Origin of the sequence: Mesorhizobium abyssinicae, assembly GCF_049887195.1 — a bacterium.
In the GTDB taxonomy this organism is placed as follows: Bacteria; Pseudomonadota; Alphaproteobacteria; order Rhizobiales; family Rhizobiaceae; genus Mesorhizobium; species Mesorhizobium abyssinicae.
Genome location: NZ_JARAKC010000011.1, coordinates 114246 through 171188, shown reverse-complemented (window position 1 = coordinate 171188; position 56943 = coordinate 114246). Strand labels below are relative to the sequence as shown.

The 56943-nt window shown below is 62.5% G+C and carries 53 protein-coding genes and 1 pseudogene (2 of these 54 running past the window's edge); 18 read left to right on the top strand and 36 right to left on the bottom strand.

Translation table 11 applies throughout. From position 1 onward, the window contains the following. The 4 genes in view from PU724_RS22950 to PU724_RS22935 are tightly spaced (at most 1 nt apart) and all read right to left on the bottom strand, a layout consistent with a single transcriptional unit that may run on beyond the window. Window positions 1-171, bottom strand: partial view of an ABC transporter permease gene (locus PU724_RS22950; RefSeq protein ID WP_126058920.1) — the 5' portion only. Its footprint begins 636 nt before the window's first position; the window shows 171 of its 807 coding nt (coding positions 1-171); it begins with the start codon at window positions 169-171; its stop codon lies off the left edge, out of view. After that, window positions 161-1087, bottom strand: a complete 927-nt coding sequence (locus tag PU724_RS22945) for an ABC transporter permease (RefSeq protein WP_354422780.1) — start codon at window positions 1085-1087, stop codon at window positions 161-163. Before PU724_RS22945 ends, PU724_RS22950 begins: the two co-directional genes overlap by 11 nt. Further along, window positions 1071-2216, bottom strand: a complete 1146-nt coding sequence (locus tag PU724_RS22940; protein ID WP_354422782.1) for an ABC transporter ATP-binding protein — start codon at window positions 2214-2216, stop codon at window positions 1071-1073. The genes PU724_RS22945 and PU724_RS22940 overlap by 17 nt, the downstream gene beginning before the upstream one ends. Before the next feature lies 1 nt (window position 2217). After that, window positions 2218-3876, bottom strand: coding sequence for an amidohydrolase (locus PU724_RS22935; RefSeq protein ID WP_354422784.1), 1659 nt, complete (start codon window positions 3874-3876; stop codon window positions 2218-2220). A 158-nt stretch (window positions 3877-4034) separates the two neighbouring features. On the opposite strand from PU724_RS22935, the gene PU724_RS22930 reads away from it, so the two are divergent. After that, window positions 4035-4766 (top strand): GntR family transcriptional regulator, encoded by a 732-nt coding sequence (locus tag PU724_RS22930; protein ID WP_128271715.1) that lies wholly within the window; start codon window positions 4035-4037, stop codon window positions 4764-4766. A 134-nt stretch (window positions 4767-4900) separates the two neighbouring features. Next, complete coding sequence (locus PU724_RS22925) at window positions 4901-5797, top strand: aminoglycoside phosphotransferase family protein (RefSeq protein WP_320320543.1); 897 nt, start codon at window positions 4901-4903, stop codon at window positions 5795-5797. A 66-nt stretch (window positions 5798-5863) separates the two neighbouring features. Here the strand turns inward: PU724_RS22925 and PU724_RS22920 are convergent, their stop codons facing one another. Then, window positions 5864-6778 carry a LysR family transcriptional regulator gene (locus PU724_RS22920; protein ID WP_354422787.1) on the bottom strand — a complete coding sequence of 305 codons (915 nt, stop codon included), beginning with the start codon at window positions 6776-6778 and terminating at the stop codon, window positions 5864-5866. A 94-nt stretch (window positions 6779-6872) separates the two neighbouring features. Here PU724_RS22920 and PU724_RS22915 point away from each other — a divergent pair, with 94 nt between their 5' ends. After that, complete coding sequence (locus PU724_RS22915) at window positions 6873-7901, top strand: zinc-dependent alcohol dehydrogenase family protein (RefSeq protein ID WP_354422789.1); 1029 nt, start codon at window positions 6873-6875, stop codon at window positions 7899-7901. Here PU724_RS22915 and PU724_RS22910 read toward each other — a convergent pair. Beyond that, on the bottom strand, window positions 7898-8146 hold the full coding sequence (locus tag PU724_RS22910; protein ID WP_292246062.1) for an Rdx family protein: 249 nt from the start codon (window positions 8144-8146) through the stop codon (window positions 7898-7900). The two genes, PU724_RS22915 and PU724_RS22910, sit on opposite strands and share 4 nt — an antisense overlap. Before the next feature lie 51 nt (window positions 8147-8197). Next, window positions 8198-9070 (bottom strand): annotated as a pseudogene (locus tag PU724_RS22905) (haloalkane dehalogenase); the annotation flags it as partial. Window positions 9071-9170: 100 nt separating this feature from the next. Between PU724_RS22905 and PU724_RS22900 the strand changes: the two are divergent. After that, window positions 9171-9758 carry a TetR/AcrR family transcriptional regulator gene (locus PU724_RS22900; protein ID WP_354422791.1) on the top strand — a complete coding sequence of 196 codons (588 nt, stop codon included), beginning with the start codon at window positions 9171-9173 and terminating at the stop codon, window positions 9756-9758. A gap of 37 nt (window positions 9759-9795) precedes the next feature. Here the strand turns inward: PU724_RS22900 and PU724_RS22895 are convergent, their stop codons facing one another. From PU724_RS22895 to PU724_RS22870, 6 genes are all read right to left on the bottom strand, one after another. Beyond that, complete coding sequence (locus tag PU724_RS22895) at window positions 9796-10530, bottom strand: ribonuclease activity regulator RraA (protein WP_354422793.1); 735 nt, start codon at window positions 10528-10530, stop codon at window positions 9796-9798. A 23-nt stretch (window positions 10531-10553) separates the two neighbouring features. Next, window positions 10554-11717 carry a mandelate racemase/muconate lactonizing enzyme family protein gene (locus PU724_RS22890; RefSeq protein ID WP_354422795.1) on the bottom strand — a complete coding sequence of 388 codons (1164 nt, stop codon included), beginning with the start codon at window positions 11715-11717 and terminating at the stop codon, window positions 10554-10556. Window positions 11718-11748: 31 nt separating this feature from the next. Beyond that, complete coding sequence (locus PU724_RS22885; RefSeq protein WP_127282686.1) at window positions 11749-12846, bottom strand: ABC transporter ATP-binding protein; 1098 nt, start codon at window positions 12844-12846, stop codon at window positions 11749-11751. 10 nt (window positions 12847-12856) lie between these two features. Continuing rightward, window positions 12857-13747, bottom strand: coding sequence for a carbohydrate ABC transporter permease (locus PU724_RS22880; RefSeq protein WP_354422797.1), 891 nt, complete (start codon window positions 13745-13747; stop codon window positions 12857-12859). Beyond that, window positions 13744-14691 carry a carbohydrate ABC transporter permease gene (locus PU724_RS22875; protein ID WP_127282688.1) on the bottom strand — a complete coding sequence of 316 codons (948 nt, stop codon included), beginning with the start codon at window positions 14689-14691 and terminating at the stop codon, window positions 13744-13746. The genes PU724_RS22880 and PU724_RS22875 overlap by 4 nt, the downstream gene beginning before the upstream one ends. A gap of 74 nt (window positions 14692-14765) precedes the next feature. Beyond that, a complete protein-coding gene (locus PU724_RS22870) occupies window positions 14766-16247 on the bottom strand; it encodes an ABC transporter substrate-binding protein (protein ID WP_354422799.1) in 1482 nt (493 codons plus the stop codon). A 211-nt stretch (window positions 16248-16458) separates the two neighbouring features. Here PU724_RS22870 and PU724_RS22865 point away from each other — a divergent pair, with 211 nt between their 5' ends. The 5 genes from PU724_RS22865 to PU724_RS22845 all read left to right on the top strand — a co-directional run bounded on the left by PU724_RS22865 (window position 16459) and on the right by PU724_RS22845 (window position 21440). After that, window positions 16459-17169 carry a GntR family transcriptional regulator gene (locus tag PU724_RS22865; RefSeq protein ID WP_127308723.1) on the top strand — a complete coding sequence of 237 codons (711 nt, stop codon included), beginning with the start codon at window positions 16459-16461 and terminating at the stop codon, window positions 17167-17169. Between the two features lie 54 nt (window positions 17170-17223). Beyond that, complete coding sequence (locus PU724_RS22860) at window positions 17224-18390, top strand: mandelate racemase/muconate lactonizing enzyme family protein (RefSeq protein WP_127308724.1); 1167 nt, start codon at window positions 17224-17226, stop codon at window positions 18388-18390. A 59-nt stretch (window positions 18391-18449) separates the two neighbouring features. Further along, on the top strand, window positions 18450-19808 hold the full coding sequence (locus PU724_RS22855) for a mandelate racemase/muconate lactonizing enzyme family protein (protein ID WP_354422802.1): 1359 nt from the start codon (window positions 18450-18452) through the stop codon (window positions 19806-19808). A gap of 96 nt (window positions 19809-19904) precedes the next feature. Next, window positions 19905-20231 (top strand): NIPSNAP family protein, encoded by a 327-nt coding sequence (locus PU724_RS22850; RefSeq protein WP_354422804.1) that lies wholly within the window; start codon window positions 19905-19907, stop codon window positions 20229-20231. A 9-nt stretch (window positions 20232-20240) separates the two neighbouring features. Next, on the top strand, window positions 20241-21440 hold the full coding sequence (locus PU724_RS22845; RefSeq protein WP_354422806.1) for a mandelate racemase/muconate lactonizing enzyme family protein: 1200 nt from the start codon (window positions 20241-20243) through the stop codon (window positions 21438-21440). Window positions 21441-21591: 151 nt separating this feature from the next. Here the strand turns inward: PU724_RS22845 and PU724_RS22840 are convergent, their stop codons facing one another. From PU724_RS22840 to PU724_RS22820, 5 genes are all read right to left on the bottom strand, one after another. Continuing rightward, the gene (locus PU724_RS22840) at window positions 21592-22647 is read right to left on the bottom strand and encodes an ABC transporter ATP-binding protein (RefSeq protein WP_354422808.1); all 1056 of its coding nucleotides are present in this window, start codon (window positions 22645-22647) and stop codon (window positions 21592-21594) included. A 3-nt stretch (window positions 22648-22650) separates the two neighbouring features. Then, window positions 22651-23484: a carbohydrate ABC transporter permease gene (locus PU724_RS22835; protein ID WP_354422810.1), complete on the bottom strand. Its 834-nt coding sequence runs from the start codon at window positions 23482-23484 to the stop codon at window positions 22651-22653. Between the two features lie 10 nt (window positions 23485-23494). Continuing rightward, window positions 23495-24469: a carbohydrate ABC transporter permease gene (locus PU724_RS22830; RefSeq protein WP_354422812.1), complete on the bottom strand. Its 975-nt coding sequence runs from the start codon at window positions 24467-24469 to the stop codon at window positions 23495-23497. Between the two features lie 20 nt (window positions 24470-24489). Beyond that, complete coding sequence (locus tag PU724_RS22825) at window positions 24490-25752, bottom strand: ABC transporter substrate-binding protein (protein ID WP_354422814.1); 1263 nt, start codon at window positions 25750-25752, stop codon at window positions 24490-24492. A gap of 68 nt (window positions 25753-25820) precedes the next feature. Next, window positions 25821-26951, bottom strand: a complete 1131-nt coding sequence (locus PU724_RS22820; RefSeq protein ID WP_354422816.1) for a mandelate racemase/muconate lactonizing enzyme family protein — start codon at window positions 26949-26951, stop codon at window positions 25821-25823. Window positions 26952-27267: 316 nt separating this feature from the next. Between PU724_RS22820 and PU724_RS22815 the strand changes: the two genes are divergently transcribed. Next, a complete protein-coding gene (locus PU724_RS22815; RefSeq protein WP_127282711.1) occupies window positions 27268-27969 on the top strand; it encodes a GntR family transcriptional regulator in 702 nt (233 codons plus the stop codon). Here the strand turns inward: PU724_RS22815 and PU724_RS22810 are convergent. The 3 genes from PU724_RS22810 to PU724_RS22800 are packed head-to-tail and all read right to left on the bottom strand — an operon-like array spanning window position 27966 to window position 31532. Beyond that, window positions 27966-28757, bottom strand: coding sequence for an alpha/beta hydrolase (locus PU724_RS22810; protein WP_354422818.1), 792 nt, complete (start codon window positions 28755-28757; stop codon window positions 27966-27968). The genes PU724_RS22815 and PU724_RS22810 overlap by 4 nt on opposite strands. A 38-nt stretch (window positions 28758-28795) precedes the next feature. Further along, window positions 28796-30244, bottom strand: coding sequence for an NAD-dependent succinate-semialdehyde dehydrogenase (locus PU724_RS22805; RefSeq protein ID WP_292349503.1), 1449 nt, complete (start codon window positions 30242-30244; stop codon window positions 28796-28798). Between the two features lie 58 nt (window positions 30245-30302). Next, entirely contained in the window at window positions 30303-31532 is a 1230-nt protein-coding gene (locus PU724_RS22800) for an iron-containing alcohol dehydrogenase (RefSeq protein ID WP_292166832.1), read from the bottom strand. 140 nt (window positions 31533-31672) lie between these two features. Between PU724_RS22800 and PU724_RS22795 the strand changes: the two genes are divergently transcribed. Both PU724_RS22795 and PU724_RS22790 read left to right on the top strand, forming a co-directional pair. After that, window positions 31673-32362 (top strand): GntR family transcriptional regulator, encoded by a 690-nt coding sequence (locus PU724_RS22795; RefSeq protein WP_127308732.1) that lies wholly within the window; start codon window positions 31673-31675, stop codon window positions 32360-32362. Between the two features lie 144 nt (window positions 32363-32506). Continuing rightward, window positions 32507-33100, top strand: a complete 594-nt coding sequence (locus tag PU724_RS22790) for a DJ-1/PfpI family protein (RefSeq protein ID WP_127308733.1) — start codon at window positions 32507-32509, stop codon at window positions 33098-33100. A 61-nt stretch (window positions 33101-33161) separates the two neighbouring features. Here PU724_RS22790 and PU724_RS22785 read toward each other — a convergent pair whose 3' ends face one another. Continuing rightward, window positions 33162-34058 carry a GntR family transcriptional regulator gene (locus tag PU724_RS22785; RefSeq protein ID WP_292166827.1) on the bottom strand — a complete coding sequence of 299 codons (897 nt, stop codon included), beginning with the start codon at window positions 34056-34058 and terminating at the stop codon, window positions 33162-33164. A gap of 166 nt (window positions 34059-34224) precedes the next feature. Between PU724_RS22785 and PU724_RS22780 the strand changes: the two genes are divergently transcribed. From PU724_RS22780 to PU724_RS22765, 4 genes are all read left to right on the top strand, one after another. Further along, window positions 34225-35277 carry an ABC transporter permease gene (locus PU724_RS22780; RefSeq protein WP_354422821.1) on the top strand — a complete coding sequence of 351 codons (1053 nt, stop codon included), beginning with the start codon at window positions 34225-34227 and terminating at the stop codon, window positions 35275-35277. Then, complete coding sequence (locus PU724_RS22775) at window positions 35274-36062, top strand: ATP-binding cassette domain-containing protein (RefSeq protein ID WP_127308734.1); 789 nt, start codon at window positions 35274-35276, stop codon at window positions 36060-36062. The genes PU724_RS22780 and PU724_RS22775 overlap by 4 nt, the downstream gene beginning before the upstream one ends. A gap of 141 nt (window positions 36063-36203) precedes the next feature. After that, window positions 36204-37070, top strand: a complete 867-nt coding sequence (locus tag PU724_RS22770; RefSeq protein ID WP_407046005.1) for a sugar ABC transporter substrate-binding protein — start codon at window positions 36204-36206, stop codon at window positions 37068-37070. 72 nt (window positions 37071-37142) lie between these two features. After that, window positions 37143-38156 carry a zinc-binding alcohol dehydrogenase family protein gene (locus tag PU724_RS22765; protein ID WP_292166821.1) on the top strand — a complete coding sequence of 338 codons (1014 nt, stop codon included), beginning with the start codon at window positions 37143-37145 and terminating at the stop codon, window positions 38154-38156. A 71-nt stretch (window positions 38157-38227) separates the two neighbouring features. On the opposite strand, the gene PU724_RS22760 is transcribed toward PU724_RS22765, so the two are convergent. The 10 genes from PU724_RS22760 to PU724_RS22715 all read right to left on the bottom strand — a co-directional run bounded on the left by PU724_RS22760 (window position 38228) and on the right by PU724_RS22715 (window position 48684). Then, the gene (locus tag PU724_RS22760) at window positions 38228-39211 is read right to left on the bottom strand and encodes a beta-ketoacyl-ACP synthase III (RefSeq protein WP_292166818.1); all 984 of its coding nucleotides are present in this window, start codon (window positions 39209-39211) and stop codon (window positions 38228-38230) included. Beyond that, on the bottom strand, window positions 39208-40473 hold the full coding sequence (locus PU724_RS22755) for an adenosylmethionine--8-amino-7-oxononanoate transaminase (protein ID WP_292166815.1): 1266 nt from the start codon (window positions 40471-40473) through the stop codon (window positions 39208-39210). The genes PU724_RS22760 and PU724_RS22755 overlap by 4 nt, the downstream gene beginning before the upstream one ends. Next, window positions 40473-41108: a dethiobiotin synthase gene (bioD, locus tag PU724_RS22750; protein WP_354422823.1), complete on the bottom strand. Its 636-nt coding sequence runs from the start codon at window positions 41106-41108 to the stop codon at window positions 40473-40475. Before bioD ends, PU724_RS22755 begins: the two co-directional genes overlap by 1 nt. Then, entirely contained in the window at window positions 41105-42244 is a 1140-nt protein-coding gene (locus tag PU724_RS22745) for an 8-amino-7-oxononanoate synthase (RefSeq protein ID WP_354422826.1), read from the bottom strand. The genes bioD and PU724_RS22745 overlap by 4 nt, the downstream gene beginning before the upstream one ends. Then, window positions 42241-43242: a biotin synthase BioB gene (bioB, locus tag PU724_RS22740; protein ID WP_126056210.1), complete on the bottom strand. Its 1002-nt coding sequence runs from the start codon at window positions 43240-43242 to the stop codon at window positions 42241-42243. The genes PU724_RS22745 and bioB overlap by 4 nt, the downstream gene beginning before the upstream one ends. A 61-nt stretch (window positions 43243-43303) precedes the next feature. Then, window positions 43304-44158: a carboxylating nicotinate-nucleotide diphosphorylase gene (nadC, locus tag PU724_RS22735; protein WP_320320560.1), complete on the bottom strand. Its 855-nt coding sequence runs from the start codon at window positions 44156-44158 to the stop codon at window positions 43304-43306. Continuing rightward, window positions 44158-45687: an L-aspartate oxidase gene (locus PU724_RS22730; RefSeq protein WP_354422828.1), complete on the bottom strand. Its 1530-nt coding sequence runs from the start codon at window positions 45685-45687 to the stop codon at window positions 44158-44160. The genes nadC and PU724_RS22730 overlap by 1 nt, the downstream gene beginning before the upstream one ends. Then, window positions 45684-46658 (bottom strand): quinolinate synthase NadA, encoded by a 975-nt coding sequence (gene nadA / locus PU724_RS22725; RefSeq protein ID WP_354422830.1) that lies wholly within the window; start codon window positions 46656-46658, stop codon window positions 45684-45686. The genes PU724_RS22730 and nadA overlap by 4 nt, the downstream gene beginning before the upstream one ends. Window positions 46659-46725: 67 nt before the next feature. Next, window positions 46726-47691, bottom strand: coding sequence for an NUDIX hydrolase (locus PU724_RS22720; protein ID WP_354422984.1), 966 nt, complete (start codon window positions 47689-47691; stop codon window positions 46726-46728). A gap of 123 nt (window positions 47692-47814) precedes the next feature. Next, window positions 47815-48684: a LysR family transcriptional regulator gene (locus PU724_RS22715; RefSeq protein ID WP_127310792.1), complete on the bottom strand. Its 870-nt coding sequence runs from the start codon at window positions 48682-48684 to the stop codon at window positions 47815-47817. A gap of 233 nt (window positions 48685-48917) precedes the next feature. On the opposite strand from PU724_RS22715, the gene PU724_RS22710 reads away from it, so the two are divergent. Then, a complete protein-coding gene (locus PU724_RS22710) occupies window positions 48918-49073 on the top strand; it encodes a YjiS-like domain-containing protein (RefSeq protein ID WP_127283540.1) in 156 nt (51 codons plus the stop codon). A gap of 147 nt (window positions 49074-49220) precedes the next feature. Here PU724_RS22710 and PU724_RS22705 read toward each other — a convergent pair whose 3' ends face one another. The 4 genes from PU724_RS22705 to PU724_RS22690 all read right to left on the bottom strand — a co-directional run bounded on the left by PU724_RS22705 (window position 49221) and on the right by PU724_RS22690 (window position 56492). Then, a complete protein-coding gene (locus PU724_RS22705; protein ID WP_354422832.1) occupies window positions 49221-50666 on the bottom strand; it encodes an adenylate/guanylate cyclase domain-containing protein in 1446 nt (481 codons plus the stop codon). 113 nt (window positions 50667-50779) lie between these two features. Continuing rightward, window positions 50780-53860, bottom strand: a complete 3081-nt coding sequence (locus PU724_RS22700) for an ATP-binding protein (RefSeq protein WP_354422834.1) — start codon at window positions 53858-53860, stop codon at window positions 50780-50782. 97 nt (window positions 53861-53957) lie between these two features. Continuing rightward, complete coding sequence (locus PU724_RS22695; protein WP_354422836.1) at window positions 53958-55820, bottom strand: hypothetical protein; 1863 nt, start codon at window positions 55818-55820, stop codon at window positions 53958-53960. A 48-nt stretch (window positions 55821-55868) separates the two neighbouring features. Then, window positions 55869-56492: a nuclear transport factor 2 family protein gene (locus PU724_RS22690; protein ID WP_354422838.1), complete on the bottom strand. Its 624-nt coding sequence runs from the start codon at window positions 56490-56492 to the stop codon at window positions 55869-55871. A gap of 274 nt (window positions 56493-56766) precedes the next feature. On the opposite strand from PU724_RS22690, the gene PU724_RS22685 reads away from it, so the two are divergent. Then, window positions 56767-56943, top strand: partial view of a M35 family metallo-endopeptidase gene (locus PU724_RS22685; RefSeq protein ID WP_354422840.1) — the start only. It continues 891 nt past the right edge of the window; only the first 177 of its 1068 coding nucleotides appear in the window; the start codon lies at window positions 56767-56769; its stop codon lies off the right edge, out of view.

Genomic DNA, 56943 nt, shown 5'->3' with positions numbered 1-56943 from the left:
GACGAACCAATCGAACGAGAAGCCGCCCCAGACGCCGAGCGAGGAGGTCGCGTTGAAGGCGAACACGACGAGGATGAGGATCGGCAAATAGAGAGCGACGATCGCCGATCGCGCAATGATGCTGAAGCCTGGCTGCGCCTTCAAATCGAATGCGTGCTGACTAGCGGCCATGCGCATTCTCCTTACCCGAACTTCCGCGGATGTAGATGATGAGCGCCACTGTCACGATCACCAGCAGGCAGATGGACAGTGCTGCGCCGAGGGGCCAGTTTCGACCCTGACCGAACTGCAGTTCGATCAGGTTGCCCATCATCATGTTCTTTCCCCCGCCCAGGACGCGCGGCGTCACATAGGCGCCGATTGCGGGGATGAAGACGAGGATCGATCCGGCGATCAGGCCCGGCTTGCAGGAGGGGATGACGATATGCCAAAGCACCTTTGAGCGCGTCGCATAAAGATCGTACCCTGCCTCAACAAGGTTGAAATCCATCCGCTCGAGGCTCGCATAGATCGGCAGCACCATGAGGGGCAGGTAGACGTAGACGAGCCCCAGGAGAACCGCCCCGTCCGTGAACAGCATCTGCATGGGCTTGTCGATCAACCCGGCCCAGATGAGGATGTTGTTGACCGGCCCCTGATTGGACAGGAGGCCCATGATCGCGAAGGTGCGGATCAGAAGATTGGTCCAAAAGGGGATCGTGATCAGCAGCATCCATTGCGACCGGACCTGCTCGGGCCGGGTCGCGATGTAATAGGCGGTCGGGAAGCCGATGAGCAGCGTGGCCAGCGTCGCTACCAGTGCCAGTTTGATGGAACGCCAGAAGATGATGAGATTGGCATCGGCCAGTACGAGCGTGTCGTCAAAGGGATCCCGCTCCACAAAGACATTCGTCCAGCCGTCGAGGCTGAAGTGACCGAGTGCGACCCCGCCGAAGGCGCCCTTTGCCATCACCGAATAGACAAGCATCACTGCAAGCGGCCCGACAGAGGCGATCACGATGGTCGCTAGCGCCGGCGCCTTGAGCAACCAGCGGCGCCGGCTTTCGGCGGTCCGGCGTGTGGCCGCCATCTCAGCGATGCTGGACATGTTCGCCTCCGAGCAGTCGGGCGCTATGGCTATGGATTCGCAGCCATACCTGTGTGCCGGACGTCCTGATTTTCTCTTGTTCCGGGCTGTTGGTCAGGCGGGCCGTGAAAGTCGAACCGTCGTTCAGGCGCAATTGAAGGCGGGTGTCCGTCCCAACGAAAACCTCGTCCTCGACGACTGCAGGAATGCAGTCCGATGACGGGGAGTCGAGGACGTCGACATGTTCCGGGCGGATCAGGACCTGAACCGTCCCGTCGCCGGAAGTTCCGGCTTTGCCGTAGGCGGTAGCGACAGCGCCAGCAATTCTGACCTGGTGAGCATCCGCAGCCGCCTGCCCGACAAGCCGGCCGCTCAGAATGTTCGATTCGCCGATGAAGTCGGCGACGAACCTGTCCACCGGAGCGTTGTAGATCTCCCGAGGACGGCCAACCTGGAGCACCCGTCCACGGTTCATGACGGCAATGCGATCGGACATTGCCAAGGCCTCCTCCTGGTCGTGCGTCACGAAGATAAAAGTGATGCCGGTTTCGGTTTGGAGCCGCTTCAGTTCGACCTGCATTTCCTTTCTCAGCTTGTAGTCGAGGGCCGACAACGGTTCATCGAGCAAAAGCACTTCCGGTTGCGGAGCCAGAGCGCGGGCCAGGGCGACACGCTGCTGTTGCCCGCCGGAAATCTCACTGGTCCGACGGTCGGCAAGCGTTTCCATCCGCACGAGTTTCAGCATCGCGGCCACGCGATCCACGCTCCTGGACTTCGTCCAGCCCAGCATTTTCAGTCCGAAACCGATGTTCTCGGCGACAGACATGTGGGGAAAGAGTGCGTAGTTCTGGAAAACCGTGTTGATGGGCCGCCGAAACGGCGGAAGCGCCGCAATGTCCTTGCCGCGGAGCAGGATTTGTCCATTGGTCGGAAAGTTGAACCCGGCGATCAGCCTCAGAAGGGTCGTTTTTCCGCAGCCGGACGGCCCCAGCAACGTAAAGAACTCGTTTTCGGCAATGTCGATCGACACGTCGTCAAGCGCCAGAAAGGCCGAAGCGCCGGTCCCATAACTCTTATGCAGGCCGATCGCCTGGACCGCCAGGCGACGATCCGCGGTTTGCGGCTGGATGGGTTGGGACAATGCCAGCATATCAGGCCTCGAAGGTCACGCGACCGCCGCAGACGGTGAGTGCGGGTGAGAGGGTGTTGATCTCCTCGGGTGAAACGGCCTCGATATCGCCGGATAGGAGGACAAAATCGGCGAAATGACCGGGTTTGAGTTGTCCCTTCCGGTCCTCAGCGTGTTCGGCATAGGCGCCTTCGATCGTATAGGCCGCAATCGCCTCGTGGACGGTGTAGCTCTGGTCTGGCAGATGCGGCGCCCAGGGCTTGCGGTTGACGGCCGCGTGGATGCCAGCCAGGACATCAATCCGCGCCACTGGCCAATCCGACGCGAAGACAACATGGGCTCCCGCCTGCTTTAAGGTCCGCCAGGCATACGCAAGCGGCCAGCGATCGGGCCCGATGCGGGTCTTGGCCGGTTCAAGCGGGAAATCCATCACGCCTGGGGGATGCGGCGGCTGCATGGATGCGATCGCGCCAAGGGCAGCAAAGCGCGGAATGTCGCTGGGCTGGATGACCTCGATATGCTCGACCCGGTGGCGCGCGTCCCGCGGGCCATTGGCCTTCATGGCGGCTTCATAGCCGTTCAGGACCGAGCGCACCGCGCCGTCGCCGATCGCGTGCACGGCGATCTGCAAACCGCGCCGGTCCGCCTCGATCGCCATTTCCGTGAATTGGGCCTGGGTGAAGAGCGGTTCCCCGGTGAAGTCGGGCCTGTCAGCATAGCCGTCGACGAGATAAGCGGTGTAGCCTTCGATCACGCCGTCATAAAACGCCTTCACGAGACCGGAATTCAGCCAGTCTCCGCGATAGTCGTCATTCATGCGGGACGCCTTTTCCAGCATGGCCACCGTCATGAAGTTCTTGAAATGGAAGGGAACCTTGACGCGGCAGAGCAGGGCGCCCTGTTCCTGGATCTCGGTGAGCAGTTCCAGCGTGTAAAGATTTCCGTCCATGTTGTGGATCGACGTGATCCCGTGCCTGGCGCACCAGGCCAGGGCGGCTTTTATGGATGCCCGGTCCAGCGCCCTTTCCTCTGGCGTTGGCGGTTCGGGCGGCTCGCCTCCCGTGGAAAGCCCCAGCGACGAACGAAAGGTGCCGGCATAGACATTGACCGGTCCGAAGGCCTCGACTTCGCGCAGTTCGCCGGTGGCGAGGGCGTCCCCGCCCATGACCACCTCGTTGCCGGGCCCCAGTGCCTTTCCATGGAGAAGCCCGACTTCCTTGAGCAGTATGGTATTCGCCCACATCGTGTGATGGTCGAAGGCCACGAAGGCCAGCGGCCGGTCATCGAGAATGCTGTCGAGGAAATGCCGGTCGATCGGCCTGCCGTCGAGCATGTCGTAATCGGCACCTTGGCAGAAAAGGACCTTCGCCTCCGGATTTGCCGCCGCGTGAGCCCGCACTTTGTCGCGGATCGCGGCTTCACCCTTCGTGCCCGTGAGCAACAGGTCATTGAGGATGGCGCCGCCGCCAAACACATGCATGTGCGCTTCGATGAAGCCCGGCAGCACGCTTCGGCCGGCAGCGTCGATTATCCGCGTCGAATTGCCGGCAAGCGGCAGCACATCGGTTGCGTCGCCAACAGCGAGAACTCGTCCGTTGGCGATTGCCATCGCAGAAGCCGCCGGCCGGGCCGGGTCCATGGTCAGAATTCTTGCGTTCGTGACCACCATGTCAGCTTGCATCAATGACGTTCCCCCAGCCTGCCCAATTCCCCTTCCGGGTAGGGCAGCAATTGACTACACTTTTTGCATACTTTGTTGTATACACTATGCGCTTGCGAATGCGCGAGTCAACCGGTACCTATTTGCCGCGTTGACGCCAGCCGGTGTTAGGAGCCCCGATGAACGACGTTGCCCGCGGCCATTTGCGTCAGTCGACCTATGAATCGATTAAGGCGATGATCGTGACCGGGCAGCTGTCACCGGGCAGGCGAATTACGGAACTCGAGCTCGTCGAACAGCTTCAGGTCAGCCGGACGCCGGTGCGCGAGGCGCTCAATCGATTGGAGCGTGACGGGCTTGTGGTCGAACGTCCCCGCACCGGATTTGCGGTGGTTCAATTTGACGAGACGATGCTTCGGAATGTGTTCGACATCCGGGCTGAGCTGGACGCCTATGCGACGACCTTGGCGATCGCCCGCATCACCCGCGATGAAGTGGAACTGCTGCGCGGCTTGGTCGCGGACTGCGAGCGCCTGGCGCAAACCGATTCGGCTCCTCGCGCCCGGCTGGAAGAGATGCAGACGGGCATGGAAATCCATCGCGCAATCGCGCGATTTAGCGCCAACGCCATGCTCGCGGAAATGCTGAACGGACTTTTGGACAAGTGCCAGGTCTATGTCTGGATGGAGTTGACCCAGTTGAACGACTGGAAGGCGGCGCGTGACGACCATCACATGATCGTTGAAGCGATCGCTGCCGGGGACGCCGACACGGCCTGCCGCGAATCCCGCCGTCATATCCGGCAATCGAGGGATGGCATCCTGGACCTCATGCTCAGGCAGCGCGATCTGCGCGACCTGTATCTATCCCGGACCGAGGAGTTGCAGACGCGACCGGGTCTGGCTGTCTAGGCTTCGCAAAATTGACGTTTCTGCTGGTGTCATCTGCCGGGACATCTGGCGCTGTGTGACGTGGCGGATGCGGACATGCCATCGACGCTTGTCCCGACCATTCGGCGAGGAATTGGCAGGGAGACGCCGGCACCATGATGCACTCGGACCAGATCCATATCGATGCGGATATCGTTCGCGCGATCGTCTTCGAGCAGTTCCCGGAGCACCGCCACGAGAAGATCGAGCAGCTTGGCGCGATCGGTACGGTCAATGCAATCTTCAGGATCGGATCGAGTGTAGCGGCAAGATTCCCGCTGCGTGCGATGGCGCCTGTCGAGTGCGCCAATATGCTGCGCAACGAAGCCGCGGCCATGACCGAGTTTGCCGCGCATTCTTCGGTTGCCTGTCCTCGACCGCTCGGGCTTGGTCAACCGGGCCCGCTCTATCCGCTGCCTTGGGCAATGCAGAGTTGGATAGAAGGTGACGTTGCCACGCACGATGGGCTTGCTGCTTCCGCGACCTTCGCACGCGACATTGCCAGGCTGATTGCGTCGCTGCGGGCAGCGACCACGGATGGACGTCGTTTTGATGGGCAAGGGAGGGGCGGCAGTCTTCCGGACCACGACGAGTGGATGTCGATCTGTTTCAACAACAGCGAGGGTCTCCTGGACGTGTCTCGGCTCCGTCGCATCTGGGCTCGGCTGCGTGAACTGCCGCCGTCCGGTCCCGACGTTATGGGCCATCGCGATCTTATTCCGGCCAACCTGCTCGTGCGTGGGGACCGCCTTGTTGGTGTGCTCGACTGCGGCAGCTTCGGACCGGCCGACCCGGCCTTGGATCTTGTCGCCGCATGGCATCTTTTTGATCGCAGTCGGCGCGAAACCGTGCGTGCCCATCTTGGATCAAGCCAGCTCGAGTGGCAGCGCGGAGCGGCATGGGCCTTCCAGCAGGCGATGGGCCTGGTCTGGTACTATCGGAGCACCAACCCCGCCATGAGTGCCCTTGGCCGCTCGACGCTCTCCCGCATCATCGACGATCTGGAAATCTGATCCGAACCTGGGCGTCGTTCGGGCCTAAGTTCCTTCACAAGCGCAGGGACCCTCCGTAGCGACAGCTCATGACCGCTCGTGCAGCAAGGCGGCGTGAGCGACCAATGCATCGATGATCACGCGCATGCGCGGCGGTACGACGCGGCCGGCGCTCCACAGCAGGTGGATGGGGGCAGTGTCCACGGCCGAGCTCATCAGCACTGGCACCAGCTCGCCGCGACGCAAGCTGTTGCCGGCGAGCCAGTCGGGCAGGAAGGCAATGCCGCAGCCGGCGACCGCCGCCTGCAACAGCGCATCGCCGTCGCCGATCATCAGCCTGGCTTGCGGCTGGTAGAGCATGGTTCCGTTGCCATCGGGCAGTGGCCATGGGTTGATGAAATCGCGCCGGCCGTAGACCAGCAGCGCATGCTGGGCCAGCCCTTGGATATCGGCGGGTGTCCCGGCCGTGGCCAGGTAGGCGGGACTGGCGCACAACAGCGAACGCTGCGTGCCCAGCCGTCGGGCGGTCAGTGAGGCATTGTCCGCGAGAGGGCCGAGGCGCACGGCGAGGTCGATGCCGTCGTCGACAAGGTCGGAGCGGTGGTCATCGAAGCCGATCTCGAGCCGGAGCGCCGGATGGTCCTTGGCCAGCCCGAACAGCACCGGCGCCACCCAGCGGCGGCCAAACGCCAACGGCAGAGCTAGCCGCACCACGCCCGCCGGCGCCTGTCGTCCGGCGGCGATGACGTCCTGTGCCTCGCTGAGCCCCGCAAGCGCGCGCCGGCAGGCCTCGTAGTAGATTTCGCCGTCGGCCGTCAGGCTCAAGCGGCGGGTTGTCCGGTTGAGCAGGCGCACGCCCAGCCGCTGCTCGAGCTGCAGCACCTTGCGACCGACGGCCGATTTGGTCAGGCGTAGCCGCGCCGCCGCTGCGGTATAGCTGCCCGCATCGACGGCTTGGACGAAGGCGAGGGCGCCCTCAAGGCTGCCAGCTATGAGGCTCATTGTGTATCCAATCGCAACGATCTGCCGACAAATTCGCACCATTGTAGCTGGATGCGCGATGGTAATACAGGCCGGACAGGGTTGGAGATGCGCAATGGATGACATGACAGAAGCCTGGCGCATGACCGGGTTTGGGCTCGACAAGCTGGTACGCGAGGCGGTGCCGTTGCCGTCGGTCGGCCGGCGCGCGCTGTTGGTCGCGGTGCGCGCGGTGGCGCTCAACTTCAAGGACCTGCTGTTGATCGATGGCAAGTTGCCGGCGATGTCGCTGCCCTTCGTGCCGGCGTCGGACGCGGTGGGCGAGGTGGTCGCCATCGGGTCCGAAGTGACGCGTTTCCGCGTCGGCGACCGCGTGTTGGGGCAGGTGATTGCCGATTGGGCCGACGGCGAAGGGCCGCCGGTGTCGCACAGACAGACGCTGGGGTTGTCGCTGCCGGGCGTGCTGGCGCGCCACGTCGTGTTCGGCGAGGACGCCGCCGTGCCGGCGCCGGCTTCGCTTGGCGACGAGGAAGCAGCGACTTTGCCAATCGCGGCGCTCACCGCCTGGTCGGCGTTGGTCGAGTCCAGACGGTCGCGGCCGGGCACGACTGTGCTTATCGAAGGAACCGGCGGCGTGGCGCTATTTGCACTGCAATTCGCGCTGGCCTTCGGGCAAGTCCCTATCCTGCTGTCGCGCCACGCCGACAAGCTCGAACGCGCCCGGATGCTAGGGGCAAGGCTCTGCGTCGACACCGGCGCCAACCCCGACTGGAGCGCACAAGTGCGGACGCTTACGGGCGGGCGCGGGGTCGACCATGTCCTGGAGCTGATCGGCGGCGCCAATCTGCGGCAATCGATCGAGACAGTGGCAGCCGGCGGGCTTGTATCCCTCATCGGCCAGCTGGCGGGTACCGAACTGGCCGTGCCGACACCGGTGCTGACGCGCAACCGCATTACGCTGCAGGGCATCGCCACGGGCTCGCGACGGCAGTTCGAGCGCATGAATGTGGCAATCGAGGCGCTGGGCGTCAGACCGGTGATCGATGCCGTCTATCCCTTCGAGGCGGTCCACGAGGCTTTCGAGCACCAGCGGCGCGGGCCGTTCGGCAAGGTCGTGGTCAGTCTGGGCCAAATGCCGAGCTAGACAGGCATCCCACCCTGATCGTTTTCGCGACGCCGTTGCAGAGCTTCCCTTACCGCGCGCACGACATCAGCGTTGTCGGGAAAGTATCCCTTGCGCCTCGATGTCACGACCTGACCGGCCACCGCGACCTGGAATACGCCCCCTTTGCCGGCTTTCAACTCCACGGGAAGGCCGAGTTCATCAGTCAGGCTCCTGGCAGCCTGGGTGGCGCGGCTCTCATATCCGCACGGCCCGCAATAGGTGATGGTGATAGGCTGGTGGGGCTCGACTTCTGCCGATCCATGACCGGAAGGATGCTCGGCACCCGATATCAGGTCTACGACGCCGGCAGCGATTGCTTCGGGTTCATCTTCCTGGAGGTAGTGCAGGCCCGAGTTCAGCTTGAACAAACGGCAGTTCCTGAGCCCAGCCGCAAACGCTTCGGCATAGGCAGGCGACACGAGAGCGCCCGGGTTGCCGGCAAACAGCACCTTCGGATAATCCGATACCCGCAATGCGGCGTGTGCCTCGTCCAGCGTCTGCCAGACGTCCGCCGGCTCGCCCGCAATCGGCAACTCGTTCGGAAGGCGCCACGTCGGGGTACGCGATTTGGGCGTCGCAAAGGGGGCGCGGTAGATCTCCATCTCCTGCACATCAAGCCCCCGCTGGACGGACCCGGGAAGCACGCGCTCGACGAACGCGTTCTGTCCGAGGATCATGTCCTCGCCGATTCCCGGCGTGCGGAATTTTCTGAACGTCTCCCGCGCGACCTCGCTCTGATGGAAATCGTTCCATGTCGGGATTGGCCGGATAAACTCCATGAAAGCCAATCCCTTCACGATGTCGGGCCGCCGGGCTGCCAATTCGAAGGCCAGGGCGGTGCCCCAATCCTGCGCGACGATGTAAGCGGCCTCGATCCCCATAACCTCGAGGAATGCATCGAGATAGGCCACGTGATCGAAGAACCGATAGCCGATTTCGGGCTTGCCTGATCGGCCGAAGCCGATCAGGTCGGGCGCGATACAGCGTGCCGATCCCGCCACGATCGGAAGGATGTGACGCCAAATGAAGGAGGAGGTTGGGTTGCCGTGGAGAAACAGGGCCACCGGCAATCCGGGCTCACCAGCCTCCCGATAGGCCATGGTCGAATCGAGCACGCGAACTGCGGGTAGTGTCTGGTCGGATGACATTCATTCCTCCCGTTAAAGCTGATACGGTCGCCACAATACGTACGTACGTATTATTGTCAACGGGACTTGACAAAAATACGGTCGTACGTAGTTTGCACGCATGCCCAAACCGTCCGCTAGAAGCAAGATTCTCGAAGCTGGCCTGGCCGTGATGTTCCGCCAAGGCTATCACGGCGCCGGCGTCAGAGATGTCGTTGCGGAGGCCGGGGTCGCCCAGGGCTCGTTTACGAACCACTTTCGATCGAAAGAGGATTTCGCCGCCGAGGTCTTGGACCTGTATTTTTCCTCGATCCGAAAGCGGATCTCCGAGTCGCTCCTTGACGCTGGTCTTGCGCCCCGGCAACGACTGCTGCGGTACCTGGACATCATCTCGGATCGGCTCGCTGCCGATGGCTATGTGCGGGGCTGCCTGATCGGCGACTTCAGCCTGGAGGTGGTCCAGGAGAGCGAGCCGCTGCGCCAACATCTCGTCGCGATGTACCGGGAGTGGCTTCAGCCCTTTAGCGACTGCATCGCGGAGGCCCAGGCTGCCGGGGAAATCGACAGCACGTTCACTCCACGGGATCTGGCGGAGTTTCTTCTTGCCTCCTGGGAAGGCGCGATCCTGCGCATGAAAGTGGAGCGTTCCGGCGAACCGCTCCGACGGTTCAAGGACATCGCCTTCGCTACCGTTTTTGGTCCGCCATGATTTTCCGATTTGACACTAAGGGGTGGCAAAACGTCTATCAGGATCTGGCTTTTCGCCACTCCTCGTACTCTCCGCGGGCATCGTCATGCAGCGGATAATAGCGTTGCAACGACCCGCCCTGCATGAGCTTTTCGCGCGAGAATTCCTCCCAATCGTGATGCTTCTGCGCCTCTTCGATCACCTTCGCAGCCATTGCGACGGGAACCACCACCACCCCGTCATCGTCGGCAACGATGATGTCGCCGGGGATCACCGAGACATTGCCGCATGCGATCGGAACGTTGACGGCATTGGGATAGATGCTGGTCTGCACATGGTAATTGGGCGTCCAGCCGCGCAGCCATAGGGGCAGATCGAGCTTCTCGACATTGGGCCGATCGCGCATGCACCCGTCGATGACGATGCCAGCGCCGCCTCTGCCCTTGAAATACGTCGACATCATATCGCCGAAGACACCCGAACTCATGTCGCCGCGCGCGTCGACCACGACCACATCGCCCTCCTGAGCGTGGTAGAGCACGTGCCGGTGCAATTGCGTCTCCGGATCGGCATATTCTCCCTCGTTGAAGAGGTCGGGCCGCTGCGGCAGGAACTGCAGCGTCAGCGCCGGGCCGACGATCGACTTGCCGTGGTTCTGCGCCACCGGACCGACCATATGCGGATTGCGGAAGCCCATGTGACCAAGCGTGCCGGCAACGGTCGCGGCGCCGATCTCCCTCAGCGCGTCGATCAGGTCCTTGGACGGCCGGGTGATGTCGGGGCTATGCGTCATGGTGGACTCCGGTTGACGTTGCGCTACCAGTTCGTGACAGAACCATCGCGGCGCTTGAGGTGGGGTGCTTCCCAGAAACGGAAACTCTGCGCCTGGATCGCCGCCTCGTTGATCTCGACGCCGAGCCCCGGCAGATCGCTGACCGGATAGTCGGGGCCGTCGAGCTGTGGTTGCACCGGGAAGAACTCGGAACTGTCGAAGCCCAGCTTTCTTTCTGGCGCCCTGGTCTCGAGCCAGGCGAAATTCGGCACTGCGGCGGCGAGATGTATGGTCGCGGCGGTGCACACCGGACCAAGGGGATTGTGCGGCATCAGGTCCACATAGTGCGCTTCGCTCCAGCCCGCGACCTTCATCGCTTCGGTGAGCCCGCCGACATTGCAGACATCGAGCCGATTGAACTGATGGATGCCGCGCTCGATGTAGGGCAGGAATTGCCACTTGCTGGCAAATTCCTCGCCGATGGCGAATGGGATGTCGGTCATCGTACGCAGGGATTCGTAGGCCTCCGGCGTCTCGTCCCGTATCGGCTCCTCGAGGAAATCAAGCACGCCGCGGCCGAGCTTGTTGCAGAAGCTTGCCGCCTCGGCCACCGACAGCCGATGATGGTAGTCGATGCCGAGCACGAGGTCGTTGCCCAGCGCCTCGCGCGCCCTGTTCAGCATGCTTGCGGTAGCGCCGATCGACTCGCGCGGCTCGAAGATGTCCCTGCTGCTTTGCCCGACGGGAAAGAAGCGTATCGCCTGCCACCCCTGCGCGCGCAGTTCCCCGGCTCGTTCGATGGCGGCTTCGCCCTCGGCCTCGTCTCCGGTCGAGGCGAAGGTCGGGATGCGGTCGCGCTGCTTGCCGCCGAGCAGCTCATAAACCGGCACCCCCAGCGCCTTGCCCTTGATGTCGTGCAGGGCGATGTCGATGGCCGAGATGGCCGCCTGCAGGACGCGCCCGCCTTCGAAGTACTGGCTGCGATAGATCTCTTGCCAGATCCGGCCGATCTGCATCGGGTCACGGCCGATGAGGAACTCGCGATAGTGCTCGATCGCGCCGGCCACGGCTTTCTCGCGACCGCTCAAGCCGCTCTCGCCCCAGCCGAAGATGCCCTGATCGGTCTCGATCTTGACCAGCATCTGGTTGCGGGTCCCCACCCACACCGGATAGGGCTTGATCGCCGTGATCTTCAGCTTCGTGGTCATTCACACTCGTTCCACACGCATCCGCCCTGTCTCAGTTGGCCTCGAGGGCCATCTCCGTTTCGCCGTCGAACAGGTGGATGCGCTCCTGGTCGAACTCGAGCCAGATCTGCTCGTCGGGTGCGACGGCGATGGTGGGGGACACGCTGATATTGACGATCGCGCCGGAGAGGAACGCTTGCACGAAGGTGATGTCTCCGGTCGGCTCCACCGTGTAGGCTTTGGCCGGAATGGCGCCGGGAACGGCGCTCTTGTGCAGCTTGATCGTCGAATGTCGCGCACCGAGCACGACCTTCCTGGTGGTCGCTCCCTGGACCTTGCGCGCGTTGAGTTCCGACAGTGCAAGGCTCCAGCCTTCAGCGCTCGTCAGAGCGGTGGCGCCGTTGGCCGTCGATGCCTCCAGCGGAATGAGGCTCATGGCCGGGCTGCCCACGAAGCTCGCGACGAACATGTTGGCGGGATGGGCGAAAACTTGTGCCGGCGAATCGTATTGCTGCAGATAGCCGCCGTTCATCACGGCCATCCTGTCTGCCATGGTGACGGCCTCCAGCTGGTCGTGCGTGACGTAGACGATCGTCGCCTCGAGGTCCTGATGGAAGCGCTTGATTTCGGACCGCATCTGCACGCGCAGCTTTGCGTCGAGATTGGAGAGCGGTTCGTCCATCAGGAATACCGCCGGATCTCGAACCAGCGCGCGGCCGAGCGCCACGCGCTGCTGTTGCCCGCCCGAAAGTTCGCGCGGCTTGCGCTCGAGCAGTTGCGTCATGTCGAGCACCCGCGCCGCTTCCCTGACCTTCCTGTCGATCTCGTCCTTGGGCAGCTTGCGCATCTGCAGCGGGAAGGCGAGGTTCATATAGACCGACTTTTGCGGATAGAGCGCATAGTTCTGGAACACCATAGCGATGTCCCGGTCCTTGGGGTCGAGGTCGTTGACCACCCGGTCGCCGATGAGGATGTCGCCCGATGTGATCGGGATCAGCCCCGCGATGAGGTTGAGTGTCGTTGTCTTGCCGCAGCCTGAAGGGCCGACGAGCGCAACGAACTCGCCGTCATCGACCGTCAGCGAAACCTCGTTGACGGCTTTGAAGCCGCCATAGGTCTTGACGAGATCTTTGAGGACCACGTGGGCCATCGGCAACTCCCTAGTGCTTGACCGCGCCTTCGGTAAGGGCGCGTACGAAGTATCGTTGCAGGACAAGGAAGAGGACCACGACGGGCACGCTCATCATGAAGCTGGCAGCCATCAGACCCGGGAAGTCGGTCGTGTTTTCCGAGAAGAAGCGCTGGATACCGACCGGCAATGTCAGCTGCTCGTTCTTGGAGAGGAACGTGTACGCGTAGATGTATTCGTTCCATGCGCCGATGAAGGAATAGATCGCCGTGGCGATGATGCCTGGCGCCGAGAGCGGCATCACGATCAGGACAAAGGCCTGGAACCGCGTCGCCCCGTCGATGCGCGCCGCCTGCTCGAGCTGCACCGGGATGTTGTCGTAGAAGCCCTTGAGGAGCCAGATTGCCAGCGGCAGGCCGAAGGTGAGATAGGTGAGAATGAGCGACCCATGCGTGTTCACGAGCCCGATGGCGCGCATCAGGATGAAGAGCGGCACGAGAAAGATCACCGCCGGGAACATGTTGCGCAGCAATACGGCGAAGAACAGGAAGTTCCGGCCAGGAAACGTGAAGCGAGAAAACGCGTAGGCCGCGGGAACCGCCACGATGACCGAAAGGATGGTCGTGGCTGTGGAGACGAAAAGGCTGTTCCAGAAGAAGCGGAGGAAGTCCTGGCCGACGCTGTTCTGCGGATCGAGCAGCTTCTGGTAGCTGGCAAGGGTTGGTTGGTCAGGCCACCATTGCGGCGGGAACTGCATCGCGGCGAAGCCGGACTTGATCGAGGTGAGCAGCATCCAGATCATCGGCAATGCGGTGTAGAGCAACATGAACGTGAGGAAGATACGCCCGCCCCATCGCCATCCGTCGATGCTCGCACGTCGATGGGCCTGACCCAGGCGGGCTGTCTCGGCGATCGTGCTCATGCGCCTGCATCCTTGCGTTCGTTTCCGCTTAGCGCGCGGACGTAGAAGTAGCCGAGCGTCATCAAGATGAGGAAAAGAAGCACCGAATAGGCCGATGCCACCCCCCAGCGCTGCCGGCCGAAGGCGAGCTCATAGATGTGGGTGATCCAGATGTGCGATGCGTTGGACGGCCCGCCGCCGGTCATGATCCAGGGGATGATGAAGGAATTGAAGTTGGCCACCGCCAGCAGCAGGATCGTCACCGTGGAGACGTTTCTCAAATGCGGGAAGGTGACGTGCCAGAAGCGCTGCCATGCATTGGCTCCGTCGACTTTTGCGGCGCGCAACAACTGCTCGGGGACTGTCTGAAGACCGGCCATCATCATGATCATGGCGAACGGAAACTCCCGCCAGATATTGACGACGATCAGGGAGGGCAGCACCGTGCTGACGCTGTCGATGAAATTCGGCGGCCGATCGGCCAATCCGAGGCCGACCAGTACCGCTCCGATGATCCCGAAGTCCGAATGGTAGATCCACTTCCAGATATAGGATGCGGCGACCGCGCTGATGACCCAGGGAATGATCAGGATGGCGCGCAGCACGCCCCGGCCGACAAACTCGCGATGGAGCGCCAGCGCGCAGGCAAATCCCAGGACAAAGGAGATGAAGGTGGATGCCAGTGTCCAGATAAGGGTGTTGGAGGTGACCTTCCAGAACACCGGACTGGTGAGGATGGCGGTGTAGTTGCCGAAGCCGACGAAGATCTTGTCGCGGAGCTGCAGGCCGGGTGGCGTGTTGAAGAACGACAGCTCGATCGTGTAGTAGATCGGATAAGCGATGACGATCAGCATCACGGCAATCGCAGGAAGCACGTACGCGTAGTCAGCGCGATGCTCCCAAATCTTGCCCAGCAGAGGTCGCAATCTTCGCCGAGCCCCGGTCTTTCCGGCCACGATCGTCACTTTGGCGTGCCCTTGTTTTTCGGAGCGGACCGGCCGCGCTCTCGCGCAGCCGGCAAGATCGGGTCAGGCTTCGGCTAGAGGCCGCCGCCCATCAGGTCTTTCACCTTCTTGGCCGCGTCGTCCGCTGCCTGGTCGACGGTCATCGCACCGGTCAGGGCATTCTGCAGCATGTCCGGGACGATGATGTTCATAATCTCGGGAGATTGCGGTAGCGCCGGGAACGGGATGCCGTATGGCAGCATCGAGGTGGTGACATCGAGGAACTTGATGCTGTCCAGCCGCTCCTTCATCCATTTGGTCTTGAAGCCGTTAAGGTTGCCCGGGTTCGAGCCGGCGTAGGCCATCTTCAGCGACCACTCGGGGCTCGTCCACATGCAGATGATGGCCTTGGCCGCCGGCTCGTCCACCTTGCCGCCTTCGACATATTCTGGCTTCAGGATGTGAATGTTCGAGCCGCCGAACACGACAGCGCGCTTGCCGTCTGGACCGGTCGGAATCAGGCCGTAGCGCATGTTGTCGATGACGGTCTGGGCCTTGTCCTTGTCGGTGCCGGTCGCCTTCTTCTGCAGGTCGAGCATGACATTGTAGTCGGACGGGTGCGAGATCATCATGCCGAGCTGGCCGGCGAGAAACAGCGGCTGGTTGTCGGCCTGCTGATTGGTGAGTGCCGAAACTGGAACCGACTTGTCGCGAACATACATGTCGTAAGAAGCTTGCAGCGCCGCCTTGCTCTGCGGGCTGTTGAGCTCGATCTCCTTATACGTCGGGTTCGCCGTGGCTTCGTCGAAGACGCCGCCGCCATAGGCCCACAACTGAGGCATGAAGCGGTACGGCGTATTGCCGGCATTCTTGCGCGCCACGAGGCCGTAACCGGCGATGCCGAGCTTGTCGTGGATCTGCTTGGAGTACTTGACGACATCGTCCCAGGTCGCCGGAGCCTTGTCCGGATCAAGGCCCGCGCGCTTGAAGATGTCGGCATTCCAGATGAAAGCCATTGTTTCATTGTTGGTTGGAATGCCGTAGGTCACCCCGTCCCAGGTCACGGCCTTCATGGCGCCGCGCCAGAAATCCTCGGTCGAATACCCGACATCCTCCGGCTTGAGCGGCTCCAGATAGCCCTTTGAGGCGAACTCGGTGCCACCCAGGATTTGCAGGCGGACCGCCATCGGCGCTGCATTGCCGAGGAGCGCCGTGCGGAACTTGTCGAGGAGATCGTTATAGGTGAGGGCTTGTTCCTCGAGCTGGATGTTCGGATAGGTCTTTCGGAAGGTCTCGAAGAAGTCCTTGTAGTACTGGCGCAGGAGGTCGGGGTCGCCCTCGAACACGCCCTGATACCAGAAGGTCAGCCGCCCCTTGTAGTCGAGCGGGGTGACCTTGCCGCAATCGGCCGCCGTATCAAAATCCTGTGTGCCGGCAATGGAGCGCACATATTCCGGCGACCACTTGCTCAGATCGACCGGCGCCGCGCCCAGCGCTGGTGCGGACATCAACGATGCCATTAAGGCAGTGGAGACAGTGCCGCGCAGGACGGCACTGCCGAGTGTAATCCTCGTCATAGGTATCCTCCAGGTTTCTCTCCCATGCCGCTCAGCATCGAGGCGAGCGGTCTTTGCTCGTCGGCCATGGGGATATCTCGTTCAAATGTATCCCTTCGAGCATTTTGTACGTTTTCAGATCGCAGATTGTCTGTCAACGCGATAAATCGTACATTGTTTATGGGGACCGTGCGTGATATCGGTCAAAGTGTGTATGATTGGGGAGCGGGCCTTGGCAGAAACAAGCGATTTCAAAGCGGAACCACCCGAGGGGATTGACGCTCTCGGGGCCTCAAGCGAGGGCGCCTCGCTTTATCAACTGATCAGGGAAGACATCATCGAAGGTCGGCTCGCCGCCAACGAACGGCTGGTGGTCACCGATCTCGCGCGGCGTCACGGCACCTCGACCAACCCGGTGCGCGAAGCCCTGCAACTGTTGCGGGGCGAGGGCTTTGTCACCTTCGTTCCCAACCGCGGGGCGCGCGTGCGGCCTATAGACCAGGATTTTGTCCGGGATATCTACGAGATCGGAGTCCTGATCGAGCCGGCTCTGACGCGATGGTTTGTGAATATGGCTACCGTCGAGGACATTGCTGAGCTCGAACGCATCCAGGGCCTGATCGAAGAGAACAACTTCGCCGACACGTTCAGGCACAGTGAGCTGGATACCGCCTTCCACACCGTGATGTACCAGAGGCACTACAACCGCCATGCCGCCGAGCTTTGGTGGAAGCATCGCGAAGTGCTACGGGCGGTGAGCCGGCGCTTCAATTTCACGCTCGCCCGGCGCGCCGCGATCATTCGCGAGCACCGAGAGCTCATCGCGCATGTCAAAGCTGGAAATGCGGACGAGGCAGCCGAACTCATTGCACGCCATGTCGAGGGCTCCGGGCGGCATGTTCTCGAACACATGCGCGCGCGCAACGCCGCTCGGGCAGGGTAGGCTATCCGGTCTGGAACGTCGTTATCCCGACCGCATCGGACAAAGGCAGGTGAGATGAAAATCACGAGCATTCGGCCATGGCTGATCAAGTCCGATGCTTCTTATTGGGGAGAGTACCTGTTCGTCGAAGTGACGACCGACGAGGGCGTGAGCGGCTGGGGAGAGATCACCACCACCACTAAGCTCGCCAACCGCGCGCTCTGCACGATCCTGCGGCAGATCGGTGCCGCCGTGACCGGCGAGGATCCGGCGCGCATCGAGCATCTCTGGCACAAGGTTTTCCGCAGCTTCACCTATATGGGCAGCCGCGGCGCCGCCGTCGAATGCGTAAGCGCCATCGACATAGCGCTTTGGGACATCCGCGGCAAAGTCCTCGGCAAGCCGATCTATGAGTTGCTGGGCGGACCGGTGCGCGATGAAATTGCCCTCTACACCCATCCCAACCAGGCCAAGTTTACCAGCAAGGAGGCTGTGGTCCGTGAAATTCGAGACATCGTCGAGTCCGGCCACACCGGGCTGAAGTTCGATCCGTTCCCGCACCAGGGCCGCACCACCGATGGACTGTCGCGCGAGCAGCGGGACGGCTACCTCGACGGCAGCATGACCCGCAAGGACGAGCGAGAGGCGGCCGAACTAACAGCTCTCATCCGCGAAACGGCAGGCCCCGATGTCGACATCCTCATCGATGCGCATGGTCGCTTCGACGTTCCCACCGCCATTCGCCTCTGTCGCAGCCTCGAGGAGGCTGGCCAGATCGACTGGTTCGAGGAACCTTGCCCGCCCGAAAGCCTCAACGCGCTCAAGCAGGTGCGTGAGAAGGTCAGCGCCGCCATCTCGTGGGGCGAGCGCGGCCACACGAAATGGGATTTCGTGCCGGTGCTGGAGAACAAGCTCGCCGACTACATCATGCCCGACGTGACCTGGACCGGCGGCATTACCGAACTCAAGAAGATCTCCGCCCTGTGCGAGGCCTACTACATCCCGGTCTCGCCCCATGATGCCGCGGGACCGATAAACGTGGTTGCGGGAGCGCAGGTGATGATGACCGTTCCGAACTTCTACAAGCTCGAAACGTCGGAGTGGAATCTCTCCAAATACGATCATCTCATCGACACGCCGCTCGACGTTTCGAACGGCAGCCTCAAGCTGACGTCGAGGCCCGGTCTCGGTGTCGAGATGAACCGCGACTATCTGCAGGCTCACGAGATCGAGCTGAGTTAGCCGTGCTCGCCGGCCCATGTGCGGGTCACAAGCCCCATCGACCAGAACGAGGATAAGTCATGCCAGAGACGGGTGGAGCCGACGGGGCGCTCAATCGGGTGAACACGAATTCCAGGCCGTCGGAGCTCCGCATCACCGACATGCGGGTTGCCGAAATCGTCGGCGCGCCGTTCACCTCGGCACTGCTCAAGATTTACACCAACCAGGGCATCGTCGGACTTGGCGAGGTGCGTGACGGCGCCAGCGCGACCTACGCGCTGATGCTGAAGAGCCGGCTGCTGGGCGAGAACCCTTGCGACATCGATCGCCTGTTCCGCCGCATCAAGCAGTTTGGCGGGCACGGCCGCCAAGGCGGCGGCGTCTCCGCAGTCGAGATCGCGCTGTGGGATCTCGCAGGCAAGGCCTATGGCGTCCCGATCTATCAGATGCTGGGCGGCAAGTTTCGCGATCACGTGCGCGTCTATTGCGATACCGACGCCGAGAAACCGAGCGGGACCGAAACCGGCAAGCGCCTCAAGGAGCGCATGGACCGCGGATTCACGTTCTTGAAGATGGACCTGGGCTTGATGCAGATCGCCCATGTTCCGGGCGCCGTCGTCGCGCCCACCGGCGCGCTCGAAGGGTTTCACGCCAATCCGCGCGGCCGTGGCGATACACCCGAGGAGCGTAAGGCCCGCAACCTCGCCTACGATGCGCAGAACGTGCAGCACCCGTTCACGGGCCTGCATTTCACCGAAAAGGGGATCGACCTGCTCGAGCAGTATATCCACGAGGTCCGCGAGGTCATCGGCTACGAGATCCCTTTAGCCATCGATCATGTCGGCCACATCTCGCTGCAGGACGGCATACGCCTGTCGCGCCGCATCGAGAAATACGCACCTGCCTGGCTCGAGGACGTGATCCCCTGGCAATACACCGAGCAATACCGGCAACTGCAGCAAGCCACCACGGTGCCGATCTGCACCGGCGAGGACATCTACCTCAAGCAGGCCTTCGAGCCCCTGCTCAAGAGCGGCGGCGTCTCGATCATCCATCCGGACCTGCTCACCAGCGGCGGCATCCTCGAGACCAAAAAGATCGGCGATATGGCGCAGGACCACGGCGTCGCCATGGCGATCCATATGGCAGAAAGCCCGATCGCCGCGATGGCTGCGGCGCATGTCGCGACCGCGACCGAAAACTTCATGACGCTCGAATACCACTCCGCCGATGTCGACTGGTGGGACGACATCGTCACAGGTCTCCCCAGGCCGCTCGTCAGGGACGGCTTCATCACCGTGCCGGACAAGCCGGGCCTCGGGATCGACGACGTCGTCGACGAGGTCATCTCGCATCACCTGCAACCGGGTGTCACGGGGATATGGCAATCCACCGACCATTGGGACAATGAATATAGCTGGGACCGGACCTGGAGTTAGCCCAGACCACCTTCCCTCCAGGCTCACAAGGCCAACGACCGACCATTCGTGTCGACCTCTCCCAAAGGAGAGGCGAAGAAAGAAACGGACCAAACCATGTTCTACGAACTGCGCATCTATGACTGCCTGCCGGGCAGGCTGCCGGCTTTGCTCAGGCGCTTTTCCGACCAGACGCTCGCCATCTGGGAGAGGCATGGCATCCGCCAGGCCGGGTTTTTCACCACGGCGATCGGCGAAAACAGCAATCGCCTCACCTATTTCCTCGCTTGGGATTCGCTGGCCGAGCGTGAGGCGAAATGGGCGGCTCTCGTCACCGATCCGGCATGGCACAGGGCCCGGGACGAGTCTGAGCGCGACGGGCAGATCATTGCCAATATCAGCAGCCAGCTGCTCACGCCGACAGCTTTCTCGTCTGTGAAATAGGACTGCGCCATGAAGATCACCGACCTGCGCTGTGCCGTCATCGGCAAGCACCCCATAGTGCGCATCGTTACCGATGAGGGCCTCTATGGCCTTGGCGAGGTCGAGTTCACCAAGACGTATCTCAAGCCCTTTGTGCTGCATTTCCGCGACGCGCTGATCGGCGAGGATCCGACCGACGTCGAGCGGGTGATGCTGAAGATCCGCCAACGCGGCTCGTTCAAGCCCTATGGTGCCGCCGTTTCCGCCATCGAGCATGCCTTGTGGGACATCGCCGGCAAGGCGGCAGGCGTGCCGGCCTACAAGCTGCTCGGCGGCAAGGTGCGCGACAAGGTGCGAGTCTACAACGGCTCGATCCGCCGCAAACGCGAGGGCGATCGGCCGGAGGATTACGCCGCCGACGTCAAATGGATGATGGAGCAGCCGCAGAACTTCTTCATGATCAAGCAGGGAATCTCGTTCCATTCCAACATGAAGGACACCATCGAGGGCTTCCATTACGGCGTGACGCAGAAGAAGGCCGGCTATCACGGCGCCATGGATCAGGGCATGATCAGCGAGCGCGGGTTCAATCACATGCTCGACTGCGTGATCGCGATGAAGGAAGTGCTGGGCGACAAGGTCAGCCTGGCGCTCGATTGTGGTCCGGGCTGGATGCTGCCCGATGCGATCAGGTTCGCTCGCGCGGTCGAGAAGTACAATCTGATGTGGCTCGAGGACATGCTGACCGGCGACTATGTGCCCTGGGTCAATCCTCAGGCCTATCGCGAGCTGACGACCTCCACCTCGACGCCGGTCCATACCGGCGAGCAGATCTACCTGCGCCACAATTTCAAGGAACTGATCGAGACCCAGGCGGTGCGCGTCATCGGCCCCGATCCGGCCGATATTGGCGGCATTGCCGAGCTCAAATGGGTAGCCGAGCACGCCTATATGCACTCGATCCTGATGGCGCCGCACGGCACCGCCAACGGCCTGCTCGGCCTGGGCGCGCTGATCAATGTCTGCGCCACCTTGCCCGCCAACTACGTGGCATTCGAATATCCCAGCGCCTCGGACCCGTGGTGGAACGATATCGTCATCGGCCTGCCCAAGCAGGTGGTAAAGGATTCGATGATCGACCTGCTCGAAGCTCCCGGGCTCGGCCTCGACATCGACGCCCAGGGTGCCAAGCAGTATCTGCTGGCAGAGGACGCCGGGTTCTTCGACTGATTGGGCGTCAGCCAGCCAGAGCGAGCAGCCGGTGCCGGCGCCGGGCCGGCGGACCCAAGATTATCGCTTCAGTCATCGCTGGTTTTGATCACGTCCCACGCGGCGGATGGTCGGCTCTCGCTTTCATGCGGTCGAGGAGGCGCGTGAACGCTCACCGGATGCGTTGTCCGTCTTCCCCGAAGAGCCGCGCCGATGCGGGCGCAAAATGCAGGATGATCTTGTCGCCGGTCCTTGGTTGCGACGACCGCCGCTCCGCGATGATGGTCTCGCCGGTCGCCAGCGTTGCGTGGACATAGGACGTGGAGCCCATCGCTTCGACGAATTCCACCTTTGCCTCGAGGTCGACACCCTTGTCCTGGTCGAGATGTTCGGGCCTCAAGCCCAGCTGCAGTTTCCGACCGGGCTCAAGCGGGGCCTGTGCCGGGCTGTCCGTCTCCTGGCCTCCAAACGCGAGACGTCCCCCCGCCTGCACAATGGCGGTCAGAAAGTTCATCCGGGGAGAGCCGATGAAACCCGCGACGAACGCGTTGTCGGGATCCTGATAGAGGTTTTGCGGTGTGCCGATCTGCTCGATGCGCCCACTGCGCAACACAATGATCCGATCGGCCATGGTCAGCGCTTCAGTCTGGTCGTGCGTCACATAGATCATGGTGTTGCCAAGGACCCGGTGGAGCTTGGCGAGTTCCACGCGCATCTGCACCCGCAGCTCGGCATCCAGATTGCTGAGCGGCTCATCGAAGAGAAACACCTTCGGGTCGCGCACGATCGCGCGCCCTATTGCCACCCGTTGGCGCTGTCCTCCCGAGAGCTGGGCCGGCTTGCGCTGCAAATACTCTTCGAGCTGCAGGATCTTGGCCGCGCGCCCGACCTTGCTGGCGATTTCCTCCTTGGGGCGGTGCGCCATCCGCAGACCGAAGCTCATGTTGTCCGCCACCGTCATGTGCGGATAGAGCGCATAGGACTGGAACACCATCGCCACTCCCCGGTCGGCAGGCTCGGCGTCTGTCACGTCGTCACCGCCGATGAAGATCTCGCCCCCGCTCGTCTCTTCGAGCCCGGCAATCATGCGCAGCAGCGTGGATTTTCCGCAGCCCGACGGGCCAACGAATACGGCGAACTCGCCCTCCTCGATCGAAAGCGAGACATCGCGGATAACGTCCGTCGATCCAAAGCTCTTGCTGACCTGTTTCAGTTCGACACGCGCCATCGGCTAACCTTTCACTGCGCCCACCGCGATGCCCGAAACAATTCGTCGCTGGAACAGGATGTAAAGAACAACGATCGGCGCCGCCGCGATGACGATGCCAGCGGTAAACAGGGGTATCTGGTCCGAGTACTGACCCTTGAGCGCGGAAATCCCCACCATGAGGGTGCGGTGCTTCTGCATGACCAGCAGGGAGATCAGAATGTCGTTCCAGCAGCTCAGCGTGTTGAGGATGGCAAGCGTCACCAATGCCGGCGTTCCCAGGGGCAGCATCACGTGCCACCAGACCTGCAGCAGCGAGGCCCCGTCGATCCGCGCCGCTTCGATCAGCTCGCGCGGAAGGCCGGAGTAGAACGCCGTCATCATGTAGACCGAGAAAGGCAGGAAAAATGCGGTGTAGGACAGGATGAGCCCGATGTGCGTGTTGACCAGGTTGAGGGCAAGCATCGTGCGCATGAAGGGCACCAGCACGACCTGCACGGGGATCATCAGCGACGACAGGATGACCGCGAACAGGAAGCGCCGATAGGGAAAGCGCATCGACGCGAGGGCGAAGCCGGCCATGGAAGACACGACCATCAACAAGATGACCGCCCCGAGCGTCGCAATCACGGAATTGAGGAAGTACTCATCGAGGTGCGCCCGGGTCCAGGCCTGCACGAAGTTGTCGAGCGTGGGCTGCATGGCGAGCCCGAAGCGGTCGAGCATGTAATCGTGACGTGTCTTGAGTGCGTTGTTGACGGCGAAAAAGATCGGGTAGAGGCAGCTCAAGGCCAGCAATCCCATCGGGATCGCCGCGATCCTGAGGGTCAGACGCTGTCGTTTTCCGGCTCCTGACACGACCTCTCCTTCAGATGTTCGCGTTGCGCGACAAGATGCGAATCTGCAGCCATGCGAGAATGCTCGTCATGAAAAACAGGACCATCGAGACAGCGGCGGCGTAGGCGGGCCGGTTGAGCTTTCCCTGTGCGGCCCAGATCAGATATTCGGGCACCGTCGTCGCCGTGCCGGGTCCGCCGCCGGTCAGCACGTAGATCAGGCCGAACATCGAAGTCAGCAGGCCGATGGTCGTGATCACCGTCGAGAACTCGATGATCGGGCGAAGCTCCGGGATGATGACATGCCACCAGATCTGCCACATCTTGGCGCCGTCGAGACGTGCCGCCTCGACCATTTCCTTGGACACGGTCGACAGCCCGGCAAGGAAGATCAGCACACCCATGCCGAAGGTCGACCAGCATTGGATCGCCAGCGTCACCGGAAGTGCGGTCGCCGAGTGCCCCAGCCAGTCCACACCGCTGATCCCCGCTAGGCCCAGCAACGCGTTCAGATTGCCGTTGAAGCTCAGCACCACGCTGAAAATAGACCCGATGATGACGCTCGAGAGAATGGCGGGAAAGAAATAGACGGAACGGAAAAACGTGCGCCCCGGCACGCCCTGGTGGATCAGGATGGCCAGCAGCATCGGGATGGTCACAAAGATCGGCACCGAAAGCAGCACCACGACGGCGTTGGCCATGGCGGAGCGGAAATTCGGGTCGTCCAGTGCGCGCAGATAGTTGCCGGCGCCGATGAACTGGCCCGGGTCGGTCGACGTCGCGCTGGTCAGGGAGATGCCAAACCCCCAGAACAGCGGAAAGATGCGAAACACCAGGACAAGCAGGATGGCCGGAAGCAGGAACAGCACCGCGACGCGCGCCTCTGCCCGGCGGCTCCGGCCTGGGCGGGTACGGGTCCGCGCGGCTTGGCCTGTCTGGTGTAACGAATTGGCGGTCATGGGCACGTCACTGATGCGGGGACGGGGGCGCGTCGTCGCGCCCCCCACTGTCTGCGTGGAGAAGATTGCTATTGCGGCTTGGCTTCAGCCTGGACCTTGTCCAGCGCAGCCGCGGCCTGGTCCACGGTGGCTTCACCGTTGAACAGGAACTGGCTCTGGTGGTGCCATTCATCGAGCTCGGCCGCTGAAGAATTGGCATGCGTGGTCGGAACGGCTCTGGTCGCAAGCCAGCCCATGATCTGCTTGAGGCCAGGGCTGTCAATGTCGGATGTATTGACTTCGGTGTTTGCTGGCACCGAGCCGGTGTCGTTGACCAGGTATGACAGGACTTCCGGCGAAGCGAGGATTCGCACCGCGTCGACGGCGAGATCGATGTTGGCGGAGTCCTTGTTCACGCCGTAGCCAACGCCGCCGTCGAGCGGAACGCCGGGGGCACCTTCATGCTGATCGGCGGCAACGGTCGGCGAGGGCATGGGATAGACCCCGACCTTGTCGACGCCCATGTTGGTTTCGAACTGCTTCCAATGCGCGACGTTGGAGAGCAGACCCATCACGTTGGCTCCGGCACCCTGCTCGAAGAGGGCGAACTCATCCATGAACATGGTCTGCGAGTTGCCGCCCTCCTGGTACCAGCCATTCTTGGCGGTATCGACCCAGGCCTGCAGGATCGCCTTGATCGGCGGATCCGACCAGTGGAGCTTGCCTGCCAGCCAATCGGCCTGTTGCTGCGCGGTCAGCGACTGGTTCGCGGCTTCCGAAAGGAAGAACTCGGCGTTGTAGCCTTCCTTGTTGGCCATCATGAAGCAGGCGGGTTTACCCTGCGCCTTGAAGGCGTCGCAGACCTTGGTCAGTTCGGCCCAACTCGTCGGCGGCTTCTCCGGATCGAGCCCTGCGGCCTTGTAAAGCGCCTTGTTGTAGTAGACGACGTGACCCTGCAGCGTCGTCGGGATGAAGTACAGCTTGCCATCAGGTCCGGTGAACGCGGACTTTCCAACGAGCTTTGGGATCAGGTCGGGCAGCTTGTCGTCGAGCGGGATCAGCCCGCCGACCAGGGCCTTGGCCTGGGCGCCGCCATTGGCCCAGATGACGTCAGGGCCGGCCTTCGAAGCGAGCGCCGTGCCCAGCAGCGTGTAGTACTCGGCGTCCGGTTGAGACAGGAGGTTGAGAGTTGCTCCCGGGTGCGCGGCCTCGAATGCAGCCTTCGCGTGATCGTAGTATGTCGCGTGGGCGGCATCGTCCACGTTGACGTCCCAGACGGTGATCTCCTGGGCCAGCGCCGGCGACGCCACCGCCATGGTCGCAATTGCGGTCAATATCTTCAGCTTCTGCACGTCATTCCTCCCTTTTTATCTACCAGGCCTTCGCTTCATCCAGCGCTCGCTGCGAGTTTGGGACCCCGTCAACCCGCGGGGTTGACGGGTGCATCACCAAGGTCTTCGCGCGACAGGATTTCGGGGCGCGTCCAATCCAGACGCCCGGTCTCCGACAAGACCAGCCCATGGCCCGTTCGATCGGGCGCATGAATCCAGCCATCATGAATTTCGATTGTTTGCTCGACCAGGTGATCGAAGTTCTGGAACGAGTATTCGAGCCACTCGACTTCGGGCAGCGCACAGGCCATGTGTACGCCGATTTCGAGAAACGTATTGCCAAGCGTCACCGGGACGCCGAGTTCGGCTGCCAGCCAGCCGATGCGCATCACGTCCGTCACCTGCCCATGGACATTCAGCATGTCGGTAGCGCCGGCCTGCATCAACAGGCGCTTGCCGGCCGCATCGAGGTATTCGCCTGAATTGATCATGGTCCACGGCGTCGCCGCCTTGAGGTTGCGAAGGCCGTCGAAGTCATGGCGCAGGATAGGGTCCTCGACCCAAAGCAGATCAAAGCCAAGGCTATGAATTTTCTGCAGTTTTACCGATGCCTCCTTGGCCCCCCAAGCCTCGTTTGCGTCGATCATGATCGACGAGCCGGGCCGCACCGTCTTTCTCAACAGCTCCAGCCGGGACAAATCCCGGTCGAAATCGGGATGCCCAACCTTGATCTTGAACGCGCGGTAACCAAGCGCCTCGGCATGGGCAAAGAACGCCTGGAATTCATCGTCGCTGAGGTGGAAATCGAGACCGGATGCGTAGGCTTTCACGCGTTTGCGCCGGCTCCCCAGCAGCTCGTGCAACGGCAGGCCGACCAGCTTCGCACTCAGATCCCACAACGCAACCTGGAGAGCTTCCTCGAAAGGCAAGCCGAAGGCGCGCCTGTTTCCGCCGCGCGGCCGCTGGACCCGATGCACAAGCGCCAAAGGCGATTGCCCTGCGAGATCGGGCCAGGCCTCCTCTTCAAAAACCCGCACGATCTCCGCCTGGTCTGGTAGCGGGTGAAACAAGCTCTGGATAAAGCCCAGCCCGACCAGGCCATTCTCGGCAACGAGCTCAAGCGCGGCCACGTGCGCCGTATCGATGCGGACCTGACTGTCACCGATGGTCCGGTCACGAGCGAATTGATAGCGGGTAATGCGATACTCGGCGATGCGCATCTGGCTCTCTGATATCTCAGAATGCGCTTTAGATATTTCAGTTTTGGACAAGAGGCAAGCGGCCAGGCGCAAAACTGTCGGGCAGGCAAGCACGCAAATGCAGCAGGCGACGCTTCGTCAACGGGTTGGCGGCCCAGGCTCGGTGGCGCCCGACGACCTTCAGGCAAGCCCGGGATACCGGTTGCGCTCAGTGCAAGACCCCGGTCAGCCGTATCCTTCAAAGGTGCATTGATAACCGGCAATGGGATACTTTACGATGGCACGGCCAGTAATGTTTCAGAACCATGTTTAGATATTTCAGATGCGAGGGTCAAAAGTGGCGCAGCACGACGATCAGTCCGATGGGGCCGCCGGGGCGGCAGCCGGCCAACGCCTTGGCGATCGTGCCTACACGCGCATTCTTGAGACACTGTTTGAGCGGAAGATCCCCGCGGGGGCCTTTCTGTCGCAAGGCGATCTTGTCGAAATGCTGCAAATCCCGGTGGCGCCGCTGCGCGATGCGCTCAAGCTGCTCGAGGCGGAGGGGATCGTCATCATCCATTCGCGCTCGGGCATCCAGTTCGTCAAGCCCGGGTTCGAACTGACCAGGTCGACCTACCAGTTTCGCAGCATTCTGGAGCGTGCGGCGACAGGGGTATACGCGCAAACCGCGGACGAGGCGGATCTGGCGGAACTGGAAAGACGTCATTTGGCGGTCATCGAGGAGATCGAGCGCGGTGGGCTCACCGACCTGGTCAGGGCGGACCTCGAGCAACTCGAGACCTTGCTGCATCACTCCATCATTGCCAGCCTGAACAATCCATTGATCGACAGTTCCTACAAGCGGCTTCACAACTACGTCCGGCTGATCCGGCTGGACAGAAAGGTCACCGTGCCTCTCGTGCTGCAATCCCTGCGCGAGCACATGCAGGTCATCCTGGCATGCAAGGCACGCGACCCGGAGGCAGCTGCGGCGGCAATGCAGGCGCATCTGGCCTCGGCCCTGCAGCGCGGTCTGGGCCTCTACTACGGCTACTAGGCTGAATGAGATCCCACGAGGCGGGCCAATAGTGACGCGGCTTCGGTGCCCGCCACGCCAAGGTCGCGGACGCTGCTCATGTGATTGGCCGCCGCAAGGGTCGTGCGCGAGACAGCAAGCCCTTGCTCTTCCAGGTGGCTCGTGAACATCGCGGCCTGGCTGTGGAAGGGCGGCGTCTCATCGGCGCCGACCGAGATCCCTACGGCCACGGATGGATCGAAGCTGTGGTTGATCGGCGAGAACCGGCGGGCTTCTTCGTCGGTGATCGCGATCTCGGCGGCAAGGAATGACATCTGCAACGGCTTCAGGTCGTAAAGGCCGCCGAGCAGCAGCGCAGCTTTGATGCCGGACGGCCGGCTGTCGCCGTCGAAAAGCATCGTCGCCAGATGCGCGCCGGCGGAATGACCGCTGACCGTCAGCAGGTCGGGATCGCCGCCATGGTCCGCGATATGGTCAAGCACCCATCGCTTGGCGCGGCGCACCTGGTCGACGATTTTTGCCATCCTGACAGCCGGCATCAGCGCATAGTCGACGATGACTGCGATCGCACCGGCGCTCGTGACGGTCTCGGCGACATAAGAATAATCACGCTTGGAGAACATGCGCCAATAGCCGCCGTGAATGAACATATGCACCGGCAGGCGGTGCCGTTTGCCCTCGGGAAAGAACAGGTCGATGGTCTCGGTGGCGTCATCTCCGTAGGCGACATCGCCGACCATTGGCACGTTCGCCCTGCAATCTTCGCTTCTGCGCACGATCTCGGCGACGATGTCGTCGAACTCGACCACATGATCGCGAATGCGAAACGGATCTTTGGAGTGTCCGCTCACAGGGTCACGGCGATGTACTTCGCCTCCATGAACTCGGCAACGCCGTGCTTTTGACCGCCTTCGCGGCCCAGTCCGCTCTGCTTGACGCCGCCAAAGGGCGCCGCCGGATCCGACATCAGGCCGCGGTTCAGGGCGATCATGCCCGACTCGATCTTCGATGCCACGCGCATCCCCTTGGCCAGGTCGCGCGTGTAGACATAGGCAGCGAGACCGTATTCGGTATCGTTGGCCCTCGCGATGGCGTCCGCCTCGCTGTCGAAGCGCATGATCGGAGCCACGGGGCCGAATATTTCCTCATGCATCATGGCGGAGTCAGTGGAGACGTCGCGAAGCACCGTCGGCGGGTAGAAGTAGCCTTTGCCTTCGGCAATCGCTCCGCCGCACAGAACCTTGGCGCCGCGGGCGACCGCGTCCTGGACGAGACGATCGATCTTGTCCGCGGCCTTGCTGGTGATCATCGGGCCGCACTCGGTTTCCGGGTGTGTGCCAGGACCTACATTGAGGGCAGCCATGCGTTTGCGCAGCCCATCGGCGAAGGCGTCATGAATGCCGGCCTGCACGTAAAGCCGATTGGCGGCGGTGCAGGCCTCGCCGGCATTGCGCATCTTGGCAACCATCGCACCGTCGAGCGCTGCTTCCAGGTCGGCGTCGTCGAAGACAATGAACGGTGCATTGCCGCCAAGTTCCATCGAACAGGAGATGACGTGCTTGGCGGCCTCGGCCAGGAGCACCCGGCCGACACCGGTCGAGCCGGTGAATGACAATTTCCGCACGCGCGGATCGGCCAGCATGGCCGCCGTTACCGGTCCGGGCGTCGAGGTCGTGAGCACGTTTACGACGCCGGGCGGCAGGCCGGCCTCCTCGTAGAGCGCTGCAAGCGCATAGGCCGTCAGCGGCGTCTCGCTGGCCGGCTTCAAAATCACTGTGCAGCCGGCCGCGAGCGCCGGCGCGATCTTGCGCGTCGCCATGGCGGCGGGAAAATTCCATGGCGTGATGAGCACGCAAATGCCGATGGGCTGGTAGTCGACAATGATGCGGTTGGCGCCCGAGGGCGCAAGACCGAACTCGCCGCTGATGCGGACCGCCTCCTCGGCATTCCAGCGAAAGAACTCGGCGGCGTAGGCGACCTCGCTGCGCGCGTCACGCAGCGCCTTGCCGTTCTCCAGCGAGATCAGCGCAGCCAGTATCTCCGCCCGTTCGGTCATCAGTTCGAAGCAGCGCCGCAGGATTTCCGAACGCCTGCGTGGCGAGGTCTCGCGCCAGCCGGCCGCTGCCTTCGCGGCCGCGTCGACGGCTGCGGCCGCGTCGGCAAGCGTGGCATCGGGAACCGCCGCGATCACGGCTTCGGTTGATGGATCGACCACTTCGATCACCCGGCCCTCCGACGAGGGCTGCCAGCGTCCGCCAATGTAGAGACCGTGCGAGACCGTGGCGTAGTCGAACATATCTTGATCCTCGTCGGATATGCCTGCGGCGATATTCATGGGGTGAACTCCTGGTCGATCACATCATGGCGGCGGACATGTCGCCATCATAAGCAGCCCTGACCAGCCGTCGCATTGCGGCGAGGTCGAACGGACGCGGATTGTTCTTGATCAGCCGGTCGATGCCGAGCGCCTGCTCGGCCGTCCAGTCGATCCTGTCCTCGGGAAGGCCAAGCTTGGCCAAGTTCGGTGGGATGCCGATGGCGCAAAACAGCCGGCTCACCTCGCGGATGGTTGCGTGCGCCGATGCATCTGCGCCGTCGCCGCTCTGACGGGAAAGGCCGAGAGCTGCGCCAACTTCGGCAATCTCTGCGGCCGCGGCGGGAAGGTTGTAGCTCATCACATATGGCAGCATGGTGGCGACGCCCAGACCATGCGCGGTATGTGTGACTGCGCCGACCGGATACTGCACCGCGTGAGCGGCGGCCGTTCCGGCGGTACCGAAGGCGCAACCGGCGGCCAGCGCTCCCATCATGACGTCGGCGCGCGCATTCCCGTCCGATCCGTCACGATATGCCGTTTCGAGGCTGCGACCGAGCAGCCTGATGGCCAGAAGCGCGAAATGATCGGTCAGAGCGCTTTTGCCGACAAAGACATGCTGCTGCGGCAGACGGGGATCATCGCCGCGTCTGGCCGCGGTGAAGGCCTCGATTGCGTGCGTCAACGCGTCGGCGCCGGCGATCGCCGTCAGGGAAGGGGGGCATGTCGCCGTCAGCTCCGGATCGCAAAGCGCCACCGCGGCGATGAGGTGGGGACTCGAGATACCCACTTTCAGCGTCCGATCCGGATCGGAAATCACGGCGACGGGGGTCACCTCGGAGCCTGTCCCGGCCGTAGTTGGCACAGCGATCACGGGAAGGGTAGGGCCTGGTACCTTGAATTCGCCGTAGTAGTCCTGGGGCCTGCCACCATGTCTGAGCAGAAGTGCTGCGCATTTGGCCATGTCGAGGCAGCTGCCGCCGCCGATCCCGATCACCATGTCCGGCTTGAAATCCTTCGCCTGCGCAATGCAGGCGGCGACGCTGTCGCGGGGCACATCCGGCAGCGTTCGGTCGTAGACCAGCGTCTCTATCGCCGCATTGTGCAGGCCGGCAAGAATTTCGGCGAACTGCGAAGTCGCCGCGAAACGCTCGTCGGTGCAGACGAACGCGCGCCGCCCAAATTTGGCGGCAACAGCAGGCAGCACCTGACGCTGGCCTTTGCCGAACAGGATCTCGCGCGGCAGGCGCGCGGCTGCGAACAAGGTCATGGACGGCATCCTTCAGTTCCAGGGGCCGGCCTCGACGTCTGGGTCATTTCCCAAATTATCCTCTATTAAATCGTATAGGATATAGGATTGAATTGCCCGAACCATCGTGCTAGTGAGTGCTCCTGTCAAGAGGGTAAACAATGCAGAACGCGGACCTGACGGAAGCGCCTTCGACAGCCCGTATCCAGCGCGCCAACAGCCTGGCCGGCGACGTTTACGAGGCAATCTTCGCGCAGTTGATGTCGCTCAGGATTGCTCCAGGATCGCGCATCACAGTCGACAATCTCGTGAAGGAATTCAACGTCTCGCATACCCCCATTCGCGAAGCGCTTGGCAGGTTGGAGGGCGAGGGCCTGGTGCTGAAGACCCACCTGATCGGCTATCGGGCCGCCCCGCAAATCACCCGCCGCCGCTTTGACGAGCTTTACGAGCTGCGCCTTCTGCTTGAGCCCGCCGCCGCGGCCAAAGCCACTGCAACACTGGACGACGAGCGCCTGACCGTGCTGCAGGAAGCGGCTGGCGTCATGGCCCGGCGGGAGGGGAAAGACGAACGCCTGCGTTATTCGAACTTCGCCCGTCAGGATGCGATCTTTCACGACAAGATCGTCGAGTTCGCCCAGAACGAGCTCATTCGCGAGACGCTCAATCACCAGCATACCCACTTCCACATCTTCCGCTTGATGTATCACTCACGCGTGACCGAAGAGGCCCTCGACGAGCATGAGGCCATTCTCGCCGCCTTCTCCGCGGGCGACCCGGACGCCGCCGCAAAAGCCATGCGCGTGCACATCGAGAATTCGCGGGACCGGCTCCTGCCTGCGTTCGAGTAGGAGCGTCAAGCTCGACGCGCCGCCGATCACCCAGGTCAACGCCAAGGAAAACTATTCCCCGACTTAACCGCTCTGCTCCGATTTCGATCCCTGTCTGGCGAGGCGCCAAGTGCACCTCGCCTTGCCACAACCGAGAGGAAGACCATGCCAGGAAAAAAGATACTGATGCTGACGGGCGAATTCACCGAGGAATATGAAATCTTCGTCTACCAGCAGGCGATGGAGGCCGTCGGCCATACTGTTCATGTCGTCTGCCCCGACAAGAAAGCCGGCGACGTGATCAAGACATCGCTGCACGATTTTGAGGGCGATCAGACCTACACCGAAAAGCCCGGTCACAATGCGCTGATCAACAAGACCTTTTCCGACGCCGAGAAGCAACTGAGCCAATACGACGCCGTCTACTGCGCCGGCGGGCGCGGACCGGAATATATCCGCACCGACAAGCGCGTGCAGGCGATGGTGCGCCACTTCCACGAGGCGAACAAACCGATATTTACGATCTGCCATGGCGTGCAGATCCTGATAGCGGTCGATGGCGTCGTCCGCGGCAAGAAGGTCGGCGCGCTCGCGGCTTGCGAGCCGGAGGTGACGCTGGCAGGCGGCACCTATATCGATCTGTCTCCCACCGATGCCTATGTGGATGGGACGATGGTTTCGGCCAAGGGCTGGACCGCGCTTGCGGCGTTCATCCGTGAATGCCTGAAGGTGCTGGGAACGGAAATACGCCACGCGTAAGCGTTGGTTCCGACGCATCCCGCAATGGATGCGCCGGGTCCCTCAAAGCGGCTCGTTCCTATCATTCGTCAAATACGATCAGCGAACGCATCAGCGTTTCTCTTGCCGAGCCCAGATGCGCTCGGCAGGCTCGCTCGATGCGTTCTGGATCGCGGCTTTCGAGCGCCTCGATATAGGCGAGATGCTCCAGGATCGCCGCCTGGTTGCGCTGTTTTTCGTCATGCTTGTTCCACTGATAGTGGTAGTGGAAAATGAAGCTGATGATATCGTAGAAATCGTCGATGAAGCGGTTCGGCGAAGCCTCGTTTATGAGCCGGTGAAACCGGTTGTCGAGGCCGGAAAAGTCGTGGAATCGGCTTTCAATCCGCTTCAGCAGTTCGGTATGCGCAATCTTGAGCACGGCCAGCTTCTCCCACAACGGGGAAGTGTCGGCCTGTCGGGAAAACAGATGCGCCGAGCGCAGCTCGAACATGACGCGGATCTCGAACAGCTCAAGTGCGAAATCTTCAGTAAAGCCCTTGAAAAGCCAACCCGTGTTCGGCCTTTTTTCGAGCAGCCCAAACCGGCTGAAGCGGATCAGGAACTCGCGAATTCCGTTGGTTGCGACACCGAACTGCCGCGCCAGCTCGAGCTCGTTGATGCTGGTGCCAGGTCTGGTGTCACCGCGCAGCATCCACTCCATGAATTGCTGCTCCACGTGCTTGGCCCGTGATGTGGTTTCGGCGTCGGGATAGTAGTCGCTATCCTCGACCGGTCGGCCTGCCGTCCTGACGCCGCTGCGCTCGGCAATAAGTTCGCGGTGGGCAAGTTCTCCCAGGACCTTTCGGACAGTCGTGCGGCTCACTCCCATTTGCCGTCTGAGTTCATTCTCGGAAGGGAGCTCGCCGGTCAATTGTCCGTCGCGCAGCATACTGGCGGCGCGGTTGAAAGCCTTCTTGTAAACAGTGTCGGTTCGCATCGGATCTACCTCAGAGCAACACCTTGTCCTTTCTAGCATGAACTTTATCCATAAAAAACAACTTGACCAAGTGATATTGGTTGTTTTTTATCGATAAGAGGAAGCTAAAAATACAACATAAGCTTTTGACGACGAGGCTCACACAAGCCGCGGCGGGGAGGGAACTTTGCCTGAAGCGGGAAACACCGGCACCTCTGTCGGCGAGGCCGCAGTGCGAGCACCCAAGAAGCAAGAAGCCGTTCCTGGCCTTGCTCTGGGCTTGGCCTTGCTGAGCGCCGGTCCGGTCGTCATCCTGGCGTTGCTGATTGTCGTTCTCAGTTTTCTGTCGCCCTATTTTTTGACGGGGCGCAACCTCAGCAACATCCTCGCCCAGACCGCCGTCATCTCGGTTGTGGCGATGGGCCAGCATCTGGTCATCCTGACGCGTGGGATCGATCTCTCGGTCGGCTCGAACGTTGCACTGGCTTCGGTCGTCGGCGCGCTCAGTTTCCATGCCGGCGCCCCCGCCTTCCTGGTGATCGCGGTGATGGTCGCCTGCGGTGCGGCGGTCGGCGCCATCAACGGGCTCTTCTACGTGTTCGGCCGGTTGCCGCATCCGTTCATCATCACGCTGGCAACATTGAGCATCGCCAAGGGGCTGGCGCTGCAACTGGCTGACGGGCGCGCCATCCCTGGCATGCCGGATGCCATCGATGCGCTTGGCCGAGAGGCGGTCTGGGGTCTGCCTGGATCGGTTTTTGTGGTCGCCGGCGTTGCCGCGGTTCTTTTCGCAATGGCCAAGACGATGGTCTGGGGACGCTGGATCTATGCCGTCGGCGGCCGGCCCGACGCTGCCCTGCGCATGGGCATTCCCGTGTCCTGGGTGCTGGTTTCGGTCTATGTGATCTCGGGGCTGTGCGCCGGCATCGGGGCGGTCATCCTTGCCGGCCGCACCGACGCCGGTTCGCCCTTGTTCGGCAATCTGCTGGAACTGGATACGATCGCGGCGGTGATCATCGGCGGTGCCAGTTTTCTCGGCGGTCGCGGCCATCTTGGCCATGCCTTGATCGGCGCCATCATGATCGGCGTCATCCGCAACGCGCTCAACCTGCTCAACGTCAATGTCTTCTTCCAACTCATCGTCATTGGCGTGGTCATCGTCATAGCGGTCGAATCCGACGTCTTGCGCAACTATCTCGAAGGGCGCGTGCGGGTCATGCGGGCCGGGAGGCAGTCGTGAGTGCCGTTCCAGCAAGCGTCGATCATGCAGCCACCGCCGCTGAATATCCCGTGCTTGCGGTACGCGGCGCGACCAAGCGTTTCGGCTCGGTTGTGGCGCTGGACGACGTCAGCATCGAGGTCCGGCGCGGCGAGATCTTGGGGCTTCTGGGCGACAACGGCGCTGGCAAGTCGACGTTGACCAAATGCATCAGCGGGGTGCACCAACTCGATGCCGGCGCGATCCTCCTGGACGGTGCGCCAACGCAGATACGCTCCCCTGCGGATGCGCGCTTCGCCGGCATCGAGACTGTCTACCAGGATCTGGCGCTGTTCGACAATCTGACGCCAGGACAGAACTTCTTTGCCGGTCGCGAACTGGCGGGGCCGCAATGGCTTCCTCGCGGCATGCGATTCCTTCAACAGCGCCGGATGGATGCCGAAACGCGCGTTCTGCTCGCCAATTTGAAAGTCACGTTGCCAAGGCTGGACGCCGTCGTTGCCATGATGTCGGGTGGACAAAGGCAAGCTATTGCGGTGGCCCGGTCGACCGTGTTTGCCCGCAAGGTCGTGATCCTGGACGAACCGACCGCTGCACTTGGCCTGCGTGAATCGCGACAAGTGCTCAACCTGGTCGCGACGCTGCGCGACCAGGGCAACGCCGTCATCCTGATCACCCACAATATGGAGCATGTCGTCGAGCTTGCCGATCGCGCCGTGGTGCTTCGCCAGGGCCGCAAGGTTGGCGAACTGGTGCCGACCAAGGACAACAAGCAGGAACTGGTCTCCATGATCGTGGGAGCCTGATCCGTCCGAGATTTGGGGACTGTTGCGGTCCGCAAATGCCTGAAGCGACTTCCGCCGGAAGACGCCTCAATCCAAGGGAGGAATGGAATGCCAATGAACCGAAAACTGTTCGCTGGGCTGGCGATCGCCGTTGCGTGCGCGATGCCGGCTTCGGCCGCCGACAAGATCAAGGTCGGCCTGATTACGAAATTCCCGGTGCCGTTCTACTCGACCATGGAGGACGCGGCCAAGAAATACGCCGCCGCTCATCCTGAAGTCGAGTTGGTCACCGGCCAGGGCCAGGCGGCAACCGACATCGAGGGCCAGATTGCCCTGATCGAATCCATGATCACGCAAGGGGTCAAGGGGCTGGCGATCACTCCGGTCGATCCGACCGTCGCGCCGACGCTCGACAAGGCGGTCGCTGCCGGCATCAAGGTGGTTCTCGTCGACAACGGCATCCCGGACTGGAAGGGCCAGACCGCGTTGGTTTCGACCAACAACCTGAACGGCGGCAAGATTGCCGGTGAGTACCTGAAGACCGTGCTCAAGAGCGGCGACAAGATCGGCATCCTGCAAGGCGTTCCCGGAGTGCCGGCGCTGGACGACCGGGTCACCGGCATGATGGAGGGCCTCGGCGACGTCAAGGTCGAGGTGGTCGGCAAGGGCGCAACCAATTGCACGCTCGAACTTGGCACGTCGGTGACCGAAGACATCCTGACCGCCAATCCCGATCTCAAGGCGATCTACGCGGCATGCGGACCGCCAATCCCGGGAGCCGTCAAGTCGATCAGCAATGCGGGGATCGGCAACGACAAGATCATCCTGGTCGGTTTCGACGCCTGCTGTGGTGAGATCGAAGCGATCAAGTCCGGCGCGGAAGATGCCAGCGTGGCGCAATTTCCGGCAAAAATGGGCGAGCTTGGCATCGATACCGTCGTCAAGGCGATCCGCGGGGAACCCGTCGAAGCCAATGTGGATACCGGTGCAGGACTGGTGACGCTGCAGAACGTCAAAGACTTCGAATAGGCTCCACACCTTGGCCCGGCGGCGATCTCAGCCGCCGGGTTCTTTTTGAAACATTTCAGGAAGAAAATTCGCATGAAAGCGCTCGTATGCCGCAAGCCCGGCGAATTGGTCTTCGAGGATCGCCCGGCGCCCGGCCCGCCGGGCACCGGATGGGCGCTGGTCAGCATCAGCCATGTCGGCATCTGTGGCACCGACTACCACATCTTTGAGGGCAAGCATCCCTACCTAGTCTATCCACGTGTCATGGGACATGAACTCTCTGGCACCGTGACCGCAGTAGGCGAAGGCGTCGCCATCGAAGTCGGCGAACGGGTCGTCGTAAATCCCTATCTTGCCTGCGGCAAATGCATTGCATGCCGCAACGGCAAGCCGAATTGCTGCGTATCGATCGAAGTGTTGGGCGTTCATCGCGACGGCGGCATGTGCGAGGAATTGCTGGTGCCTGCCGACAACCTCTACCCGGTTGCAGGACTGCCGCTCGTTGACGCGGCAGCTGTCGAGTTCCTGGCGATCGGCGCTCACGCGGTGAGACGCTCCAGGCTTGCTGCCGGCGCAAAGACGCTGGTCATCGGCGCCGGGCCTATCGGACTGGGTACGGCATTGTTTGCGCGTATTGCCGGCCAAGCGGTGACGCTCATGGACACCAGCCGGGAACGGCTTAACTTCGCCGAAAGCCAACTCGGGTTTCCCGTCATCGACAGTGCATCGGGTTCACCTGTCGAGCAGGTGAGAGAGCGAACCGACGGCGATTGTTTCGACCTCGTCTTCGATGCGACCGGCAGCAAGGTCTCGATACAAGCCGCGTTCGGCTACGTGGCCCATGGCGGCGCCCTGGTAATGGTAAGCGTCATTAAGGACGAGATCACCTTCTCGGATCCCGAATTCCACAAACGCGAGATGATGTTGATCGGCAGCCGCAATGCGCTTCGCGTCGACTTCGACCACGTCATGGCGGCAATGCGCGATGGCGCCATTCCTGCGGCCAAGCTGATAACGCACGACACGACCCTTCAGAACAGCCTGCACGATATCGCTCGTTGGACGCATCAGAAGTCGGGGCTCATAAAGGCCGTCATCGCCTTCTAGAAAGAACGATGCTGGCGCCTCCGCAGACCCTGGAGTCCGATCCGCCACGGCCAAGCACATGCGGTCGCCGGCTAGATCCTGACGACGAGAGCGCCGCCGCTGAGGCCGGCACCCGCCGCAGCCAGAAGGATTTTCTCGCCCGACCGAAACGGCTCCGTATGATGGGCCAACGACAGCGACAGCGGGATCGTTGCTGCGGAAGAGTTGCCGTATTCGACGATCGTCTTGACAATCGCTTGATCGGCGATGCCGAGGTTTCGCCCCACCGCGTCGAAAATGCGGGCGTTGGCCTGATGCGGCACGAACCGATCGATGTCCTGCGGTCGCATGCGGGCAGCAGCGAGCGCTTCCCGCGAGCAGGTTGTCATCATCTCGACCGCCTTGGCGAACACCTCGCGGCCGTCGATGATGGTCATCCGGGTCTCAGCGAGGTCGAGATCGGCCTGGAAGGGCCTGTTGCTTCCGCCCGCGGGAATCTGGATCAGCCCGTAGCGCGAGCCGTCGGAATCAACCGATGCGCTGAGAATGCCTCGATCCGGTTCATCGCCGGGACCGAGCACCACAGCGCCGGCGGCGTCGGCAAACAGCACGGCGCTGGCCCGCTCGGCCGGATTGATGCGGCGGCTGAGGATGTTGGCGGCGATGACGAGGCTCGCTTTGCCGTGCAGGCGTGTAAATCCGTCCGCGAACATCAGCGCATAGATGAAGCCGGCGCAGGCGCCGGTCAGGTCGATCGCGCCGGCGCGGCCGAGCCCCAGTCGATGCGCGACCAGCGGCGCGCTGGGCGGCAGGAGGTGATCGGGCGTCGAGGTGGCAAGCAGCAGCAGGCCGATGTCGCCGCGCTCGATGCCGGCGTTCGTCAGCGCCATGTCGCCGGCTTGCGCGGCAAGGCCCGACAGCGTGTCTTCTTCGGTGGCCCAGAAGCGCGAGCGAATGCCGGTGCGCCGCTCGATCCAGCCGGGCTCGAGTCCGAGACGGTTTTCGATCTCCGGGTTCTCGACCCTGCGCGCCGGTGCATGATGGCCGAAGCCGAGAAGGCGCGACGACCTGTTCATGGCTTTGCGCCAAAGCGTTCGCCGGCCTCCTCGATGGCGTCATAGAGGCCGTCGAGCTCGTCGCCGGTGATGCAATAGGGCGGCAGGAGATAGAGGACATTGCCGAGCGGACGCACCAAAAGTCCGCGTTCGAGGAAGAACGCGCGCAGCTTCGGCCCGATCTCGGCCAGATAGCCGGCGGAGCCGGTGCGCAGATCGAGGGCGGCGATTGTCCCCGTTGCGCGGCTGTCGCTAAAAAACGGATTGTTGCGAAAACGTCGAAGCCCGGCAGCCTGTTTTGCGCTTAGGGCCGCGACCCGCTCGGCCACCGGTTCGTCACGCCAGATCTCGACATTGGCGAGTGCCGCCGCGCAGGCGATCGGATTGGCGGTGTAGGAACTCGAGTGGAAGAATGTCTTCCTGCGGTCCTGCGAATAATGGGCCTGGAAGATGGCATCGGTCGCAAGCGTCGCCGCCAGCGGGATAACGCCGCCCGTCAGCCCTTTCGAGGTGCACAGAATGTCCGGTGAGATCGATGCCTGCTCACAGGCGAACATGGTCCCGGTGCGGCCCCAGCCGGTCATCACCTCGTCGGCGATCAGCAATGTGCCGGAGGCTTCGGCGATCTTCTTCAACTCGGCCACAACCCATGCCGGGTACATCAGCATGCCGCCGGCGCCGAGCACCAGCGGTTCGACGATCAGCGCGGCCGCGCGCCGGTCGCGGGAGACGGCCTCGAACCGGTCCAACGTTTCCTGCTCGCGCCCGGCGGCGGGGAACGGGATGGTGTCGACCTCGAACAGCAAGGGCTCGTAGGCGGCGTTGAACACGCCGCGGGCGCCGACGCTCATCGTGCCAATCGTGTCGCCATGATAGCTGTGCTCCATGACGACGATGCGCGAGCGCGGCGCGTCGATGTTGCGGAAGTAGCCGAGCGCCATCTTCAGCGCGACCTCGACGGCGGTCGAGCCGCTGTCGGAATAAAACACCCAGTCGAGGTCGGCCGGAGCGAGGCCGACAAGCGCCTTGGCCAGGCGTTCGGCCGGCTCGTGGGTGAAGCCGGCGAAGATGATCTGGTCGAGGCTCGCCGCGGTCGTCTCGATGGCCTTGACGATGCGGGGATGGCGGTGGCCGTGGGTGACGACCCACCAGGAGGAAATGGCATCCAGGATGCGCGTGCCGTCGGCCTTGTAGAGGTAGGCGCCTTCCGTCCGGACGATTTCGGGGATAGCCGGCTCGAGCGCGTGCTGGGTGAAGGGATGCCAGACTTGAGACTGCGACATCATTCGCCCCCCGCGATTGCTGAGAGGTCGAAGCCGGCAACCATCGCTTCCCTCAGCGTCCCGCTCGTCAGCGGATCGAGCAGCGGCAGCCTGCCAAGCTGGCGCACGCCGCTGAATTCGACGATTGTCCTCTGCGTGTCGGCCACCTCATCGCCGACGAAGGCAATGCCGATGAGCGGGATGGAACGGGCCCTGAGCGCCTCGATCGAAAGCAGGGTGTGGTTGATCGTGCCGAGCTTGGTACGGGCGCACAGGATGACCGGCACCCGCCACTGCGCGAAGATGTCGATGAATTTGGTACGCCGGTTGAGCGGCACCATAAGTCCCCCGGCGCCTTCGATGACGAGCGGGCCCGGTAAGTCCGGAAGCGAGAGCTCTGCGGCGTCTATCGCGACGCCGTCGAGTTCGGCTGAACGATGCGGCGACAGTGGCTCCTTCAGGCGATACACTTCGGGCAGCACGCGCCCCGGCGGCAGGCCGGCGAGCCGTTCAACGACCTCGCTGTCGGTCTCTTCGTCGAGCCCCGATTGCACCGGCTTCCAGTAGAAGCCGTCGAGCAGGCCGGCCAATGCCGCCGAAAACACCGTTTTGCCGATACCGGTATCTGTTCCGGTGATGACGATGCGCTTGGTCATGCCGCGGCCAACACCTCGACGAGCGCCTCGACCATGGCCGAAATGTCGGCCTCGTCGACATTGAGCGTCAGCGAAATGCGCAGCCGCGATGTGCCCTCGGGGACGGTCGGCGGACGAATGCCGCGAATGTCGAAACCGCGCGCCTGCAGCGCCGCCGCCAACGCCATGGTGCGCCCGTTGTCGCCGATGACGAAGGGCTGGATCTGCGAGCCGCTAGGGGCCACGCCGCAGCGCTCGGCCAATTGGCGGCCCGCGAAAGCAACGCGCTCCTGCAGCTGGGCCCGGCGTTGGGGCTCGTCGGACAGCACGGCAATCGCCTCGCGCGCTGCCACGGCCATCAGCGGCGATGGCGCGGTGGAGTAGATGAAGGGCCGGCAGCGGTTGACGAGATAGTCACACAACAGTCCCGGCCCGGTGACGAGCGCACCGGCCGCGCCGAGCGCCTTGCCGCATGTGTGGAGCGCGACGATGTTGTCGCGGCCCTCGAAAGCGGCGGCAAGGCCGCGGCCGTCTGGCCCCCAGACGCCGGTGGCATGCGCCTCGTCGACGACGATGAAGGCCTCGTGGCGGTCGGCAAGCGCGACCAGCTCCTCCATCGGCGCGCGGTCGCCGTCCATGCTGTAGAGGCTTTCGACCACGATCCAGACGCGCCCGGTGCCGCCTTCGGCGCGCCAGCGCGTGATTGCATCCTCGAAGGCATCGACGTCGTTGTGCACGGCGAGCTTGAACTCGCCGCGGCCGGCGCGGGCCCCCTCATGCATGCTGGCATGAGCCAATTTGTCGAGGACCAAAAGGTCACCCTTCTGCGGCAGGGCGGTCAGCAGGGCGAAGTTGGCGATGTAGCCGGTGCCGAAGAACAGCGCGCGGTCGGCTCTGAAGAACGCCGCCGCGTCCGCCTCCAGTGCCTCGTGTTCCGGCGCGTTGCCGCGCAGCAGCCGAGATCCGGTCGCGCCGACCGGCGTGCCCTGCGCGATCGCCGCCGCCACCGCGTCGCCTAGTCTTTTGGAGGCGGCGAGCCCGAGATAGTCGTTGGACGAGAAATCGAGCCCGGCGCGCGGCGAAAGCGTCCGCAGACGGTCCTTGCGCGCCAGTCCGCGCAAGGTCGCGTCATACCGGGCAAGCGGCGCTTCGTTCATTGCGCCTCGAGGTCCATCGGCTCGATGCCGAGACGGCGGAACAGCAGCGTATCCTTGTCCTCGCCGGGATTGTCCGCCGTCAGCAGCGTGTCGCCGACGAAGATCGAATTGGCGCCGGCAAAGAAGCACAGCGCCTGCATCTCGTCGGTCATGGCGGTGCGCCCGGCGGAAAGTCGGACATGCGATTTCGGCATCATGATGCGCGCCAGCGCGATCACGCGCACGAACTCGATCGGCTCGATCGGCCTGGCATCGGCAAGCGGGGTGCCGGCGATCGGGATGAGCATGTTGATCGGAACGCTTTCCGGATGTTCCGGCAGGTTGGCCAGCGTCACCAGCATGTCGATCCGGTCCACCGGCTCTTCGCCCATGCCGACAATGCCGCCGCAGCAGACCTTGATGCCGCTGTCGCGGACATTGGCCAGCGTATCCAGCCGGTCGGCAAATGTCCGGGTCGAGATGATCTCTGAGTAGTAGCGCTCGGAGGTGTCGATGTTGTGATTGTAGTAGTCGAGGCCAGCCTCTTTCAGCCGCTGCGCCTGGCCGAGGTCGAGCATGCCGAGCGTCATGCAGGTCTCCATGCCCAGCGCCTTGACGCCTTCGACCATCGCCACGACCGCATCCATGTCGCGCCCCTTGGGATTTCGCCAGGCGGCGCCCATGCAATAGCGGGTGGCGCCGGCGTCGCGCGCCTTGGTCGCCTCGGCGATGACGCGCCTGACCTCCATCAGCTTCGACGCCTTCAGCCCGCTTTCATGGTGCGCCGACTGACTGCAATAGCCGCAATCCTCCGGACAGCCGCCCGTCTTGATGCTGAGAAGCCGGCTGAGCTGGACCTTGTTGGGATCGAAGTTCTGGCGGTGAACGGTCTGCGCCTGAAACAAGAGGTCGTTGAAAGGCGCATCGTGGAGAGCCTGGGCTTCTTCCAGGCTCCATACCCGGCGGTCGCCGAGGGATTGAACTTCAGGCGCGGTCTTTTCCGAAATCGCTGCGTGCATTTCGATCCTGTTCCTTGCGTTGTGGCGAGCCGGCTAGACTTTAGATGGCCAGGTCCGACGATCAAAGCTCACGATAATCGAGGCCGATATCGAGGATCGGGGCGCTGTGAGTCAACCAGCCGATGGAAATCAGGTCGATACCGGTTGCGGCAATTGCTGGCGCAATCGCGGCGGTGATCCTGCCAGACGCCTCGGTGACCGCCCGGCCACCAACCATGGCCACCGCCTTGCGCAAGTCATCGACTGACATGTTGTCCAACAGGACTGCGTCGGGGGCAAGCGCCAAGGCTTCTTCCAACTGGGCCAGCGTATCGACCTCGACTTCGACCTTGACGAGATGGCCGACGCTCATTCGCGCCCGCTCCATTGCCGGGCGAATTCCGCCGGCGATGGCGATGTGGTTGTCCTTGATCAGGATGGCGTCGTCGAGGCCGAAGCGGTGATTGGCGCCGCCGCCGGCGCGCACGGCGTATTTTTCGATTGCCCGCAAGCCCGGTGTCGTCTTGCGGGTGCAGACGATCTTCGCCTTGTGCCCGCGGATCGCACTGACGATCGCTGCGGTCGCCGTGGCTATGCCGCTGAGATGGCACAGGAAATTGAGCGCCGTGCGTTCCGCCGTGAGAATGGCGCGGGCCGGGCCGCTCACCGACGCGATGGTCTCCCCCTGCGCTACGTCGCTGCCGTCCGCGCGCTCCACCGTCATCTCGACATTCGGATCGATCACCTTGAAGGCGAGCATCGCCAGATCGAGGCCGGCGATGATGCCTTGCTGGCGAGCCGCAAGCACGGTCGTCGTATGGCGTTCTCGTGGTACGATGGCATCCGTGGTCACGTCGCCGGCTCTGCCGAGGTCTTCGAGAAGAGCCGCCCGCACCATCGGCTCGAGCATGATTGCGGGAAGTGGCGAGAGGGTCATCAGGTTGCGGTTTCCAGCGCTGGGGCGAGTGCAAGTTCCCGCGCTGCCGCAAGTGCTGCTTCGAGCGTAATTTCGGAGCGCCGGCCAACAGTCGCGTGATGGGGAAAGTCTGTCCGGTAGTGAGCGCCGCGGCTTTCCCGGCGCAGCAACGCGGCAATCGCGATCATCAGCCCGACGGCCGCCGGGTCCGCGCCCTCGCGCTCGGCGAGCGGCAACAAGGACCGTGCGGCTGCTTTCAAGCCTTCACCGTCCCGCACGACGCCGAGCGCACGCGACAAGAGGGGACGCACCGCCTCGGGATCGGACGGCGGGCAGTCACTTGCATTCGCTTGCCTTGTCCGGAGGGCAGCGGTTCCCGCGATGCTTTCGGCGACCCAGCGCGCGCAGACCACCGCCTCGGTCAGCGAATTGCTGGCAAGCCTGTTGGCGCCGTGCAACCCGGTCGCGGCGACTTCGCCGCAGGCCCAAAGTCCCAAAACGGACGTGCGACCGGAGCCATCCACGGCGACACCACCCATGTGGTAGTGCTGGGCTGGGCGGATGGGAATGAGATCGCGCGCCGGATCGATGCCGGCCTTGTCGCAGGCTGACGCGATGGTCGGGAACTGCCGCGCGAACGCCGGGCCGGGCCTTTCCCGCACATCGAGAAAGACGCGGTGGCCGTTCGCAAGATGGTTCCAGACGGCACGCGCCAGTACGTCGCGCGGCGCAAGTTCCGCCCCTTGCACGCCTTGAAGGAGACGCCGGCCGCTTCCATCGACGATGGTTGCGCCTTCGCCGCGAACAGCTTCGCTGATCAGCGTCATGGGGCGGCCGGACCCGTCAAGTGCGGTCGGGTGGAACTGGACGAATTCAAGGTCGGCAAGGGTAGCGCCGGCACGCGCTGCGAGCGCCAGGCCTTGTCCGCAACTGCCCAATGGATTGGTGCTGTCGAGAAACAGGCCACCGATGCCGCCCGTGGCGAGGACGACCCGTCCCGTGGCGAAGAACACCGGACCAGTCGAGCAGGTCGCCAGCACGCCGGCGATGCTGCCGTCCTCCACGGCCAGCCGGCGCGCTTCGAACCCCTCGACGACCTCTATTGTCGGTGTCGAGCGGACGGCCGCGACCAGGGCACGCATGACCTCTCGTCCGCTGCCGTCACCACCGGCATGGACGATTCGCCGCCGGCCGTGCGCTGCCTCCAGTCCGAGGCGGAATGTTCCGTCTGGTGCCCGGTCGAAGCGGACCCCGAAGCCCGCAAGTCGATCGATGGCGCCGGGCGCGGCATTGAGGATACGGCCGGCCATCTCCCTGTCGCAGAGCCCATCGCCGGCGGCGAGCGTGTCGGCCAGATGCAGTGCCGGATCGTCGTCGTCGCCGAGGCTGGCGGCCAGCCCACCTTGGGCCCAGGCGCTCGAAGCGTCAGCCCCCAGCGGTGCCCTGGACAGAAGAAGCACCGGCTGCGGCGCCAGATGCAGCGCGGTCATCAGTCCGGCAATGCCGCCGCCGATGATGACGGGGCGGCCGTCGAGATTTTGCACGCTCATACGGCCAGCATCCGCTCGACGGCCAGGCGCGCGCGGCCGGCGATGCCGGGCTCGATGCTCACGACATGGCGGTTCTCTTCAAGCGCGGTGCGAATGTTGGCCAGTGTTATCCGCTTCATGTGCGGGCAGAGATTGCAGGGCCGGATGAATTCGACCTCGGGATGCTGAAGCGCGACATTGTCGCTCATCGAGCATTCCGTCATCAGCACGACGCGCGGCGGCTTTTGCCTTTCGACATAGTCTGACATGGCGGCGGTCGAGCCGGAAAAATCGGCCTCGGCCACCACGTCGGGCGGGCATTCGGGATGCGCCAGCACCGTCACGCCGGGATGGTTTTGGCGCAACTCGCGAATATCGGCCGGCGTGAAGCGCTCATGCACCTCGCAATGCCCTTTCCAGGCGATGATCTCAACGTCGGTCTGCGCGGCGATGTTCTGGGCCAGATACTCGTCCGGCAGCATGATCACCCGAGGGACACCAAGCGACTCGACGACCGCCTTCGCATTGCCTGACGTGCAGCAGATGTCGGACTCGGCCTTCACCTCGGCCGACGTGTTGACATAGGTGACGACCGGCACGCCCGGAAAGCGTTGCCTGAGCAGGCGGATATCCTCGGCGGTAATGGAGTCCGCCAGCGAACAGCCGGCGCGCAGGTCGGGAATGAGCACGGTCTTCTCAGGGTTGAGCAGCTTCGCCGTCTCGGCCATGAAATGCACGCCGGCCAGCACAATCACGTCCGCTTCGGCCGATATCGCCTTGCGGGCAAGCGCCAGGCTGTCGCCGACGATATCGGCGACGCAATGGAAGATCTCCGGCGTCTGATAGTTGTGCGCCAGGATGACAGCGTTTCGTTGCCGCTTCAGGTCGAGAATGGCGTCGATGTCGCCGGCGAAGGCGGGCCATTCGATCGGCGGGATAACCCGCCGCACGCGGTCGTACAGCGCGGCGGTGCGCGTGGAGGCGTTGAACATGCCTTGCCCTCATTATGCTCGTTTTGAGTATAACTAAGGCATATGCTTAACTTGAGCATAAGGAATGTCAAGCGCGTGAAAGTGGCAATTTTGTCCCTGTGACAGTTCGTTCCGCCAGAACCGTCTGGCGGAAGCGGAAGCGCTTGGCCGGTCTCCCGCCGGTGTCCGACATCGTCTCCCCGGTCTCCTCGACCAGGTCCTGCTGTTCGATAAGGCGCCGGAAATTCTGTTTGTGCACGAGTCGCCCGGCGAGCGCTTCGACGGTGCGCTGCAATTGCAAGAGCGTGAAAGCCGGCGGCATCAGCTCGAACACGACGGGGCGGTATTTGATCTTGGTTCGAAGCCTGGCGATTCCGGTCGCCAGAATGCGGCGGTGGTCGGCAGTCATTGGTCGGCCCGGAATGGCCGGCGGAACGCCATTGTCCCGGCCGCGTGTAGCCTCCGGCACCAGCGCGGCCTCATAGAGCAGTTCGTAGCGCTGCAGAGCAAGCTCCTCGTTCCAGCCGCGATCATCCAGGCCGAAGGCATATGCCACGCGTTGCCGGCGATCGCGGCGCACGCCGAGATCCTCGGCAACGTCGGCCCAGGCCAAAAGCCGGGGCATGAGGATATCGGCCAGAATGGGCGGCGCGCCCGCGCGGTGATCCTCCCACGGAAAATACTCGTACCAGACCCGCCAACCATGCGTGGGAAACCTTTCGGCCTGCTCTTCCCGCGTCAGGCCGAGGTAGCTGATCGATATCTGCACGCGCGCATCGCCTGTCCTGTCGCGATCGGCAAACGTGTAGAGCTGTTCGATATAGCCTAGCAGGTGACCGGTCTGCCGCTCCACCCATGCCCGCAAGCCCGATTGCAAGGAGCGATGGTCGAGCTCGAAAGGGCCGGACGGCAAAGCTTGCGCCTGCTCGATGGTCAGGACGCGCGGCTCGCCATTCGTCACGGCAATGACGACAGCGATCAGGTCCGCACTGACGGGATGACTCTGATCGTTCCTCTGAGCCTGCCTTGTCGCCTGGGTTGTATCGTATTGCATGGACTTCGATGGATTCCTGAAATCAGGTGGATGGCAGGCAAAGCCAAGAGAAAGGTGAACTGCCGCCTGCCACCCGTCAACGCTTTGCACGGAAGAAGGGTCTTGAGATCGGCCCTTGGGGGCTCATTGCATCGGCGTCTCGCCGCGAAACAGCGGCTGGTGCGCTTGCATCAAGGCGGCAATCCGGTCGGCGACTTTTCGCACCGGCGGCGAGTGGCGTTCCTCGTGATGGGTGACGATCCACTGGTCGGTTTCCAGTTCGGGGATGGGTCGGGCGACGCGCACCAGTCGTGGATCGCTGTCGCCGACGAAGCACGGAAAGATCGAAAGGCCGGCGCCGGCGGCCACCAGTTCTCGCACCGAATGGGTGTTGTTGCCGCGCACCGCGATGCGGTCGCCGTGATGGGCTTGCAGCCAGCGCGCCGAGGCAACGTTTGCCCCTTCGCCGGTGACGCCGACGAACAAGCCGGCGGCGATGCCGTTGATCAGGTGGCGTCCGGAATAAAGCGCGTGGGCGACCTTGCCGCTCTGACGGCCAGCCAGCCACTGCTCGGTCGGGCGCTCGCTGCGGATGCCGACGTCGGCGGCACGACGTCCGATGTCGACCCGGTCGGTGGTGGTGACGAACTCCATCCTTATGCCGTCATCGACCGTCCAGACCTCGCCGATATGGGCGGAAATGAAAGCCGAGGTCCATGGCCCGGCCGAGACGCGGACAATGCGGTCGGGCAGGCTTCCTTCGCGCCAGCGGGTCAGCGACTGCATTGCCGCCTCGACGTCCTCGGCGCGCCGCAGCAATTCTTCGCCGACCGGGGTCAGCCGGTAGCCGGTCTGCTGACGCACGAACAGCGGCTCGCCGATCTGCTTTTCAAGCGCGGTGACGCGTCGTCCAAGGGTAGCTGCGCTGAGGCGCGTGGTCGCCGTCGCCGCGCTCAGGCCACCCAGTCGCGCAACGTCGAGAAACAGCCTCAGATCGTCCCAGCCAATATCCATTTTGCAGAAATGAAAAATGCCTTGCGACCTTGGCTGTAGCGCGAAGCGGGCATCATCGCAAGTATGCAGCCATTGGCGGCCTTGGACAATCGTGCCTGGCGGGACAGCGGCAGGTGCCCAGGCTGATCAGAAAGCCAGTGCAGTCCCTTCGGTCATGCACCCGCTTGCACAGGCTCTTTGCGTTTTCGAGAAACCCGGCGTGCGGGGCATTCCGCGCGTCAAAGGAGACAATCATGTTGTATGAACTTCGAGACCGTTTCACCCGCTGGCTTGTCTATCGTCAGACGCTTGCGAGCTTGCGGCGGGTTCCGGACAGAACCCTGGCGGATGCCGGCATTTCTCGCGAACACATCCGTGAGCATGCCCGTCGCGCCAGCCAGCATCATTGAGATCACCGAAGTGGCGGCGCCAGATCCCGCCTTCATCGGCAGATCGTGCATCTCGACGAGATTGGGAAGGCGCTGGCATCACCATGTGATGTTTCCAGCCTGCAGGCTGAACCGGTCGGCCGGCTTGGAGCCGGCACGCAATCGTATCTATCCCCGCATGATGCGGTAGACGGTTGCATCGCCCTCTACGCCCCGAAGAGGCGCGTCAAAAGCAACGACACGATGGCCGGCAAGCATTTCGCTGACCCCGGGCGCGGAATGGAGCGCCTCGGAAATGCAGATCTGGCCGGCTTCCGCCAGCGATTGCACGCGCGCGGCGACATTCACCGTCTGGCCGAAATAGTCGAGGTTGTCGTTGAGCGTCACGGCGATCGACGGCCCACAGTGGGCACCGATCTTGAGGATGATCCCTGGCCCGTCGTGCTCGCCGTTGAAGCGATCGATGTCTTCAAAGATGTGCAGTGCAGCCGAAATCGCATCCGAAGGCTGCGAGAATACTGCCATCACCGCATCCCCGATCGTCTTGACCACCGCTCCGGCATGTTGCTGCACCGCCGCGTTGACCAGGGCGAAATGCTCGCGGACCAAAGCATAGGCGTTGAGGTCACCAAGGTGCTCGTACATGGCGGTCGAACCCTTGAGGTCCGTGAACAGGAAGGTGATCTGCCGGATGCCGAGCCCCTCCTTCTCGTCGACACGTTCGGACCGGAAGAGCTGGCGGAAGGTCTGCCGCGCAAGCAGCGCTCCACCGGAAACATAGGGGTCGAAATCGAGCGCCGGCTTGGTCGTCAGTGCGACAAGCTCGGGCGGCCAGTTGATGGCAAGCAACGAACCTCGCACCGGCCCTCTGTTCGCGACCTCAATGACAATCGGACCGGGTGGCACGGCGGGCAATGCCGGCAAGAAGCGTTTGCCGTCGTAGTCGATCTTCAGGAGTGTCGGCGCCGATACCTGGTCGCCTGATATCGGCACCGCGAATGCGGCCTGCGTCTGCACGTTGACGCCCGCAAGCGCGCCCGGTCCCAGGTCGGCGCGGAGCACTGTGGTGGTGCCGGGCGGCAGAAACGTCATGCCCCGAACGAAGCCGCGCAGTAGGTCTAGAAAGCGAACGTCTTGCCCCGGTAGCCGCCCGTCATGTCCGAAGTGGAGCTTCCAGTGAAAATCCTCGACAGAGAGCGTCTCGGGATCGTGGTACGGCAGGCGCCGCAGCTTCGGCGATATCGAGAAGGTGACCTCGATGAAGTCGTCAAGGTCGGTGTCGCCGGATACGTCGCACAGGCCACAGACGTAGTGGGTCTTCAGCGTGCGCAGGGCGCCGAAACTATCGAGCACCATCCCGGACTGTGGACAGAGCACATCCCAGCTCATGTCGAACAAGCCGCAGCGGGCGGCATGAAGGAAGAGGTCGATTGCTTCAGGCTCGGCGATCGCGCGGTCGCGAGCAAAGGCCAACGGATTGACGCGATGGAGTGAGTGGTCGTCGGCGCTCCTGATCAGCGTCTCGAATTTCGAGATGACGCGTGGGCTCCAGGCTCGCGACTGCTCCACCTTGGTCATCTTGCTTTCGAGAAGACGATCGTTGACTACCGTCACGCCGGATCCTCAATCTTGATGGGCTGCGGAGGCTGCTGGAAACTTTCCAGCGAAATCAACAGCGGAGCTATCCGGCGCCCCGCCGGCCGATCGTAGCTGGCACAAGGCGTCGATCACGCCACGTCTGCTGCGATGAACCAATCGTTGATCTCCCGCAATTCCGCACGGGCCTCTTCGAACCTGCCCTGTGACCGCAATAGCTTCGCCAGACTGGTGGTCGCCTGCAGCTCCCAACTCCTGGCGTTCTGCCGCCGCGCAAAGGCAATCGCCTCGCGGAAAGAAGCCTCTGCCGCCCTGTCTCCCGCTCCGTTCGCAAGTTCGATCTCACCGCGAATGCGAAGCAAGGCGGCCGTAAAGTAATGCTCGCCGATCTTTTCGGCCTCGTGCAGACCTTTCTCAACGGTCTCTGCCGCTATATCGAATTGTCCAGAGTTCATGAAAGCCTTGGCGAGTAAACCTAAATAACACGACTTGTCGACCTCCTGATCTTCAAGGTCATTTTCGGTCAATGCCATCATGTGGCTTCCCGCCAGATTGTCATCGAGGTCCGATGCAGCCAGGCCGCCAAAAAAGCGCGCCACCCTTGCCCAGAGATTGAAGCCGTTTTCCTGCGCCAGCGGCAGGAGTTCGTCGGCAAGCCGAGCGATCAAACTGCTTTCTTCGCGGAAGGCGAACAACACGCAGCCGTTTCCCAGGCAAGCGGCCAGGCGATAGGCGGGCTGCTGCCGAACGGTCGTCTCGGCCTCGAGGTAGAGTTTGAGCGCCTGACGGCGATATCCCAAAATATGCAAGGTCCAGGAAAGGTAGATCATGGCCATGCTCGGAAAGTCGCTGCCGACCTTGTCCGCGCTTTCCTTGTGGCTGAGAGCGCGCTCGAGATATTGCCGGGCCGCCACCAACTCGCCCTGACTGAACAGGGTCATCCCCTTGAACTGCAAACCTATGACGAGCGCGTTCAGATAGCCGCCGTCCTCGCCAACCCGGATCAACTCATCGCTGGCTGCAAGGGCCTTGCCAAACTGGCCCGAGTTGAAATGGGTTCCGAAAAGCCCGTCGAGCGCCCTGATCGTCGCTTCCGGTTCGCCGAGCTTCCCGCTCAGTGCTATAGCCCGCTGATATGCGGCACTGCCTTCGCCGGTCACGTAGCCTTGCGCGGCGTAGAGCACGTCGCCCAGCTCCAGTTCGAAGCGAAGCAGCTTGCGGCTGCGATCGTCGGAATCGGGCAAGAGTTTCGCGGCTTCAAGCCCCTTCCTGAAGATACGCACCGCGTCAGCTTTTGCCCAAGTCTTGGCTGCCTTCACCCCTGCGAGCAGCCAGTAATCGGCGGCGCGATCGAACAGACCCGCGTCGGCGAAATGCTCGGCGAGCACTTCGGGACGGGCAAAAGCCGCGTTGCGGTCGCGCAGTTCGATACATTCGGCAATCAACCGATGAATCTGCTGCGCACGTTCGTGTAGCATCGTGCCCCTGGCGGCCTGCTGCAGGAGCACGTGGCTGAACGAAAAGCCCGCGCCGGCTGTCCCTCGCTCGGCGACGACCAGCCCCGTTCGCATCAGGTCGCCAACTGCGTTGCGCAGCTCCGCTTCGGGCCAATCGCAAATCTCGCGCAGTATGTCGAAGTCAAATTTCCGGCCGATCGCCGCTGCGATCTGCGCGACTTCCTTTGCTGGCCCCAGCCTGTCGAGGCGGGCAAGCAGCAAGAACTGCAGGGAGTTTGGAATGTTGTTCGCGAGTGACAAACGCTTGGGCTGCGCTGCGTCCAGCCGCAACCCTGTTTCGACCACGCTCCGGGTAAGCTCTTCGATATAGAGCGGGACGCCTTCACTGCGATCAAGCACCACTGAAACATCGGCGGCGACCGCGTTCGGACTAATGTCATGGACAATCGCTTCGGCATCCTCGCGCCCGAGCGCTTCAAGCCTGATGTGATGCACATCCGGCCTGTTGAACCATGGAAGGCTTGCGGTGTTCCTGCTCGATACGAGCAGCAGCGCGGGGGTCGCAGCCAGGCTGGCGACGATCTTGTCGAGAAGCTCGCGCGAGGTCGCATCGGCCCATTGTTCATCTTCGAACAAGATCAGGATCGGGGTGGTGCGCGCCAGATAACCGACCAGATCCATCAACGCCTGTTCGGCGATGTTGCGCTGCCGTTCGGCGCTAATTCCCTCGAGCCTGTCCGGCCTGGCCGTTGGTATGCCGAGCAGGCTTGAGAAGATCGCCAGCGCGACGTCGCTGGACACCGAACCCATCGACAATCCGTTGCTGAGCTTTCGGAGCTTTTCTTCCGTTGGATCACCGTCCTCGATCGTTGCGATCCTCTGCAATTCGGCGAGGAATGGATAAAGGGTGCTGTTCTCGAAGGTCGGAGAACATTGCATGGTCAGCTGCGGAAAGCTGCGCAGGCGCTGCTGGATCTCGTTGAGCAACCGGGATTTGCCGATTCCCGACTCTCCCGAGACCCACACCGCACTGCCGCGCCTGTCGCGCACGACGGTCTCCCAGCGCTCCATCAGCAGTCGCAGTTCGGCATTGCGGCCGCAAAGCCTGGTCATATGCGCGCGCTTTGCAAAACGGGTTGGCACCATACGCTGCCGCTGCACCTGCCAAACCTGGACCGGTTCGGCGAATCCCTTCAGCTCATGTTTGCCGAACCTGGTGAAATCGATTGCGCCGCTCGCCGCCTCGAAGGTCGCCGCGTCGACAAGGACCATATTCGGCTTGGCCAGTACCTGCAGCCGCGCCGCCAGATGCGCGACGTGGCCGAAGGCGACGGTGGATACGCCACTCGGCGCGCCGACGAACTCCCCCACCACGACCTGGCCGCTCGCGATGCCCACCCGCACTTGCAACGGATATCCCTGATTTGCCGAGATGGTGGCCACCGCATCGACGATCTCGAGCGCCGCCAGCACCGCGACCTCGCTGTCGTCCTCGCCAGCTATCGGATAACCGAAATAGGCCTGTATGGCGTCGCCGATGTAGCTGGCCGTCACACCCTTGTGGCGCCGCACGACGCTGCTGCAGGTCTGCAGAAAGCTCTCAATCAGGCGTTGGAAATCCTCGGGATCCAGGCGGTCGGCATATTCGGTCGACCCCACCATGTCGCAAAACAGGATGGTGAGATAACGCCGCTCCGCAACAGACTTCGCCGGGCCGGGCAAAATCGGGCTAGCCAATGGAACCGGCGTGGTCACGCTCCGGGACCCTCCTTGGTGCGGCGACCATTTAGCACTCGGTCATGTTATCGCAAATCGCGGCGCTCACCAGCCGCTTTCGATCGCGTCAGATGGATCATCGATGCTCGTCACACCGAACGTCGGCATAGACCAAATGGTCTGCCTCGCTGAATGCCGCTTGGCTTTGGTCGAAGCAGAACCGTTTGGGCACCAGCCGGATCAAGGTGCGTCGGTTGCATTCGCCAGGCAGATCGATCTGGAAGGTGCGCGGCGTCATCGACGGCGTCGGGTCGCTCCATTTCGTGTGGCCGGCAAACGAAACGTCCTGGACCAGCAAGCTGGAGCCGGCTGAACTGACGGGACCGGAGATGGCCACGGCGTCGGTTCCTTTTGCCTGCTCGATGCTCGGATATTCGCCGCTTTGCGGTGGATCCCCGTTTGCCGGAATCGCGCCGGCGCCGACTGCCACATTGATCCTGACATCGTCGCGCTCAGGAACGCCACCGTAGCTGTTGCGAAAGGTCCAGCTTACGCGAAGGACAGGCGTCTTCACCGCCGCTCCGGGCAGGGGAGGCAAAACCTGAATCCCGGCATCGGCGAGCGAAGAGCCTTCATCCTCCGCCTCCGGCGCCGGGCAGCCGGTGTAGAGCGGGCGGTAGCCGCACTCGGAGCCGCCGGCTCCCCACAGACAGTCGCTCAGCTTGCGCCAGTCTTCCGAGCTCAGTCGCGGCGCGCTGGAGGACAGGTCATTGCCCGACCCCGGCAACATCCAGGGATGGATGCCACCGCTGCCGGCCGCCCAGTTCGTGCGGTGTGCTTCTATCTCGGCGTAGACGACCTGTTCCTCGTGCAGCTCGAGCAACTGGACCCAGGTCGGCAACGTGACTGTCGGCTCGTGCCCCGCCGCGTCGGCGGCAAAACGGCGGCCCGTGACTTGTGTGGTAAGCGTGTGGCAGCTTGTGCAGTTGCCCGTCGGATCTTCGACCGTCCTGGCTTGGCTGAGTTCATTGCGGTAGGTGCCGGTGTAGCCGGAGCCGACCACGCGGAACGGCGCGTCCGGCAACCGCGGCCGGTGCGGTAGAAAATCGCCCAGGCTGAAGGCCGTCGATCTGGCATCGCCGGCCGAACGAAAACCGACCCTGCTCTGCGCAATGTGCGGATCGATCACATAGGGGCTTTTGTTGTCATGGCATGCATGGCACGAGATCTGGAACGTCGGATCATAGTTTTTCTCCGCCGTGTCCCTTCCCGCTTCATCGGAATAGCTGCGCCCGCCCGGCGGAACGAAGGGCTTTGACCAATCGAACTGGCTCTGGTCCTTGCGGCCGTCGAAGAAGACAATTTCTCCGGATTTCCGGTTGAACCCGATGGTGCCGAAGACGGAAAACCTCGGATCCGACCGCGTCCAGTAGGGATCGGTGCTGACCTCCTGGCTGATATTGGATTTCCTGCAGAGGAACAGCCATTCCACGTTGCCGCGCACGACCCTTACGACACGTGAGTTCAGCCCACAGTAGGTCGTGCTGCCGGTCAGCGAAGGCTTGTCGCATTTGGGCAATGTCGCCGTCCATTTCACCACCTCTCCGTTCTCGTTCCTGTGCTCGAACTCCAGCGGAGTGCCCGGTTTTGTTGGATTGGGCTTGAGGTCGACGACATTGCCGTCGACTTCCAGTGGGATGACCTTCATCTGTGGGCTGTCGCAATCGCCGTCGGGAATAGGACCGAAGATCGCTCGCGCTTCATCGCCAGACCTGGTTATGACGTCGGTGCTCTTTGAGGCCGGCGCCCAAAAGATGTCGGGATTCCATCGCGTAACGGCGTTGGCGAACGACTTCGAATCCAGGTCGTCCTGATCGGAGCCGTGCCTCTCACCGGCTTGCGGCGTCGATACGAAAGCTGCATGTCGAAGCCCGATCGTCCCGGATATTAGGACAAACACAATGCCGAGGACCGCAGCGATCAGCGCAACGGCACGCATTTCAGCCCACTGGAGCGTGCCAGTGAACCCATGGCCGATCTTTAGGCGTCATCGCTTCTTCGCTGCGATAGAGCCAGCAACATAGTCGGCGTAGACTGTAAGCGATTGAAATCGCCACCTGCCGTCGTCCCCCTTTACAAAAGAGGCCCGGGCATCCGCCGAATAGTCAAGAACCGGTGCCGGAGAGTGGGAGTCCTGCAGAGTCACCAGGACTATCGATTTGGTGTTCACCGTCTTATCGTCAACCACGTCGAACAAGGTATTGGTCACGAGGTGCCGAGTCTGGAGGCTATCGGTCTCCATCTTCTTAAGTATTATTGTCATCTGTCCGAGGAGATCGGTTGCCGACTCCGGACCCATGCCGAGTGTCAACTTGAGGATACTGTTGCCTGAACTGCAAATCTTATAGTAAGACGATCTCGGTTCCGCAAAGAGACCAGTGAACGCGGGTGCATTTCTTTCGTCGATCGTCCAGGCATAGCGGGACAAGAGATCTTGAATTGCTTGACGATCCTCGGCCGGAGGATTCTCGACATCCCAACCGGCAGTAGCATCTGTTCCGCAGGAATCAGCTGAAGCAGTGCCGCTTAAAGCAAAAAAGAACCCACAAACCAGGGCAAGATTTCTCAAACTCGCGCAGTTAGTGATTATGCCTTTCCAACGCTCGCTCATGATGGCCCCCTCTATGGAGCTTGATGGGAAAGTACCCATTCATCTTATACCACCCCGAAAGAGGTGTCAGTCGAAATCGCTGACATTCGCGGCAACGGACATGATTTCGCGTTCCTGTTTTTTTGAATCTGAGGTAAGTTGCAATGCCCAGCCCGCAGCAATTTCATTCCTAATTTGTAAGGTAGGCTGCGGGCGATTCAGGTATGTTATCGCAAACTAAAAACTCACGTAGACGCAGCAATTCCGTCTGATCGTGGTTATATGGGAGCGTAAAATGCCAAGTATTGTTCGGAGTGTGACGCTTGTACTTTTGTATTTTTTTAGCCTTGTGCCCTTGGCGTTTGCGCAGCAGAATCAGGAAATTGAGATAGTTCTGCAATCGCGCCTGACTTCTTATGGAAACGATACCCCCCTAACTATTGTTTTTACTCTCACGAACCGATCGGGCAGC

What these genes read in the sequence shown, in the direction of transcription:
- PU724_RS22730 (WP_354422828.1), bottom strand. Translation starts at nt 45,687, where the DNA reads ATGAGCGTGCAAAATCTCGACGGCCGCCCCGTCATCATCGGCGGCGGC.
- PU724_RS22745 (WP_354422826.1), bottom strand. Translation starts at nt 42,244, where the DNA reads ATGAACGAAGCGCCGCTTGCCCGGTATGACGCGACCTTGCGCGGACTG.
- PU724_RS22695 (WP_354422836.1), bottom strand. Translation starts at nt 55,820, where the DNA reads ATGCGTGCCGTTGCGCTGATCGCTGCGGTCCTCGGCATTGTGTTTGTC.
- PU724_RS22920 (WP_354422787.1), bottom strand. Translation starts at nt 6,778, where the DNA reads ATGAGCCTCATAGCTGGCAGCCTTGAGGGCGCCCTCGCCTTCGTCCAA.
- PU724_RS22925 (WP_320320543.1), top strand. Translation starts at nt 4,901, where the DNA reads ATGATGCACTCGGACCAGATCCATATCGATGCGGATATCGTTCGCGCG.
- bioD (WP_354422823.1), bottom strand. Translation starts at nt 41,108, where the DNA reads ATGACCAAGCGCATCGTCATCACCGGAACAGATACCGGTATCGGCAAA.
- PU724_RS22850 (WP_354422804.1), top strand. Translation starts at nt 19,905, where the DNA reads ATGTTCTACGAACTGCGCATCTATGACTGCCTGCCGGGCAGGCTGCCG.
- PU724_RS22885 (WP_127282686.1), bottom strand. Translation starts at nt 12,846, where the DNA reads ATGGCCCACGTGGTCCTCAAAGATCTCGTCAAGACCTATGGCGGCTTC.
- PU724_RS22890 (WP_354422795.1), bottom strand. Translation starts at nt 11,717, where the DNA reads ATGACCACGAAGCTGAAGATCACGGCGATCAAGCCCTATCCGGTGTGG.
- PU724_RS22930 (WP_128271715.1), top strand. Translation starts at nt 4,035, where the DNA reads ATGAACGACGTTGCCCGCGGCCATTTGCGTCAGTCGACCTATGAATCG.
- nadC (WP_320320560.1), bottom strand. Translation starts at nt 44,158, where the DNA reads ATGACCCTCTCGCCACTTCCCGCAATCATGCTCGAGCCGATGGTGCGG.
- PU724_RS22820 (WP_354422816.1), bottom strand. Translation starts at nt 26,951, where the DNA reads ATGCGCATCGCCGAGTATCGCATTACCCGCTATCAATTCGCTCGTGAC.
- PU724_RS22900 (WP_354422791.1), top strand. Translation starts at nt 9,171, where the DNA reads ATGCCCAAACCGTCCGCTAGAAGCAAGATTCTCGAAGCTGGCCTGGCC.
- nadA (WP_354422830.1), bottom strand. Translation starts at nt 46,658, where the DNA reads ATGTTCAACGCCTCCACGCGCACCGCCGCGCTGTACGACCGCGTGCGG.
- bioB (WP_126056210.1), bottom strand. Translation starts at nt 43,242, where the DNA reads ATGCACGCAGCGATTTCGGAAAAGACCGCGCCTGAAGTTCAATCCCTC.
- PU724_RS22860 (WP_127308724.1), top strand. Translation starts at nt 17,224, where the DNA reads ATGAAAATCACGAGCATTCGGCCATGGCTGATCAAGTCCGATGCTTCT.
- PU724_RS22765 (WP_292166821.1), top strand. Translation starts at nt 37,143, where the DNA reads ATGAAAGCGCTCGTATGCCGCAAGCCCGGCGAATTGGTCTTCGAGGAT.
- PU724_RS22800 (WP_292166832.1), bottom strand. Translation starts at nt 31,532, where the DNA reads ATGACCTTGTTCGCAGCCGCGCGCCTGCCGCGCGAGATCCTGTTCGGC.
- PU724_RS22945 (WP_354422780.1), bottom strand. Translation starts at nt 1,087, where the DNA reads ATGTCCAGCATCGCTGAGATGGCGGCCACACGCCGGACCGCCGAAAGC.
- PU724_RS22770 (WP_407046005.1), top strand. Translation starts at nt 36,204, where the DNA reads ATGCCGGCTTCGGCCGCCGACAAGATCAAGGTCGGCCTGATTACGAAA.
- PU724_RS22795 (WP_127308732.1), top strand. Translation starts at nt 31,673, where the DNA reads ATGCAGAACGCGGACCTGACGGAAGCGCCTTCGACAGCCCGTATCCAG.
- PU724_RS22785 (WP_292166827.1), bottom strand. Translation starts at nt 34,058, where the DNA reads ATGCGAACCGACACTGTTTACAAGAAGGCTTTCAACCGCGCCGCCAGT.
- PU724_RS22710 (WP_127283540.1), top strand. Translation starts at nt 48,918, where the DNA reads ATGTTGTATGAACTTCGAGACCGTTTCACCCGCTGGCTTGTCTATCGT.
- PU724_RS22840 (WP_354422808.1), bottom strand. Translation starts at nt 22,647, where the DNA reads ATGGCGCGTGTCGAACTGAAACAGGTCAGCAAGAGCTTTGGATCGACG.
- PU724_RS22880 (WP_354422797.1), bottom strand. Translation starts at nt 13,747, where the DNA reads ATGAGCACGATCGCCGAGACAGCCCGCCTGGGTCAGGCCCATCGACGT.
- PU724_RS22935 (WP_354422784.1), bottom strand. Translation starts at nt 3,876, where the DNA reads ATGCAAGCTGACATGGTGGTCACGAACGCAAGAATTCTGACCATGGAC.
- PU724_RS22940 (WP_354422782.1), bottom strand. Translation starts at nt 2,216, where the DNA reads ATGCTGGCATTGTCCCAACCCATCCAGCCGCAAACCGCGGATCGTCGC.
- PU724_RS22895 (WP_354422793.1), bottom strand. Translation starts at nt 10,530, where the DNA reads ATGACGCATAGCCCCGACATCACCCGGCCGTCCAAGGACCTGATCGAC.
- PU724_RS22760 (WP_292166818.1), bottom strand. Translation starts at nt 39,211, where the DNA reads ATGAACAGGTCGTCGCGCCTTCTCGGCTTCGGCCATCATGCACCGGCG.
- PU724_RS22915 (WP_354422789.1), top strand. Translation starts at nt 6,873, where the DNA reads ATGGATGACATGACAGAAGCCTGGCGCATGACCGGGTTTGGGCTCGAC.
- PU724_RS22805 (WP_292349503.1), bottom strand. Translation starts at nt 30,244, where the DNA reads ATGTTCGACTACGCCACGGTCTCGCACGGTCTCTACATTGGCGGACGC.
- PU724_RS22870 (WP_354422799.1), bottom strand. Translation starts at nt 16,247, where the DNA reads ATGACGAGGATTACACTCGGCAGTGCCGTCCTGCGCGGCACTGTCTCC.
- PU724_RS22790 (WP_127308733.1), top strand. Translation starts at nt 32,507, where the DNA reads ATGCCAGGAAAAAAGATACTGATGCTGACGGGCGAATTCACCGAGGAA.
- PU724_RS22690 (WP_354422838.1), bottom strand. Translation starts at nt 56,492, where the DNA reads ATGAGCGAGCGTTGGAAAGGCATAATCACTAACTGCGCGAGTTTGAGA.
- PU724_RS22845 (WP_354422806.1), top strand. Translation starts at nt 20,241, where the DNA reads ATGAAGATCACCGACCTGCGCTGTGCCGTCATCGGCAAGCACCCCATA.
- PU724_RS22715 (WP_127310792.1), bottom strand. Translation starts at nt 48,684, where the DNA reads ATGGATATTGGCTGGGACGATCTGAGGCTGTTTCTCGACGTTGCGCGA.
- PU724_RS22755 (WP_292166815.1), bottom strand. Translation starts at nt 40,473, where the DNA reads ATGTCGCAGTCTCAAGTCTGGCATCCCTTCACCCAGCACGCGCTCGAG.
- PU724_RS22720 (WP_354422984.1), bottom strand. Translation starts at nt 47,691, where the DNA reads ATGCAATACGATACAACCCAGGCGACAAGGCAGGCTCAGAGGAACGAT.
- PU724_RS22855 (WP_354422802.1), top strand. Translation starts at nt 18,450, where the DNA reads ATGCCAGAGACGGGTGGAGCCGACGGGGCGCTCAATCGGGTGAACACG.